Here is a 57,671-nt window from a genome sequence, read left to right as displayed (position 1 = left end):
AGGGTTGACCGTTGATCCATGCCTTCGAGCGGCCGCTGGCGGTCACCACGCGGCGCAGCAGGCAGTCATCGGTCGGCAGTTCGCGGGCCGCCAGCCATGCCTTGGCGTCCTCGCGCTCGGCGATGTCGAAGCGCGCGCTCAGATCGGCGCGGTCGGCGCCATGGCGCACGCCGCCGGCGTCAGCGCGCTCGCCCAGACAGAGCCCGAGAGCGCCGAGCAGGATCGACTTGCCGGCACCGGTCTCGCCGGTGATGGCGGTCATGCCGGCATGAAATTCCAGATCGAGGGTATCGACGATGGCGAAGTCGCGTATCGCGAGTTGAATCAGCATGCTGCCTCCCGAGGATCGATGGCGGCCATACGGTCTCTGGCTGTTTATACAGTAGTCGCCGTGGCGCTTCAACGGATCTCCCGAAGTGCTCGCAAGAAGCGCTTGAGATCGCGTTCGCCAACCCCATATAGGCAGTCAACTTCGATTATCGAACTGCTGTTCTAAGGAAACGCTGAATAAGTCGGCGAGCAGGGTGAAGCGCAAGGCGCACGGAGCGCAGGACTCGGAGCCTATGGGGTATAGGTGAGAACTCCGAGCACCGCGTAACGCAGCGATTCGCCTGCGCAGACATTTATGCAGTGTTTCCCTAACATCCTGCCGGGAGAGACTCATATGGCTAGAGATCCGCAAAAGCCCGTAGACGAAGAGCTCGAGCGCGCCGAGCGCGATGCCGAGCCGCAACCGACCGAACAGACCCTCGAAGGCGATATCGAGGAGATGGCGGACGAGATCGAGCACGAAACGGATGAACTGGAGAGCGGAGCCAATCCCGAAGCGGAAGTGCTGGCCGCCCGCGTTGAAGAACTCGAACAGGCGCTGGCTGATGCCAAGGAGCAGTCCCTGCGCGCTGCCGCCGAGGCGCAGAACGCGCGCCGTCGTGCCGAGCAGGAAGCCGACAAGGCGAAAAAGTTTGCGCTCGAGAAGTTCGTCAAGGAACTGCTGCCGGTGGTCGACAGCCTGGAGAAAGCGCTCGAGAGCATGCAGGAGATCGACGAGACCCACCGTGAAGGCGTGTCGATGACGCTCAAGATGCAGCTCGACGTGCTGGGCAAGTTCGGCGTCGAACAGCTCGATCCGCAGGGCGAACCGTTCGATCCGCAGTTCCACGAAGCAATGACCATGGTGCCCAATCCCGAGCTGGAGCCGAACACGGTGATGGATGTGATGCAGCGGGGTTACACGCTCAATGGGCGTCTGGTGCGTCCGGCGATGGTCGTGGTCAGCAAGGCGGCGGGCTGAGTGGAGAGCGCCAGCTCGACGGATCGAATCGCCGGCGGGACTTGAAAGGTACCGACCAGCCCCCACATAGCAGTCAATCGCGCCGTTAGCGCCGCTATGAAAACGAATCGAGTCAACGAATTTCAGAGGTGAGGAACTATGGGACGCATCATTGGCATCGACCTGGGTACGACCAACTCCTGTGTCGCCGTTCTCGACGGTGACAAGACTCGCGTCATCGAAAACGCCGAAGGCGGACGTACGACGCCCTCCATCATCGCTTACACCGACGACGGCGAAACGCTGGTCGGCCAGGCGGCCAAGCGTCAGGCGGTCACCAATCCGACCAACACGCTGTATGCGGTCAAGCGTCTGATCGGCCGCAAGTTCAAGGACGACGTCGTCCAGAAAGACATCAAGATGGTGCCGTACAAGATTGTCGAAGCCGACAACGGCGACGCCTGGGTTCAGGTGAACGACAAGAAGCTGGCACCGCCGCAGGTCAGCGCGGAAGTACTGAAGAAGATGAAGAAGACCGCCGAGGACTATCTCGGCGAAGAAGTGACCGAAGCGGTCATCACCGTGCCGGCCTACTTCAACGATTCCCAGCGCCAGGCGACCAAGGATGCCGGCCGTATCGCCGGTCTCGAGGTCAAACGCATCATCAACGAGCCGACCGCGGCGGCGCTCGCCTACGGCATGGACCGTGCCAGCGGCGATCGCACCATTGCGGTCTACGACCTGGGTGGCGGGACGTTCGATATCTCGATCATCGAAGTCGCCGACGTCGACGGCGAGAAGCAGTTCGAGGTACTGGCCACCAACGGCGACACCTTCCTCGGTGGCGAGGACTTCGACCTCAAGCTGATCGACTACCTGGTGCAGCAGTTCAAGAGCGACTCCGGCATCGATCTGTCCGGCGACAGTCTGGCGATGCAGCGCCTGAAGGAAGCCGCCGAGAAGGCCAAGATCGAGCTCTCTTCCTCGCAGCAGACCGAGGTCAACCTGCCGTACATCACGGCCGACCAGAGCGGGCCCAAGCACCTGGCGATCAAGGTTACCCGCGCCAAGCTGGAATCGCTGGTCGAAGATCTGGTCCAGCGCTCGCTCGGTCCGTGCAAGACCGCGATGGAAGATGCCGGCCTATCCAACAGCGAGATCCATGACGTGATTCTGGTCGGTGGCCAGACCCGCATGCCGCTGGTACAGCAGAAGGTCGCCGAATTCTTCGGCAAGGATGCGCGCAAGGACGTCAACCCGGACGAGGCCGTGGCCATCGGTGCCGCGATCCAGGGCGGCGTGCTCGGCGGTGACGTCAAGGACGTGCTGCTGCTCGACGTGACCCCGCTGACCCTGGGCATCGAGACGCTGGGTGGCGTGATGACGCCGCTGATCGAGAAGAACACCACGATCCCGACCAAGAAGACCCAGACGTTCTCCACCGCCGAGGATAACCAGACGGCCGTGACCATTCACGTGCTGCAGGGTGAGCGCAAGCAGGCGAGCCAGAACAAGTCGCTGGGCCGTTTCGACCTGTCCGACATCCCGCCGGCGCCGCGCGGCATGCCGCAGATCGAGGTGGCGTTCGATATCGATGCCAATGGTATCCTCAACGTGTCCGCCAAGGACAAGGCGACCGGCAAGGAGCAGTCGATCGTGATCAAGTCCTCCGGCGGTCTCACCGATGAAGAGATCGACCAGATGGTTCGCGATGCCGAGGCCCACGAAGCCGAGGACAAGAAGTTCGAGGAGTTGGTCCAGCTGCGCAACCAGGCCGACGGCATGATACACGCCTCGCGCAAGACGCTGGAAGAGGCCGGCGACAAGGTCGACGCCGACGAGAAGAGCAAGATCGAGACCGCGATCGGCGAGCTCGAGGAAGCGCTCAAGGGCGACGACAAGGACGCCATCCAGGCCAAGCTCGATGCCTTGACCGAAGCCTCCGGCGCCCTGGCGCAGAAGATGTACGCCGAGCAGGGCGAAGGTGCGGCTCAGGACGCCGGACAACAGGCGGACGGCCAGGCCGGCAGCGGCAAGAAAGAGGACGATGTGGTTGACGCCGAATTCGAGGAAGTCAACGACGATCAGAAGAAGCAATAACCACGACGTCTGACGTCGTGCGCACGGCGGTAGCGCGGGAGCCAGCAACGACTCCCGCGTTGCTGTTTGCACGGCTTCGACACGGAGGCGAACACAGTCATGTCCAAGCGTGACTATTACGAAGTGCTGGGCGTCGACAAGAGCGCCGACAGCAAGGAGATCAAGAAGGCCTATCGTCGACTGGCGCAGAAGTACCATCCGGACCGCAACCCGGACGACCAGCAGGCGGCGGAGAAATTCCGCGAGGTTTCCGACGCCTACGAGGTGCTCTCCGACAGCGAGAAGCGCGCGGCCTACGACCAGTTCGGCCATGCCGGTGTCGATGGTCAGGCCGGCGGGTTTGGCGGTGGCGGCTTCGGTGGTGCCGGCGCCGGTGGTTTCAGCGATATCTTCGGCGACGTATTCGGCGATATCTTCGGTGGCGGCGGCGGCCGTCGCAATCCGAATGCGCCGCAACGCGGCAGCGACCTGCGCTACAACCTCGAACTCGACCTAGAGAATGCGGTATTCGGTACCACGGTCGACATCCGCGTGCCGCGCCACATCGAATGCGAACACTGCGATGGCAGCGGCGCCGAGCCGGGTTCCGGCAAGGAGACCTGTCCGACCTGTCACGGCCAGGGCCAGGTGCGCATGCAGCAGGGCTTCTTCGCCGTGCAGCAGACCTGCCCGACCTGTCACGGCAGCGGCCAGGTGATCAAGGTGCCGTGCCGCAAGTGTCACGGCGAGGGCCGCGTGCGCGAAACCCGCACCTTGTCGGTCAAGATCCCGGCCGGTGTCGATACCGGCGATCGCATTCGTCTCAACGGCGAGGGGGAATCCGGTCTCAACGGCGGTCCGGCGGGCGATCTCTATGTTCAGGTGGAGATCAAGCCACATCCGATTTTCGAGCGCGACGGCCGTCACCTGCACTGCGAAGTGCCGATCAACTTCGTCGATGCGGCGCTGGGCGGCGAATTGGAAGTGCCGACGCTGGAAGGCCGGGTCAAGCTCAAGATCCCGCCGGAAACCCAGACCGGCAAGCTGTTCCGGTTGCGTGGCAAGGGCGTCAAGCCGGTTCGCGGCGGTCCGGCCGGCGATCTGCTTTGCAAGGTGGTGACGGAGACCCCGGTCAACCTCAACGAGGAGCAGAAAGACCTCTTGCGCAAGTTCCAGGAGAGTCTTGGCAGTGGCAGCCGCCACTCGCCCAAGAAGGATGGCTGGTTCGACGGCGTCAAACGCTTCTTCGAGGATATGAAGCCGTAACATCTCCATCATCGGTGTTTTGGATAAGAGCCCAGTCCGGTATTGCCGGGCTGGCTTCGTTTTTGAATGGGCTCGCGTTAGACTCAAAGTCTCTCCATCTCGGAAATGCCCGCATGGATTTGCTGACCTTCGTTCTCGCCGCGCTCGGTTTCGCTTATCTGCCGGGGCCGGCGATGCTCTATACCGCCGCCCAGACCCTGGGGCGGGGTCGGCGCGCCGGCTGGCAGGCAGTGTTGGGCGTGCATCTGGGCTGCTACGTGCATGTGATCGCCGCCACCCTCGGCCTGGCGGCGCTGTTCGCTGCGGTACCACCGGCCTACGTGGCGATGAAGCTGATCGGCGGTGGCTATCTGATCTGGGCCGGCATCCGCCTGTGGCGCCAGGGAGTGGGCGAGGCGCCGATGCTGAGTGAGCGGGCCTCGGCACGCCGGGTATTGCGCGACAGCTTCCTGGTCGAAGTGCTCAATCCCAAGACGGCGCTATTCTTCGTCGCTTTCCTGCCGCAGTTCGTGCAGCCCGAAGCGGACATGGCGATGACCTGGCAACTGCTCTGCCTGGGCATCGCCACCAACCTGATCTTCTCCTCCGCCGATGTCGTCACGGTGCTGCTGGCGTCGCCGCTGCGGCGCTGGCTGACTCGCGGCGAAAGCAACCCATCGCGCTGGTTGCAACGCTTCGGCGGCGGCGTGCTTGGCGGGCTGGGCATTCACGGCCTGCTGCATGCCAGCCGTTGAGATTTTTCAACGCTGAAAGCGATCACCGATGTGATGTCCTGGTCCGCAACTAGCCCTGGCAGTCATACACCGCGGCTGCCGGGTTTGACGAGCGCGCGGTGACTGACGGAGACGCCGCATGAACATCACGCCGTCTTCTCGCTTGGCTGATACCAAGCCTTCAAGCGTTCGACGGCCAGTCGCGACACCGGGCTCAGTTCACTGCCATCCGTGTCGGCGTAGGCGATGATCTGCCGTTTCATGCTGCGTGCCCAGAATTTCTTGAGGTGCGTGGCGACCTGCTCGGCCGCCTGCGCATCGTCGCCGTGATGGCGATTGTTGGCGCTGATCTGGTTGATCATCTTGATCAGCGACGCTGTCGATTCGCTCATGCCGGATTCCCCCGTGGCATCGAGATCGCGAGCGGCAGGCTCATTTGAGCGCTGCCGGGGTTTCATCGGTGCGCTCCAGGTAGCGCTGTTGGCGCGCATCGAAGCGCTGGAAGTGGCGTTGCCACTCGGACGGTTGCGTGACTTTCTCGACCTGTACCGCGGTGACCTTGTACTCGGGACAGTTGGTGGCCCAGTCGGAATTGTCGGTGGTGATCACGTTGGCGCCGCTGCCGGGGTGGTGGAAGGTGGTATAGACCACGCCCGGCGCCATCCGGTCGCTGACGCGACAACGCAGCACCGTTTGTCCTACTCGACTGCTGATGCCCAGCCAGTCGCCATCACGCAGGCCGCGGTCTTCGGCATCGACAGGATGGATCTCCAGCACGTCTTCGGCATGCCAGGCGCTATTGGCCGTGCGTCGGGTCTGTGCGCCGACGTTGTACTGGCTGAGAATGCGCCCGGTGGTCAGCAGCAGCGGATAGCGGCGGCTGGTGCGCTCTTCGGTGGCCACGTATTCGGTAACGGCGAAATGGCCCTTGCCGATGGGAAAGTCCTCGGCGTGCATGGTCGGCGTGCCGTCCGGATGTGCCGCGTTGCAGGGCCATTGTATGCTGCCCAGTTCATCGAGCTTGCGGTAGTTGACCCCGGTGAAGGTCGGTGTCAGTTGGGCGATCTCGTCCATGATCTCGGACGGATGGCTGTAATGCATCGGATAGCCCAAGGCATTGGCCAGATCCTGGGTGACCTCCCAGTCCTCCTTGCCGGCTACCGGCGGCATGACCTTGCGCACCCGGTTGATGCGCCGTTCCGCGTTGGTGAAGGTGCCATTCTTCTCCAGAAAGGTGGAGCCGGGCAGCAGCACGTGGGCGTACTTGGCCGTCTCGTTGAGGAAGATGTCCTGCACGATCAGGCAATCCAGGGCCTTCAGGGCCGCTTCGACGTGCTGGGTATTGGGATCCGACTGGGCGATGTCCTCGCCCTGGACGTACAGCGCCTTGAAAGTACCGGCAATGGCGGCCTCGAACATGTTGGGGATGCGTAGCCCCGGCTCGTCGTCGATCTTCACCTTCCAGATCGCTTCGAAACGCTTGCGTACCGCCGGGTCGGCCACGTGCTGATAGCCCGGCAGTTCGTGGGGGAACGAGCCCATGTCGCAGGAGCCCTGGACGTTGTTCTGTCCGCGCAGCGGGTTCACGCCCACGCCTTCCCGGCCGATGTTGCCGGTGGCCATGGCCAGGTTGGCGATGCCCATCACCATGGTCGAGCCCTGGCTGTGCTCGGTCACGCCCAGGCCATAGTAAATGGCTCCATTGCCCACGGTGGCGTAGGCGCGGGCAGCTTCGCGAACCTGCTCGGCGGGTACACCGGTTTCCGCTGCCAGGGCTTCCGGTGAGTTGCGTTCCTCCAGGATGAAGTCGCGCCACGCCTGATAGGCGCCGGGTTCGCAGCGGGACTCGATGAAGGCGCTGTCTTCCAGGCCTTCGGAGACCACTACATGGGCCAAGGAGTTGATCAGCGCCACATTGGTGCCCGGGCGCAGGGCCAGATGCATCGTCTTGCCGCCATGGGGCGTTTTCAGCAGATCGATGCGGCGCGGGTCGGCAACGATCAGGGTGGCGCCCTGGCGTAGCCGGCGTTTCATCTGGGAGGCGAACACCGGGTGGGCATCGGTGGGGTTGGCGCCGATCACCAGAATGGTGTCGGCCTTCATTACCGAGTCGAAGGTCTGGGTCCCGGCGGATTCACCCAGGGTGGTTTTCAAACCGAAGCCGGTGGGCGAATGGCAGACGCGGGCGCAGGTATCGGTGTTGTTGTTGCCGAAGGCGGTACGGATCAGTTTCTGCACCAGATAAGTCTCCTCGTTGGTGCAGCGCGAGGAGGTGATGCCGCCGATGCTTTCGCGGCCGTAGCGAGCCTGGGTCTCCTTCAAGCGCCGGGCGGCGAAGCCGATCGCTTCCTCCCAGGAGACGGGACGCCAGGGCTGGTCGATGGACTCGCGGATCATCGGTTCCTGGATGCGGTCCTTGTGGGTGGCGTAGCCGAAGGCGAAGCGGCCCTTGACGCAGGAGTGGCCGTGGTTTGCGTCGCCGCCCTTGTAGGGCACCATGCGCACCAGCTGATCGCCCTTCATCTGCGCCTCGAACGAGCAGCCCACGCCGCAGTAGGCGCAAGTGGTCACCACGCTGTGCTCGGGCACGCCCTGCTCGATGACGCTCTTCTCCATCAGCGTCGAGGTGGGGCAGGCCTGCACGCAGGCGCCGCAGGAGACGCACTCCGAATCCATGAACGGCTCGTGCTGGCCGGCGGCGACCTTGGAGTCGAAGCCGCGCCCTTCGATGGTCAGGGCGAAGGTGCCCTGGACTTCCCCGCAGGCGCGCACGCAGCGCGAGCAGACGATGCACTTGCTGGGGTCGAAGCTGAAATAGGGATTGGAGTCGTCGGTCTCGGCATCCAGATGGTTGGTGCCGTCGAAGCCGTAGCGTACCTCGCGCAGGCCTACGGCGCCGGCCATGTCCTGCAACTCGCAGTCGCCATTGGCGGGGCAGGTCAGGCAGTCCAGCGGATGATCGGAGATGTACAGCTCCATGATGTTGCGGCGCAGCTTGGCCAGCTTGCCCGTCTGGGTGGTAACGGCCATGCCTTCGGTCACCGGCGTGGTGCAGGAGGCGGGATAGCCGCGCCGGCCCTCGATCTCCACCGCGCACAGGCGGCAGGAGCCGAAGGCTTCCAGATTGTCGGAGGCGCACAGCTTGGGAATGGAGATGCCGGCCAGCGCCGCGGCGCGCATGACCGAGGTCCCTTCCGGGACGCTGATCTCGATACCGTCGATGGTCAGGGCGACGAGGGTTTCCGACAGCCGTGCCGGTGTGCCCAGATCCCGGTCGAAATACGCCGGATTGGGTTCGATGCGGTGCTGGCTGGGATCGAACTGTTTGGGATCGAAGTGGCTCAACATGGCTTGCCTCCCGCCGGTTGGGCTTGCCGGGGTGTCAGGTCGTTGGGGAAGTGCTTCATCACGCTTTGTACGGGGAACGGCGTCATGCCGCCCATGGCGCAGAGCGAGCCGTCGACCATGGTTTCGCAGAGATCAGCGAGCAGTGCGAGATTGGCTTCGGCAGCGTCACCGGCGCGAATACGGTCGATGACCTCCACGCCGCGCACCGCGCCGATCCGGCACGGCGTGCATTTGCCGCAGGATTCGACGCCGCAGAACTCCATGGCGAAGCGGGCTTGCTCGCCCATGTCGACGCTGTCGTCGAACAACACCACGCCGCCATGTCCCACGACGCCGCCGAACGCGGCGAAGCCTTCGTAGTCGATGGGGTTGTCCCACTGGCTTTCGGGCAGATAGGCGCCCAATGGCCCGCCCACTTGCACGGCTTTCAGCGGCCGGCCGCTCAGGGTGCCGCCGCCGAAATCCTCCATCAGCTCGCGCAGGGTGACGCCGAACGCCAGTTCCACCAGCCCGCCGCGCTTGACGTTGCCGGCCAGTTGCAGCGCCAGGGTCCCGCGCGACCGGCCCATGCCGTAATCGGCGTAGGCCTGTCCGCCCTGATCGAGAATGAACGGCACCGCCGCCAGCGAGAGCACGTTGTTGACCACGGTGGGGCGGCCGAACAGGCCCTCGATCGCCGGCAATGGCGGCTTGGCGCGAACCAGGCCGCGCCTGCCTTCCAGACTCTCCAGCAGGGAGGTCTCCTCGCCACAGATATAGGCGCCGGCGCCAAGACGGACTTCCAGGTCGAACGCCTTGCCGCTGCCGAGAATGTCGTTGCCCAGGTAGCCGGCCCGGTAAGCGCGTCCGAGAGCGTCGTTGAAGATTCGATGAGCGAGCGGATATTCCGAGCGCAGGTAGATATAGCCCTGGGTCGCACCCACGGCCAACCCGGCGATGGTCATGCCCTCGATCAGCATGTACGGGTCGCACTCCATCACCAGCCGGTCGGCAAAGGTGCCGGAGTCGCCCTCGTCGGCGTTGCAGACGATGGTTTTCTGGCCTTGCGGCTCGTCGTGGACCGTCTGCCATTTGATGGCGGTGGGAAAGGCGGCGCCGCCGCGGCCGCGCAGGCCCGAAGCTTTCACTTCGTCGACAATGCCCTGGCTCGTCATCCGCAGAGCCTTTTCCAGGCCGGCAAAGCCCCGATGAGCCCGATAGTCGTCTATGGAGAGCGGATCGGTGAGGCCGATGCGCGAGAAGGTCAGGCGCTGCTGATGCTTCAAGTAGGGGATTTCATCGGTCAGACCCCGGGCTAGCGGATGATCCAGCCCGCCTTCGAACAGCCCCGCGTCGACCAGATCCGCCACATCGCCCGGTTCGACCGGGCCATAGGCCATGCGACCTCCGGCCGTTGCAACCTCGACCATCGGCTCCAGCCACGACAGCCCGCGGGAGCCGTTGCGAATCAGTTTGATATCCAGCCCGCGGCCGTTCGCCGCCTGCTCGATCAGAGCCGCCACTTCGTCGGCGCCCAGGGCAAGCGCGGTGGTATCGCGGGGAACATAGACGGTGATCGTCATCACTCCACCTCCAGCACCATGGTCGTCAGTCGTTCCACCAGGCGGTCGAACTTGGCGGCGGTCATCCGGCCGTGGACCTCGTCATTCACGCGAACCGACGGGCCGCAGGCACAGTTGCCCAGGCAGTACACCGGCTCCAGCGTGAATTCGCGGTCGAGGCTGGTCTGGTGATAGTCGACGCCGAGGGCGGTTTTGACGTGCGCTTCCAACTGTCGGCTACCCACGGCCTGGCAGGCTTCCGCGCGACAGACCTGGACCACATGGCGCCCCGGCGGCTGCGTGCGGAAGTGATGGTAGAAACTGATGATGCCGTGCACTTCGGCGCGCGTGTGACGCAGCGTCTCGGCAATGATCGGAATCGCCGCTTCCGGAACATAGCCGAAGCGTTCCTGAATGGCATGGAGGGTCGGCAGCATGGCGCCCGGCATCGATTTATGGGTATCGACCACTTCCTGAATCTGTGCCGGCGTCCAGGCGCCTGCGGTCTGCGGGCTGGCGTGTGACATGGCCTGGTCATCTCATCGAGTAGTTGGGTTTCGTCTGGCGATATCTGCACGAGTCGCCAGCACTCAGCCAATCGTCTTATAGGAATCGTTATTCTTAACTGCTTTAAGTTGAGGTCCCGCTAATCGCCAAATTAGCACTCCCATGGGGCGCAAAAAATATGAACGAAAATGCTTAGGAAAAAGTTGAATATCTCCCCGGCGTGGATATTCCGCAGCGACGATGGCGAGCTGCTCAATCCGGTGCTTTTTCGGTTATTAAGCAGCTTGCGAGAGACCGGTAGACTCACCCGAGCCGCCCAGGAAGTCGGCGTTTCCTATCGCCATGCATGGAACCTGCTGAACCAGGGTGAGGCCTTTTTCGGTTTGCCATTGGTGGATATGCGCAAGGGGCACGGTACGTGGTTGTCCCCGCTGGGCGAGAAACTGTTGTGGTCGGATCAGCGTGTGAAGGCGCGACTGGGCCCGCAGCTCGACAGCATGGCCTCGGAGTTGAATACCCAGCTCCAGCAACTGCTGGCCGGCGAACATCCGGTGCTGCGGCTGTATGCCAGTCACGGCTACGCGGTGGCGCTGTTGCCGGAGTTTTCCGACTGGGTGGAACTGGATCTGCAGTACACCAATCCCGCCAATGCGCTGAGCATTCTGGCACGGGGCGAATCCGATCTGGCCAGCTTTCATTTTCCCGCCTGCCCGCGCCTGGCGGACCAGATAATGGCGCTGTACCGGGATCGCCTCGACCTGGATGATCTGCGGGTGATCCGTTTCGTGACCCGTGAGCAGGGCCTGATCATCCGCGCCGAAAGCCGGGCGGTGGTGACCGGGCTGGCGGATCTGCTGCGGCCGGAAATTCGCTTCATCAACCGCGACCGGCATTCCGGCACGCGCATTCTGTTCAACATGCTGCTGGACGAGCAGGGCGTGGCCCCGGACGACATCCGGGGCGCCGACCGGGAAGAGTTCACCCACACCGCGGTGGCCGCCTACGTAGCCGCCGGCATGGCCGATGCCGGTTTTGGCGTGGAAGCGGCGGCGCGACAGTTCGGGCTCGATTTCATTGACCTGGCCACCGAGCATTATCTGCTGATCTGTCACAAGGACAGGCTGGACCAGCGCAACATGAAGCAGTTGCTGGAATTGATGAAGGCGCCGGTCTTTCTCGAGCAGATCGACAAGCTACCCGGCTACGCGCCGGATCGTTGCGGTGAGGTATGCACCTTCGCCCAATTGCTGGCCAGCGATCGGGTGGACTGACCGGGTGGTTCGAATGCCGCCCGGTCGCGGGACTCAGAGCCTGTTAACAATCGGCTGCGCGTCGGCCAAACGTCGTTGCAAACGACTTCGGAATACTCATTTACCCCCTGTAAACTCGTACGCGAGCCCGGTCCTTTCCTTAGTCGTTTTCGCCTAGTTTGATCCTAGCTCGCTAGATCGTGAACAGGCTCTAGGAACAGGGCGGTCGTCATTCTCGGGTCTGTCTCAAAATAGTGCTGCCGCCTTGGCTAGTGCGATATACAGTCCGATCAAAAACGGAATGCCCACGCCGAGCCAGGCCAGGACGCCGCCCATGCCGAACTTGCCTCGCGCTGCGCTTTCCGCATTGCCGGAGATCGTGTCGTCATGCTGCAACGAGCGTTCATGCTGAAGCTCGGCATCGCTCATGTGATGCTCTTCCTTGACCGGACGCACCAGCAGGTTGCAGATCAGGCCGAGGGCCAGTAGTCCGGCCATGATGTACAACGTGCGGTCGTAGACCTGGCTGGGCTCGAGCCCGGCATTGAGCTGGGCCTCGCGCAGGGCGGCGATCACCAGCGGCCCGACGATTCCGGCGGCCGACCAGGCGGTCAGCAGGCGGCCATGGATGGCCCCGACCATCTGGGTGCCGAAGATGTCCGCCAAATACGCCGGCACGGTGGCGAAGCCGCCGCCATACATGCTGAGGATGATGCAGATCGAGATCACGAACATGCCGGCCATGCCTAGATGGCCCCAGGTCGGCAACAGGCAGTAGACGACGATGCCGAGGGCGAAGAAGGTATGGTAGGTATTCTTGCGCCCGATCTTGTCGGACAGCGAGGCCCAGAACAGGCGCCCCAGACTGTTGAACAGGCTGATCAGCCCCACCAGCCCGGCGGCGGCGGCCACGACGGCGGCTTTCTGCGCATCCGTCAGTCCCGCGGCCGTGTCCTGAATGCCCACCAGTGCGCCGCCGAAGACATCCTGCAGCATCGGGCTGGCCATCGAGATGACCGCGATACCGGCGGTCACGTTGAGGAACAGCACGCCCCAGATCAGCCAGAACTGCTTGGTCTTCCACGCACGGTCGAGGTGGACGTGGCGACGGGTGATCATGCCGCTGCCGTGATCTTCCTCGGGCGGCGTCCAGCCTTCCGGTTTCCAGCCGTTGGGAGGAACACGGAAACCGATGGCGCCGGAGGCCATGACCACCATATAGATCGCGCCCAGCACGATCAGGGTCATGGCGACGCCGGTGCCGCCGGAGCCGCTGAAATGGCCCATCAGCAGCACGGCCAGTGGCGCGCCGACCATGGCGCCGCCGCCATAGCCCATGATGGCGAAACCGGTTGCCATGCCACGCCGGTCGGGGAACCACTTGATCAGCGTCGAGACCGGCGTGATGTAACCCAGACCCTGGCCGATGCCGCCGAGAATGCCGCAGCCCAGATAGACCAGCCACAGCTGATGCACCATCACGCCGATGCCGCCGACGATCAAGCCGCCGCCCCAGCACAGCGCGGCGATACATCCCGCCTTGCGTGGACCGGCATGCTCCAGCCAGCCACCCCATAGCGCCGCCGAGATCCCCAGCATGGCGATGAAGGTTTCGAAGATATGAGTGACCTGCGGCACCGTCCAGTTGCAGGAGGTGGTGGTCAGTGCCTGGAGAAATCCGATATCACCGCACATGGCCGGGTCGGTGTTCGCCAGGATGTTGGTCATCGGCAGCCAGAACACCGAAAATCCGTAGGCCATGCCGATACACAGGTGAATCGCCAGGGCAGCCGTAGGAACCGTCCAGCGATTGAAGTTAGGTCCCGCTATCGTTCTCTCGCGGGAGAAGAATCCCGCAGGGTTGCCGCCATCGCTTTCCAGGACGGCCTGATCGATCCCATTCATTCCGAACCCCTCGCTGGTGTCGTGTCGTTATCGTTTCCAGTGATGCCGAATGGATATCGGCGCGTACTATGTTGACCTGGAGGTTGTTAGCTATGAATTTGCGTTCTTATTGTCGGTGTCGTTGCGCCAACGAGGAGGAAACAGGATTGCAGCGTCGCAAGGCAACTAGCGAAAATAATTATGCTTCGTCGTTCATAATTGGCGCCGGCGATCGCCGTGGACGAGATACCCGCCGCCGTGGGGTATCGGGCGTCGATGCACGGCAGGTCGTCGTCGGATTCATTCTTGGCCGGTATGACTGGCCGGTATGACTCTACTGCTTCACTTCGAAACAGCTCAGCAGGGTGCGCTGCATGAGGCTGAAGTTGTCATCGCTGACCATCAGATAGCGGTGCTCGTCGATGCGGGTCAGGCCTTCGAAGTTGTCCACTGACCAGCCGTCACTGTTGGAGAGTCGTGCCAGTTCGCTGACGCTGACGCTACCATCGTCTGCGAGGTGGGCGCGCCGCAGCCGGATCACGATCGAGGCCGGTGGGGTGTAGGCGCGCTCGAGTGCCAGCAAGTCACCGTCCAGCACTTCCAGCGCGGTGAGCGCACTGTTGGCATCGTCCGCCAGCGGATAACGCCATTCATGTTGGCCGTCGAGGGTGAACAGCCGGGTGATCTTGTCGGGCCAGCCGGCGGGCGGCGCTTCGATGCCGCCGATCAGACCGCGCCCTGGCAGCTCGGTCAACGCTTCCAGGCCGCCGTTGTGATCGACGTCCGCCAGTGCCGGTGGGCGATGCGGAGCTTCGCTGGCGATGCCGGAGGGCAGGAAGCGCTGCCAGCGGGCGTCGCCCTCGAAGCCGATCACCAGTTGCGTGTTGCCGTGCTCGCCGTCTGCGGCATTTTCAAGGGTCAGCGCTTCGGCATCGCTGCTGGCGCTTGCGAGAATCGCGCCGTCCTCGCCACGTAGCGGGTAGGTGTCCAGTGGGACATAGTCGCGCAGTTCACCGCTGCCGCTGAAGGTCAGGCGGGCGCGATGCAGCCAGCCGCGGTCGGAGATCAGGAACAGCATCGATTCGTCCGCGTCCCAGCCCAGGTCGGAGAGTCCGCCCACCGGGGTGCCGTCCTGCCATTTCGCCGGTAGCGCCAGCGTGCCGCACCAGTCGACCTCGGGCGTGCTCGACAGCAGGTCTGCCGGCGCCAGCGTGGTGCGTTGGGGCGTGGCGCTGCAGCCGGCGAGGAGCAGGCTGGCGAACAGGCCTGTCAGATAGGCGGACGAGACGGGCATTGACATGAACTCCCCGGCGGCAGGACGACGCTGTCTAGGAAACCTCTGGTTAACTATTCCGCTGGGCAATACGGCGTTAAAAATCAACTCAACATGCTCATTTACACCCCGTAAACTCCGCTGTTTCGTTGATTTTGCCTTGTCTTGCCTGCGCTCATGACGTTAATCAGATGCTCCCTAGTGTAGCGGCATCAGCGGTAGCGATGTGCAGTGGCAGCGATGTTTCCCCTGATATACTGGCCGCCGAAGATGTCACTCGCGTGGCGCTGCCACGCCAACCGGAATCGACTCAGGGGGATGCATGACGCGGATAGCCATCATGGGCGCTGCCGGGCGCATGGGCCGGATTTTGCTCGAGGCGACGCACAAGGACGAGGCCGCCGAGCTGGGGGCGGCGATCGTGCGTCCCGACAGTTCGCTGATCGGTAGCGATGCCGGCGAAATGGCCGGCCTGGGCAAGCTCGGCGTAGCACTGCGTGGCTCGCTCGACGAGGTGCGCGACGACTTCGACGTGCTGATCGACTTTTCGAACCCCGAACTGACACTCGCCAACCTGGCGTGGTGCGCCGACAACGGCAAGGCGATCGTGATCGGCACCACCGGGCTCGACGACGCCCAGCTCGAGGCGCTCGACGCTCATGCCGAGCGGGTGCCGATGGTGTTTTCGGCCAACATGAGTACCGGCATCAATCTGACGGTGAACCTGCTCAAGACGGCGGCACGCGCGCTGGGCGATGCCGGCTACGACATCGAAGTGATCGAGGCCCATCACCGCCACAAGGTCGATGCGCCTTCGGGTACCGCCCTGATGCTGGGCGAAGCGGTAGCCGAGCCGCTCGGCCGCGACCTCAAGACACATGGCGTGTTCCAGCGCGTCGGCCAGGTCGGCCCGCGCGACCCCAGGGAGATCGGCTTCGCCACGGTGCGCGGCGGCGACATCGTCGGCGAGCACACGGTGCTGTTCGCCGCCGAGGGCGAACGCATCGAAATCACCCACAAGGCCTCCAGTCGTCTGACCTTCGGCAACGGTGCCGTGCGCGCGGCGCTATGGCTGGATGGTCGTAGCGCCGGACGCTATGACATGCAGGATGTGCTCGGCCTGAAGGATTGACCGCGGAGGCGGATCGATTGGCGATCGATACTGGAGATTGGCGCCATTTTTCGGTATCATCCGTCCAATTTGGCCGGGCCGACCGTCATAGGCAAGAGAGAATAGTCGCAGGCGATGCAGCAATCAGGACAATAAGCGGGATGAAATCGGTTTTTCCGGATTTCGTCCCGCTTTTTTACGACCTGGCGGCGGGCCGCCGAATCGGCAGTAAGTTGTGGGGTTCAAGCCTTGCCCCGATGATATGTGGTGACCAGTTTAGGAGGATGTTGCCTTGAACAGACCCGCAATACTGGCTCTCGAAGACGGTAGTGTGTTTCATGGTATTGCCATCGGCGCCGATGGGCAAACCAGCGGGGAGGTGGTTTTCAATACCGCCATGACCGGTTATCAGGAAATCCTCACCGACCCTTCCTACACCCGCCAGATCGTCACGCTGACCTATCCGCACATCGGCAATACCGGCATCAATGCCGAGGACGTCGAATCGACGCGCATCTGCGCGGCCGGTCTGGTCATTCGCGATCTGCCGTTGATCGCCAGCAACTTCCGCAGCACGGTTTCGCTTTCCGAATATCTGGCGGCGCAGAACGTGATCGGTATCGCCGATATCGATACCCGCCGCCTGACCCGTATCCTGCGCAGCAAGGGTTCGCTGGACGGCGCCATCCTGGCCGGCGATGCCGCCCAGGGCGACGACGCGGTCGAGCGAGCACTGGCCGCGGCACGCGAATTTCCGGGGCTCAAGGGCATGGATCTGGCCAAGGTGGTCTCCTGTGAGTCGACCTACGAGTGGTCGCAGGGAGAGTGGGTGCTGGGCCAGGGCTATACCGACACCGCCAGCGACGAGTATTCCTATCACGTGGTCGCCTACGATTACGGGGTCAAGCACAACATTTTGCGCCTGCTCGCTTCCCGCGGCTGTCGTCTGACCGTGGTGCCGGCCGAGACCCCGGCCAGCGAGGTGCTGGCGATGAATCCGGACGGCGTGTTCCTGGCCAATGGCCCGGGCGACCCCGAGCCTTGCGACTACGCGATCGCGGCGATTCGCGAGATTCTCGAGACCGGCATTCCGGTGTTCGGTATCTGCCTCGGCCATCAGCTGCTGGCGCTGGCCGCCGGCGCCAGGACGGTGAAGATGAACCATGGCCATCACGGCGCCAACCATCCGGTGCAGGATCTCGATAGCGGGCACGTGATGATCACCAGTCAGAACCACGGCTTCGCGGTCGACGAGACCAGCCTGCCGGCCAACGTGCGCGCCATTCATCGCTCGCTGTTCGATGGCACCTTGCAAGGCATCGAGCTGACGGACCGCCCGGCATTCAGCTTCCAGGGCCATCCCGAAGCGAGCCCGGGGCCGCGCGACGTGTCGCCGCTGTTCGACCGCTTCGTGGCGATGATGCGGAGCCATCAGCGGCAGGTGGCATAAGCCATCAGCGGGACGCGGCCTGAGCCGTTTGCAATCCAGTCTTTCCGGGTCGGCGCGAGCCGCCGACACCAACTTTTTCGACGAGTGTTAGCGCATGCCAAAACGTACGGATCTCGACAGCATTCTGATCATCGGCGCCGGCCCCATCGTCATCGGGCAGGCGTGCGAATTCGACTACTCCGGGGCCCAGGCCTGCAAGGCACTGCGTGAAGAGGGTTATCGCGTCATTCTGGTCAACTCCAACCCGGCGACCATCATGACCGACCCGGTGATGGCCGATGCCACCTACATCGAGCCGATCACCTGGCAGGCGGTGGAGAAGATCATCGAGCGTGAGCGCCCGTCGGCGATCCTGCCCACCATGGGTGGCCAGACCGCGCTCAACTGTGCACTGGACCTCGACAAGCATGGCGTACTCGACAGATACGGCGTGGAGATGATCGGTGCCAACGCCGATGCCATCAACAAGGCCGAAGACCGCGACCTGTTCGACAAGGCGATGAAGAACATCGGTCTCGAGTGTCCCAAAGCCGAGGTGGCCCATACCATGGACGAGGCGTGGCAAATCCAGGCCTCGCTCGGATTCCCGGTGATCATCCGCCCCTCTTATACCATGGGCGGTTCCGGCGGCGGTGTGGCCTACAACAAGGAAGAGTTCGAGGAGATCTGCACCCGCGGCTTCGAACTCTCCAACAACCATGAGCTGCTGATCGACGAGTCCCTGCTCGGTTGGAAGGAGTACGAGATGGAGGTCGTTCGCGACAGGAACGACAACTGCATCATCGTCTGCGCGATCGAGAACTTCGACCCGATGGGCGTGCACACCGGCGACTCGATCACCGTCGCGCCGGCCCAGACGCTGACCGACAAGGAGTATCAGCTGATGCGTAATGCATCGCTGGCGGTGCTGCGCGAGATCGGCGTCGAGACCGGCGGTTCCAACGTCCAGTTCGGCGTCGATCCCGATACCGGGCGCATGGTCGTGATCGAAATGAATCCGCGGGTGTCGCGCTCTTCGGCGCTGGCCTCCAAGGCGACCGGTTTCCCGATCGCCAAGATCGCCGCCAAGCTGGCGGTGGGTTATACCCTCGACGAGTTGCAGAACGACATCACCGGTGGCGCCACCCCGGCTTCGTTCGAGCCGTCGATCGACTACGTCGTCACCAAGATCCCGCGCTTCACCTTCGAGAAATTCCCCCAGGCCAACGACCGCCTGACCACACAGATGAAGTCGGTCGGCGAGGTGATGGCGATCGGCCGCACCTTCCAGGAATCGATGCACAAGGCGCTGCGCGGCCTGGAAATCGGCGTCGACGGCCTCGACCCGAAAGTGACCGACTTCGGCGCCGACAACATGGCGCTGATCAAGGGCGAACTGCAGGCCGCCGGCGCCGACCGGATCTTCTACATCGCCGACGCCATGCGTGCCGGCATGAGCATCGACGAGATCTTCGCGCTGACCAACATCGACCGTTGGTTCCTGGTCCAGCTCGAGGATCTGGTCCGGACCGAAGCGGCGGTCGCTACCCGGGCGCTCCATGATTTCAGCGCCGATGAGCTGTACCGGCTCAAGCGCAAGGGCTTCAGTGACGCGCGCCTGGCCAGGCTGCTGGGGGTCTCCGAAGGCGAGTTCCGGCAGCGTCGCCAGCAGCTCGGCATTCGCCCGGTCTACAAGCGCGTCGACACCTGTGCCGCCGAGTTCGCTTCCAGCACCGCCTACATGTACTCCACCTACGAGGAGGAGTGCGAGGCCGACGTCAGCGAGCGCCAGAAGATCATGGTGCTGGGCGGCGGTCCCAACCGCATCGGCCAGGGCATCGAGTTCGACTACTGCTGCGTGCACGCGGCGTTGGCGATGCGCGAGGATGGTTACGAGACCATCATGGTCAACTGCAACCCGGAGACCGTCTCCACCGACTACGACACCAGCGACCGTCTCTACTTCGAGCCGGTGACGCTGGAGGACGTGCTCGAGATTGCCGACAAGGAGAAGCCGGTCGGGGTGATCGTGCAGTTCGGCGGCCAGACGCCGCTGAAGCTGGCGCGGGCGCTCGAGGCCGCCGGCGTGCCGATCATCGGCACCACGCCGGACGCCATCGACCGCGCCGAGGATCGCGAACGCTTCCAGCAGATGATCGACAAGCTGGGCCTCAAGCAGCCGCCCAACGCGACCGCGCGCAGCTTCGAGGATGCCTTCGCCAAGGCCGAGAAGATCGGCTACCCGCTGGTGGTGCGGCCGAGCTACGTGCTGGGTGGTCGCGCCATGGAGATCGTCTACAGTGCCGAGGAGCTGGAGCGCTACATGACCCACGCGGTCAAGGTCTCCAACGACTCGCCGGTGCTGCTGGATCACTTCCTCAATGCGGCGATCGAGATCGACATCGACGCCGTCTCCGACGGTGAACAGGTAGTGATCGGCGGCATCATGCAGCACATTGAGCAGGCCGGGGTGCACTCCGGTGATTCCGCCTGTTCGCTGCCGCCGTACTCGCTGCCCCCAGAAGTGCAGGACGAGATGCGCGAGCAGGTCAAGCGCATGGCGGTCGAACTCAACGTGGTCGGCCTGATGAACGTGCAGCTCGCCTGGCAGGATGGCGAGATCTACATCATCGAGGTCAACCCGCGCGCCTCGCGTACGGTGCCGTTCGTCTCCAAGTGCATCGGCACCTCGCTGGCACAGGTGGCGGCGCGCTGCATGGCCGGCAAGACGCTGGCGGAGCAGAACTTCACCCGCGAGATCATCCCAGGCTACTACAGCGTCAAGGAAGCCGTCTTCCCGTTCAACAAGTTCCCCGGCGTCGATCCGATCCTGTCGCCGGAAATGAAGTCGACCGGTGAAGTGATGGGCAGCGGCGCGACCTTTGCCGAGGCGTTCTACAAGGCGCAGCTGGGCGCCGGCGAGGCGATCCCGACGCTCTCCGGCGAGCGCAAGGCGTTCCTCTCGGTGCGCGACCCCGACAAACGGGGTGTTATCGAGGTGGCCCAATCTCTGCTAGCCTTAGGTTTCAGTTTAGTGGCAACACGCGGCACGGCCAGGGCTCTGGAAGAGGCCGGTCTGTCGGTTGTCGTCGTCAACAAGGTTTATGAAGGCCGTCCGCATATCGTCGATCTGCTCAAGAACGACGAGATCGCCTATATCGTGAATACCACGGAAGGCCGGCAGGCGATCAACGACTCCTCCGTCATCCGGCGTACCGCGCTGGCGCGCAAGGTGCCCTATGCCACGACACTGGCAGGTGCCAAGGCCGTCTGTATGGCGCTGGAGTACGGTAACGAGATCACCGTGCGGCGGCTACAAGAACAGCATGCAGGAGCAGTCCATGAATAAGGTCCCGATGACCGTCAACGGGGAACAGCGTTTGCGTGAGGAGCTGGACCAGCTCAAGAGCGTCGAGCGGCCCAAGGTGATCAGCGCGATCGCCGAGGCGCGCGAGCACGGCGACCTCAAGGAGAACGCCGAGTATCACGCCGCGCGCGAGCAGCAGGGCTTCATCGAGGGGCGGATCCAGGAGATCGAAAGCAAGCTGTCGACTGCCCAGATCATCGATGTGACCAAGATGCCGAAGACCGGCAAGGTCATCTTCGGCGTCACCGTCGAGCTGCTCAATCTCGAAACCGACGATGAGGTGCGTTATCAGATCGTCGGCGAGGACGAAGCCGACATCAAGGCGGGCAAGATTTCGGTGACTTCGCCGATCGCCCGGGCCCTGATCGGCAAGCAGGAAGGGGACGTGGTCAACGTGCGCACGCCGGGTGGCGACGTGGAGTATGAGATATCGGGTGTCGAGCACCTCTGACCTTCGGTCAGCTGTAAGCCATAAGCTTTAAGCTGTAAGAAAATCACCCCCAGGGTTCTGCCCTGGGGGTGAATTGGTTTTGACTTACCGCTTATGGCTTACAGCTTACAGCTCTGAGCGGCCGCTCAGTGCCGGCCGTGATGATCCTCGGCGCGCTGAATGTTGGAGAGTTTCGGGTTGGCCTTGGGGTTGTGGCGATAGAGTAGTGCCACCTTGCCCAGGGTCTGGACCAGTTCGGCACCGCTGAGCTGGATCAGCTCCTCGATCATGGCGCGCCGGTCGTCGCGCTCGGGGAGCGCCAGCTTGACCTTGATCAGCTCATGATCGCGCAGGGCGCGTTCAAGCTCCTGCAATGCGCCTTCGCTCAGGCCGTTCTCGCTGACGGTGACGATCGGCTGCAGATGATGGCCGATGCTGCGGAAGGCTTTCTTTTGTGCCGATGACAAGCTCATGGTAACCTGACCGTTGGATTTCGCGGATAATAATACAGCGGTGCTGCAATCGGTCTCACCACCGCACTGTCGAAACGCGCTATGGTACGGGTTTCGACAGCGACAGGAAAGGCAGAGCGTGCTCCACGCGAGTGAAGCAGCCTGAGGCCGGCAGGGACCAACCTTCCTGATTCCTTTCAATTTGCGTTAACGGTCTTCCACGACCCATCTTCTTCGACACTACCTCGTTTACTACTCTGTCAGGTGATTCTTGTGGCGCGCTCCTCTTTCGACAAGCCCGGTTCCGCGACGCGGCAGAGCAAAAGCAGCGCTGGCTGGCTGAAGGAGCATTTCGACGACCGTTACGTACAGCAGTCGTGGAAGGATGGTTACCGTTCGCGAGCGAGTTACAAGCTGCTCGAACTCGACGAACGCGATAAGTTGCTGCGTCCGGGCATGGCGGTGATCGATCTGGGCGCTGCGCCGGGCGGCTGGAGCCAGATCGCGGCCGAGAAAGTGGGCAGCGACGGCTTGGTGATTGCTTCCGACATCCTGGAGATGGATGCGCTGGCCGGGGTCAGCTTCATCCAGGGCGACTTCACTGAAGAGAGCGTGCTCGAGGCGATCCTGGCCGAACTCGGCGAGCGGCCGGTCGATCTGGTGATGTCCGACATGGCGTCCAACATGAGTGGCATGGCGGCGATCGACCAGCCACAGGCGATGTACCTGGTCGAGCTGGCGCTCGACCTGGCCCGCCAGACACTCTCGCCCGATGGCAATTTCCTGGCCAAGGTGTTTCAGGGCGAAGGATTCGACGACTACCTGCGCGATCTGCGCGGCAGCTTTCGCAAGGTGGTCACGCGCAAGCCGGAGGCGTCCCGGGCTCGTTCCCGCGAGGTCTACCTGCTGGCCCAGGGATTTCACGGCTAGGCTTGCAAGCATGGTCCCATGCCCCCATCTGAGGTAAGGTCGCAACCATGGCAAGCGCTGGCAGCAAGATTCGTACTACGAGGGTGATGTCTTGAACGACATGGCGAAGAACCTAATTCTCTGGTTGGTCATCGCAGCCGTGCTGCTGACGGTGTTCAACAATTTCAGTGTCGATAGCTCGCCGCAGACGATGAGCTATTCGCAGTTCGTGCAGCAGGTCCAGAACGACCAGGTGCGCAGCGTGACCATCGATGGCTACACCATCAATGGCGAGCGCAACGATGGCACTCAGTTCCAGACGATCCGTCCGGCCGCCCAGGATCCCAAGCTGATGGACGACCTGCTGTCGCACGACGTTACCGTCGTGGGCCAGAAGCCGGAAGAGCAGAGCCTGTGGACGCGCTTGCTGATCGCCAGCTTCCCGATTCTGCTGATCCTGGCGATCTTCATCTTCTTCATGCGCCAGATGCAGGGTGGCGGTAGTGGACGTGGCGGGCCGATGAGCTTCGGCAAGTCCAAGGCCAAGCTGCTCAGCCAGGATCAAATCAAGACGACGTTCGCGGATGTCGCCGGTTGCGACGAAGCCAAGGAAGAGGTCGTCGAGCTGGTCGACTTCCTCAAGGATCCCTCCAAGTTCCAGCGCCTGGGCGGCCAGATTCCGCGCGGCGTGCTGATGGTGGGGCCGCCGGGCACCGGTAAGACGCTGCTGGCCAAGGCGATCGCCGGCGAGGCGAAAGTGCCGTTCTTCAGCATTTCCGGTTCCGACTTCGTCGAGATGTTCGTCGGCGTGGGCGCTTCCCGCGTGCGCGACATGTTCGAGCAGGCCAAGAAGCAGGCGCCGTGCATCATCTTCATCGACGAGATCGACGCCGTGGGCCGCCACCGCGGCTCCGGCATGGGCGGCGGTCACGACGAGCGCGAGCAGACATTGAACCAGCTGCTGGTCGAAATGGACGGCTTCGAGGCCAACGACGGCATCATCGTCATTGCCGCCACCAACCGCCCCGACGTGCTCGATCCGGCGCTGCTGCGTCCGGGCCGCTTCGACCGCCAGGTGACCGTGCCGCTGCCCGATATTCGTGGTCGCGAGCATATTCTCAACGTCCATCTGCGCAAGGTGCCGATGGCCGATGGCGTCCAGGCGAGCATCATCGCGCGCGGTACGCCGGGCTTCTCCGGTGCCGATCTGGCCAACCTGGTCAACGAGGCGGCGCTGTTCGCGGCGCGGCGCAACCGCCGCACCGTGGGCATGGAGGAGCTGGAGCTGGCCAAGGACAAGATCATGATGGGTGCCGAGCGGCGCTCGATGGTGATGTCCGAGAAGGAGAAGCTCAATACCGCCTATCATGAATCGGGCCACGCCATCATCGGCCTGCTGATGCCGGAGCACGACCCGGTCTACAAGGTCACCATCATCCCGCGCGGCCGGGCGCTCGGTGTGACTATGTTCCTGCCGGAAGAGGATCGCTACAGCTTCTCGCGTCAACAGATCATCAGCCAGATCTGTTCTTTGTTCGGCGGGCGTATCGCCGAGGAGATGACGCTGGGGCCGAACGGCGTCACCACCGGGGCATCGAACGACATCAAACGCGCTACCGAATTGGCCCATAGCATGGTCGCCAAGTGGGGCCTCTCGGAAGAGATGGGGCCGTTGATGTACGACGAGGACGAGTCGCACCAGTTCCTCGGCGGTCCGGGCCAGGGCGGTGGCAAGTTGACCTCCGGCGAGACATCGACCCGTCTCGACAAGGAAGTGCGTCGCATCATCGACGAGTGCTATGCGATGGCACGCAAGATCCTCGAGGAGAATCGCGACAAGCTCGATCTGATGGCCGAGGCGTTGATGCAGTACGAAACCATCGATGCCGATCAGCTCAAGGACATCATGCAAGGGCGCAAGCCGCGTCCGCCGAAGGATTGGGACGACAACGGCCCAACCACGGGCAACGGCCATCCGGTCGGAGGCCGCGAGCCACAGCCGGGCGAGGACGGTGCCACCGGCGACGAGCCGGGTGGTAGACGTCCCTCCGATCCGTTGGGCGGTCCTGCCGGACCCTGAGTCGAGGCCTGTTTACCCTATGCGCCGCGAGCCGCGTGGCCGCGTGAATAATGTGAACAGGCCCTAGCCATTCCCCCGACAGGGCGCCATCATCGGCGCCCTGTCGCGTTTGGGCGGAACTTGGCGTCGCGGTCTGGTTGCGCCGAATTCGAGTGCTGCTTAGAGTTGACCTTTTTCGAGCCTAAGGCCTTATGAGCGAATCGATAGCCATCGGTGCTGAATCGACATCTGCTGACGTGGTGCTGCACTGCGGTAAACACTTCCTCGATCTCTCTCGTCCGCGCGTCATGGGGATTCTCAACGTCACGCCGGACTCGTTCTCCGACGGCGGGCGTCACAATCGCCTCGATGACGCCCGTCGCCATGCCGAGCGCTTGTTGCGGGAAGGCGCGGCAATCATCGACGTTGGTGGCGAATCGACCCGGCCGGGGGCCGATGCCGTCTCGCTCGACGCCGAGCGTGAGCGCGTGCTGCCCGTGGTCGAGACGCTGGTGGAGGAGTTCGACGCGCTGGTGTCGGTCGATACCAGCTCCCCCGAGTTGATGAGCGAGGCCGCTGCCGCCGGCGCCGGCCTGATCAACGATGTGCGTTCTCTGTCACGCCCGGGGGCGCTCGAGGCGGCGGCGGGCATCGATCTGCCGGTGTGTCTGATGCACATGCTCGGCGAGCCGCAAACGATGCAGCAGGCGCCCCATTACGATCGTCCGATCGAGGATGCCGTGGCTGACTTTCTGCGCCAACGTATCGCCGTCTACGAGGCGGCCGGTATCGCTCGGGAGCGGTTGCTGATCGACCCCGGCTTCGGCTTTGCCAAGACGCTCGCGCACAATCTGCGCTTGCTCCACCGAATGGAGAGCCTCGATGCGCTGGGCCTGCCGCTATTGGTGGGCATGTCGCGCAAGAGCATGATCGGCCGGACGTTGGGGCGCGCGGTCGACGAGCGTCTGCCAGGAGGGCTGGCATTGACGGTGATGGCGGTCGAGCGCGGCGCTAGAATAGTCAGAGTGCACGACGTGGCGCCGACGCTGGATGCGATCGATATGGCCTGGGCCGTGCTTCAGGAGCGGAGCGATCATGAATAGACGTTATTTCGGCACCGACGGCATCCGCGGGGCGGTTGGCGAGCCTCCCATCACTGCCGATTTCATGCTCAAGCTGGGCTGGGCGATGGGGCGTGTACTGGCGCGCAAGCTGACCGGTCAGCAGAGCCGCCAGAAATCGACGCAGTCGCCGCGGCCCAAGGTGGTCATCGGTAAGGACACGCGAATTTCCGGCTACATGTTCGAATCGGCGCTGGAAGCGGGGCTTTCGGCCGCCGGCGCGGATGTGTCGCTGTTGGGGCCGATGCCGACGCCGGGGATCGCCTACCTGACCCGGACTTTCCGGGCCGATGCCGGCGTCGTCATTTCCGCCTCGCATAATCCTTACCAAGACAACGGCATCAAGTTCTTCTCGGCGGAGGGGCTCAAGCTTGCCGACGAGGTGGAGAGCGAGATCGAGGCTGAGCTCGACAAACCGCTCGAAACCATGACACCCAATCAACTGGGCCGAGCGGTGCGTATCAACGATGCCGCCGGGCGCTACATTGAGTTCTGCAAGTCCACGGTGCATAACCGGCTGGGGCTGCACGGGCTGCGTATCGTGCTCGACTGCGCCCACGGCGCGACCTACCACATCGCGCCCAACGTCTTCCGCGAACTGGGTGCCGATGTCAGCGTGATCGGCGCCGAACCGGACGGGCTCAATATCAACAGCGGCGTCGGCTCGACGCATCCCGAACGGCTGCGGGAAGCCGTGCTGGCAGGTCGAGCGGATCTCGGTATCGCCTTCGACGGCGATGGCGATCGGGTGTTGCTGATCGATCGCCGCGGCGAACTGGTGGATGGCGACGAGATTCTCTACATCATCGCTCGCGATCTGCACGGCCGAGGCAAGCTCAACGGTGGCGTGGTCGGCACCTTGATGAGCAACTTCGGCCTGGCCGCAGCATTTGAAAAACAGGGCATTCCGTTCGAACGCGCCAAGGTGGGCGACCGCTACGTCACCGAACGGCTGTTGGCCAACGACTGGCTGCTCGGGGGCGAATCCTCCGGCCATGTCGTCTGTCGCCACGTCCAGACCACCGGTGACGGCATCGTCTCGGCACTGCAGGTATTGGCGGTCATGGTGCACGAGGGCGCGCCGCTCGAGCAGTTGCTTGAAGATTTCGAGAAGGCCCCGCAGGCGTTGATCAACGTGCGTTTGCCGAGCGGCTTCGACACCCAGACGCTTTTGGAAAGTGATGCGTTGCGCCATACCGTGGCCGCGGTCGAGAACGAGCTTGGCGGGAGCGGCAGGGTGCTGTTGCGCCCCTCCGGCACCGAACCGCTGATCCGGGTGATGGTCGAGGGACGACCCCATTTCGATGTCCAGGCCATGGCCCAGCGAATCGCCGATAGTGTCGAGAACCTGATCATTTGATGTGACAGCACTTGTTGTCTTGCTGTCAAGGCTCTTATACCATGTCGCACCATCGACGGGAGGTAGCATGCGCAAGCCGCTGATCGCGGGTAACTGGAAGATGAACGGCTCGGCGGAACTGGTCGAGACGTTTGGTCGGGCATTCGCCGAGGTCGATCTGCCGTCGTCTCTCGAAGTACTGATCCACCCCCCGTTTCCTTATCTCGATGCCGCACGGCGCGCGTTCGCGAACACGCCTCTCGGTCTGGGTGCGCAGACGCTCAATCCGCTGCATTCCGGTGCCCGCACCGGTGAAGTCAGCGGGCAGATGCTCAGGGAGTTCGGCGTCGAATACGTGCTGGTAGGCCACTCCGAGCGGCGCCAGCTCTATCGCGAGAACGACGAGCAGGTCTACGATCGTTTGATCGCGGCACTGAGTGTCGGCATCAAGCCGATTCTGTGCGTCGGCGAGACGCTTGAAGAGCGCGACGCCGGCCATACCGAAGATGTGGTATTGCGCCAGGTGGGTTACGTCATGGCGCGCCTGGAGCCGGAACAGCGACGTCAGGTCACGATCGCCTACGAGCCGGTATGGGCCATCGGTACCGGGCGCACGGCGACGCCGGAACAGGCGCAGCAGGTGATGGCGGCGATTCGGCGTTACCAGGCCGGCTTCGACCGCGAGCTTGCCGAAGGTTTGCGTCTGCTCTATGGCGGCAGCATGAACGCGAGCAATGCCGACGAACTGCTCGCGCAGGAAGATATCGACGGCGGCCTGATCGGCGGTGCGTCGCTCAAGGTCGACGATTTCATAGCGATTTGTCAGTCAGCAGGTTGATTTCATGCAGATAGCAGTTTTGATGATTCACGTGGCACTCGCCATTGCGCTGGTGGTGCTGGTCCTGCTGCAGCAGGGCAAGGGTGCCGAGGCCGGCGCGGCGTTCGGTGGGGGATCTTCGCAGACCGTGTTCGGCTCGCGGGGCAGCGGTGGCTTTCTGTCCAAGCTGACCGGCGGCCTGGCGGCGCTGTTCTTCGTGACTTCGCTGGCGTTGGCCTACTTCGCGGCCAACGCCGGTAGCGCGCCACAGAGCGGCATTCCCGACGCCCAGGTGATCGAGCAGCAGCACAATAGTGCGCCGACGCTTGACGACGGCGATCAAAGCGGGAATAATGCTGCGCCAGCACTCGAGGAAGGCGGCGATCAGGAATCGCCAAATCCTTGAGTGAAAAAGGAAAACTCGTTGTCGCTGATATGAGCGGTGGCGAGTGGGTGTCGGCGCTTCGGTGCGACACTTCCCCCGATGCCGAAGTGGTGGAATTGGTAGACACGCTATCTTGAGGGGGTAGTGACCTTACGGTCGTGCGGGTTCAAGTCCCGCCTTCGGCACCATCGTCAAGTCTGTCGGCCGATCCGGCCAGGGCCGCTGAACGATACTGGATAGGGCGATATGACGGCCTTCCTTGACCCATCTCGAGGCCGTTTCTATAATCGCCAACCTGATGTTGCGGGGTGGAGCAGTCTGGTAGCTCGTCGGGCTCATAACCCGAAGGTCGTCGGTTCAAATCCGGCCCCCGCTACCAAGTTTTTTGAAAGGCCCCTTCCTGAGAAGGGGCTTTTTGTTAGCAGCTATGTCGTTGAAATAGCCTGCTGACGCCAACGCCGGTCAGCCACCTAGCACTTGCATTTCTCTCAACTCCCGGCCAGGTGCCTGATGCAACTGCTGTAGGAATCGTTTGTGGTCACCAAAGACGCAGCACTATATGCGATCATCGAGCCTGTGGTCAGCGCCATGGGCTTCGAGTTGTGGGGCCTCGAATATCTGGCTCAGGGCAAGCACTCCAAGCTGATGATCTACATCGACAGCCCCAACGGGATCTCGGTGGACGATTGTGCCGACGTCAGTCGCCAGGTCAGTGGCGTACTTGACGTCGAGGACCCGATTTCAGGTAACTACAATTTGGAAGTCTCTTCTCCGGGGCTCGATCGTCCGCTCTACACGCTGGACCACTTTTCCCGTTTTCGTGGCCACGTGGTGCAACTCAAGCTGCGCACCGCGTTCGATGGGCGGCGCAAGTTCCAGGGGCGTCTGGCAGGCATCGACGGCGATGAGGTGCTGCTTCACATCGACTCGGAAGAGTACTGCTTTCCCATAGAGAGCATCGACCAGGCTCGCGTCGTTCCACAATTCGACGACTGATTTCGGTCACCTGCTATTCGATGACAAAGAACCGATTTTTCGGCGAGGCATAGGCATGAGCAAAGAGATACTGCTGGTCGTTGACGCCATCTCCAACGAGAAGAGCGTGCCCCGAGACGTGATTTTCGAAGCCGTCGAGGCGGCGTTGGCCAGCGCGTCCCGCAAGCGCTTCGAGGGCAAGGACGTCAGCGTCCGTGTCCAGATCGATCGCCGTACCGGCGAGTACGACACCTTCCGCCGCTGGGTGGTGGTCGAGGACGAGGAGTTCGTCAGCGAAGATCGCGAGATTCCGCTGTCGGAGGCCGAGCAGCGCGATCCGCCGCTGGCGCTCGGGGATGTCGTCGAGGAGCAGATCGAGTCGGTGGCGTTCGGACGCATCGCCGCGCAGACCGCCAAGCAGGTGATCGTGCAGAAGGTGCGCGAGGCCGAGCGTGCCCAGATCGTCAAGCAGTATACCGAGCGTGAAGGCGAGCTGGTGGCGGGTATCGTCAAGAAAACGACACGCGATGGCCTGATCATCGATCTCGGCGAGAACGCCGAAGGCTTCCTGCCGCGGAGTGAAATGATCCCCGGCGAGCGCTACCGCATGAACGAGCGCGTGCGCGCACTGTTATGGAAGGTCGATCCGGAAGCCCGTGGTTCTCAGTTGATCCTGTCGCGGACCAAGCCGGGCATGCTGGTCGAACTGTTCAAGATCGAAGTCCCGGAAATCGCCGAGCAGCTGATCGAGATCAAGGGGGCGGCCCGCGATCCGGGCGCGCGTGCCAAGATCGCGGTCAAGACCAACGATAAGCGCATCGACCCGGTCGGTGCCTGTGTCGGCATGCGCGGTTCGCGCGTGCAAGCGGTGTCCAACGAGCTGCGCAACGAGCGCGTGGACATCATTCTATGGGACGACAACCCCGCGCAGTTGGTGATCAATGCCATGGCGCCGGCGGAAGTCGCCTCCATTCTCGTCGACGAAGACGCCCACTCGATGGACGTGGCCGTCGCCGAGGACAACCTCGCTCAGGCCATCGGTCGTAGCGGCCAGAACGTCAGACTCGCCAGCGAGCTGACCGGTTGGACGCTCAACGTCATGACCGAAGATGAGGCCGAGGGCAAACGCGAGCAGGAAGTCGACAGCCTGATCGAATATTTCATCAACCATCTCGAGATCGACGAAGATGTCGCCCGCATCCTGGTCGAGGAAGGGTTCACGACGATTGAAGAGCTGGCCTACGTGCCGCTCGAGGAGATGCTCGAGATTGAAGAGTTCGATGAGGATCTGGTCGAGGAATTGCGCGCAAGAGCCAAGGATGAGCTGCTCAACCTGGCTATCGCCTCGGAAGAGGCACTTGATGGCGCTCAGCCCGCCGAAGACCTTCTCACGATGGACGGCATGGACCGCCACCTGGCTTTCATTCTTGCCAGCCGTGGCATCGTCACCATGGAGGACCTCGCAGAACAGTCCATCGAGGATCTGAAGGATATCGACGACGTGGACGAGGAGCGCGCAGCGGCACTGATCATGACTGCCCGTGCGCCTTGGTTTCAGAGCGAAGAGTAACGTGGTCACGGGTTCAGGAGGGTCGTAATGTCAGACATGACCGTAAAAGAGTTTGCCGGCAAGGTGGGACGCGATGTGTCCCGCCTGCTTGAACAGATGAAGGATGCGGGTCTACCGCATCAGAAGGAGAGCGACGCAGTCTCCGAAGAAGACAAGCAGCGCCTGCTCGATCACCTGACCAAGAGTCACGGTGGCGGCCGCGGTCCGCGTAACCGCATTACGCTGACGCGCAATACCCGTAGCCGGATTCGCTCCGGCGATGGTCGCGGCAAGACCATCGAGGTCCAGGTCCGCAAGAAGCGTACCTACGTCAAGCGCGATGCCGAACCGGCCGAGGAGGTGCCAGCCGAGGAGACCGGTCCGCGTCAGTTGGTCGGCGATATGGCCGATCAGGCACAGCAGGCCGAACAGCAGGCGAGCGCCGAAGCGGCAGCAGCGGCAAGCGCGGAGACCCAAGAGCCGACTGCCGGCCAGGAGAGCTCCGACAAGGCGGCCGCGCCGGCTCCCGACCCCGAGGCCCCGGGAGACAATATTCCCAGCGAGCCGCAGGTCGAGGACGAAGAGCCGACCTCCAGCAGCGAGCCGTTCGTCGAGGCGCCGCCCAAGGAACCGCGCACCGAGAACCGTCGCGCGCATCCGAAGAAGGACAAGGAGCGCGATCAGGGGCGCCGTGGCCGTCGGGACGACGACGAGCGCGGCGAACGTCGTCGCGGCGGCGGAGCCAAGAAGGTCAAGCGCTCCGAGCGTCGCGGCAGTCGTCGCGGCCGCGACAACGAGCACGGCTTCCAGAAGCCGACGCAGCCGATCGTGCGCGAAGTGGCGATCCCGGAATCGATCAGCGTTGCCGAGCTGGCCGACAAGATGTCGATCAAGGCCAACGAAGTGATCAAGGCCATGTTCAGCATGGGCGCGGCGGTGACCATCAACCAGACCATCGATCAGGATACCGCCGCGATCGTGGTCGAGGAGATGGGCCACAAGCCGAAGCTGGTCAAGGAGGACGCGCTCGAGACCGAAGTGCTCGAGGGCATCTCCTACGAGGGCGACGAAATCACCCGCTCGCCGGTGGTCACCGTCATGGGTCACGTCGACCACGGCAAGACCTCGCTGCTCGACTTCATTCGTCGCACCAAGGTCGCGACCGGTGAGGCCGGCGGGATTACCCAGCATATCGGCGCCTATCACGTCGAGGGCGAACACGGTGGTGTCACCTTCCTGGATACGCCCGGACACGCTGCCTTTACCGCGATGCGCGCACGCGGTGCCCAGGCCACCGACGTGGTCATTCTGGTGGTCGCTGCCGACGACGGCGTGATGCCGCAGACGGTCGAGGCGATCGAGCACGCCAAGGCGGCAAACGTGCCGCTGGTGGTCGCGATCAACAAGATCGACAAGGAAGGCGCGGATCTCGACCGCATCCGCAACGAGCTGTCCCAGCACGGTGTCATCTCCGAGGAGTGGGGCGGCGATACTCAGTTCGTGCCCGTATCGGCGAAGACCGGTGAAGGCATCGATCAGCTGCTCGAAGCGGTGCTGCTGGTCTCCGAAGTGCTCGAACTCAAGGCGGTACCGGAAGCGCCCGGCAAGGGCGTGGTGGTCGAATCGCGCCTCGACAAGGGGCGTGGTCCCGTCGCTACCGTGCTGGTCCAGAACGGTACGCTCAAGCGTGGCGACATCGTGCTGGCCGGTCTGCACTACGGCCGCGTGCGGGCGCTGATCAACGAACTCGGCCAGCAGGTCGAGGAAGCCGGTCCGGCGATGCCGGTGGAGATCCAGGGGCTCGACGGCACGCCGGAAGCGGGCGAGGAGTTCATGGTCCTGGCCGACGAGAAGAAGGCGCGCGAGATCGCCAACTTCCGTCAGGGCAAGTACCGCGAAGTGCGTCTGGCACGCCAGCAGAAGGCCAAGCTGGAGAACATGTTCAGCCAGATGGGCCAGGACGAGGTGGCCAAGGTCAACATCGTGCTCAAGGCCGACGTGCAGGGTTCGCTCGAAGCGATCCGCGGCGCACTGGAAGAGCTTTCCACCGACGAAGTTCAGGTGGCGGTCGTCTCCTCCGGGGTCGGTGGCATCACCGGTACCGACGCCAACCTGGCATTGGCCAGTGAGGCGATCCTGGTCGGCTTCAACGTGCGTGCCGATGCTTCCGCACGGGAGATCGTCGAACGTGAAGGGCTGGATCTGCGCTATTACAGCGTCATCTACCAGCTGATCGACGAAGTCAAGCAGGCCATGAGCGGCATGCTGGCGCCGGAGTGGAAGGAAGAGATCGTCGGCATCGCCGAGGTTCGCGACGTCTTCCGCGCGCCCAAGATCGGTGCCGTGGCCGGCTGCATGGTGGTCGAGGGCTCCGTTCACCGCAACAAGAAGATCCGCGTCCTGCGTGATAACGTGGTCATCTACGAAGGCGAGCTGGAATCCCTGCGCCGCTTCAAGGATGACGTCAACGAAGTGCGCAACGGCATGGAGTGCGGTATCGGCGTCAAGAACTACAATGACGTCCAGATCGGCGACAAGATCGAGGTCTTCGATCAGGTCAAGGTCGAGCGTACCCTGTAAGTGACAGGATCCTGCGGGTGCCTAGGTTTTTTACGAAATAGGCGCCTGCGGGTTCTCGAGAGGCAACGATGCGTGAATTCAAACGAACCGATCGGGTCGCCGACCAGCTACAGCAGGAGCTGGCCGTGCTGATCCAGCGCGAGATCAAGGATCCGCGGCTGGGGATGGTCACGGTCAGCTCGGCCAAGGTCAGTCGAGATCTGGGCTACGCTGATATCTATGTCACGTTGCTGGGCGAAAACGCCCCCGAGCGAATCAAGGAGAACCTGGCCGTGCTCAAGCGTGCGTCGGGTTTTCTGCGTTCGCAGGTTGCGCGTCGTATCAAGCTGCGCCACGTGCCGGAGCTGCGATTCCACTACGACGAGAGCGTCGTGCGCGGGCACCAGCTATCGGCGCTGATCGACGAAGCCGTTGCCAGTGATCGTCGTCAGGACGATTCCCAGCACGACGACTCCCAACAGAACGATGACGACGCCTCGGCACGAGGAGACGAGGAGTCCCGCTGATGGCGCGTCGTCGCAAGGGGCTTCCCATCGATGGCGTGCTACTGCTCGACAAGCCCAAGGGCATGTCGAGCAATCACGCCCTGCAGCGTGTCCGGCGCCTGTTCCAGGCGCGCAAGGCGGGACATACCGGCACGCTGGATCCGATGGCGACAGGTCTATTGCCGGTCTGTTTCGGCGAAGCGACCAAGTTTTCCGCACACCTGCTCGATGCCGACAAGGTCTACCGTACCCGGGTCAAACTGGGCGAGACGACCGACACCGGTGATGCCGAGGGAGTCGTCGTCGAGCGCCAGGCGTTACCCGATACGCTCGATCGAAGCGCCGTTGAAACGATTCTCGAGCGCTTCCGCGGCGAGATCGAGCAGATACCGCCAATGTATTCGGCGCTCAAGCACCAGGGGCGCAAGCTCTACGAACTCGCCCGCGAGGGCAAGACGATAGCGCGTGCGGCGCGGTGCGTGACGGTGTATGATATGCGGCCGCTCGGCTGGGAGCGCGACGGTTTCTGGCTGCAGGTACGCTGCAGCAAAGGCACTTACATTCGCACCCTGGCCGAGGATATCGGCGCGGCGCTGGGCCTTGGTGCCCATATCACCGCGCTCGAACGCCTGGAAACCGGGCCGTTCGACAGCGAGAAGCGGCTTTCGCTCGAGGCCCTCGAGGCAATGAGCGACGACGAACGCCTGGGGCAGTTGATGCCGATCGACGTGCTGCTCGGGCATCTGCCCTCGCTCGCGGTGGAGGCGCCGGTCGCCGATCGCCTGCTGCAGGGACAGCGGGCGTCGGTTCCCGATGCCGCGCTGGCGCTGGCACCGGGGGCGACGGCAAGACTGTATCGCGGCGAGTCCTTTCTGGGACTAGTCGAGTCGACCGCGCCGGGGGAAATCGCCCCCCGGCGTCTGGTCGACACTTCGGCACTGGTGCCGGGCTGAGCGGTTGCGCGTCAGCCGGGCCAGGTTGCCAGCGTCGACTCGGCGCATTCGCCGGATGAACGCCGGCGATCATCCGGGAGACTGCAAATATGCGTGGTCTCCGACATTCATCACACAGGCATATTGCTGACTGGAGAGTTCCATGGCACTAACTGCTGAAAAGAAGGCCGAAATCGTCAAGGAGTTCGGTCAAGGCGAAAACGACACCGGTTCTCCGGAAGTCCAGGTGGCGCTGCTGAGCGCCAACATCGATGGCCTGCAGGGCCATTTCAAGGATCACAAGCAGGATCACCACTCCCGTCGTGGTCTGATCCGCATGGTCAACCAGCGCCGCAAGCTGCTGGATTACCTCAAGGGCAAGGACTTCGAGCGCTACCAGGCGCTGATCAAGAAGCTCGGCCTGCGTCGTTAAGAAAAGCGTCTTTCGTAACGCGGAATTCGCCTTTCCGTCAGGCTTATGAAACGGGCAGCCCCTGCGGGCTGCCCGTTTTGCATTGATAGCGGCGCTACTGGTGGCCCTTGGGCGTATCACCCCCTAAAATGGTCGCCGAGTCAAAAGACATCCATGAATTCGACAAGTTGAAGGAAAGCCCGTGAATCCGGTCCAAACCACATTCCAGTATGGTCCCAGTACCGTCACCCTCGAAACCGGGCGTATCGCCCGCCAAGCCACCGGCGCCGTGCTGGTGACCATGGACGACACCGTGGTGCTGTGTACCGTGGTGGGCCGCAAGGAGCTCAAGCCCGGTCAGGACTTCTTCCCGCTCTCCGTGCATTATCAGGAGAAGACCTATTCCGTGGGCAAGATTCCGGGAGGTTTCTTCAAGCGTGAAGGGCGTCCCACCGAGAAGGAGACGCTGACCTCGCGCCTGATCGACCGTCCGATCCGTCCGCTGTTTCCCAAGGGATTCATGAACGAAGTGCAGGTGATCTGCACCGTGCTCTCCGCCGATCGCAACCAGGACCCCGACATCGCGGCGATGATCGGCACTTCCGCCGCACTGGCAATCTCCGGACTGCCGTTCAACGGTCCGATCGGTGCTGCGCGTGTCGGTTTCACCGAATCCCGCGGGTACTTCCTCAATCCCAAGGTCGAGGAGCTTGCGACTTCCGAGCTCGACATGGTCGTCGCGGGTACCGACAAGGCGGTGCTGATGGTCGAGTCGGAAGCCCAGGAGCTGACCGAAGACGAAATGCTGGGTGCCGTGCTCTACGCCCATCAGGAGATGCAGGTCGCGGTCGAGGCGATCAAGGCCTTCGCTCAGCAGGCGGGCAAGCCGAAATGGGACTGGCAACCGGCCGCCGACAACGTCGCGCTCAAGGAAGCCGTTGCCGGCGCCTTCGAGCAGGCCGTGGGCGAAGCCTACCGCATCACCGACAAGATGGCGCGCCAGGACGCGCTGGCCGAGATCCGGGCCAAGGCGGTGGAGCAACTGGCCGGTGGCGAGGCGCCCCAGTTCGACGCCGACGAGGTCGGTGCAGCGCTGGCCAGCCTCGAGAAACGCGTGGTGCGTCGCCGCGTGATCGCCGGTGAGCCGCGTATCGATGGCCGCGACCACAAGACCGTGCGCCCGCTGGACATCAAGGTCGGCGTGCTGCCGCGCACCCACGGCTCGGCGCTGTTTACCCGTGGCGAGACCCAGGCGATGGTCATTGCCACCTTGGGCACGTTGCGTGACGCGCAGCTGATCGAATCGCTGGAAGGCGAGCGCAAGGACCGTTTCCTGCTGCACTACAACTTCCCCCCGTACAGCGTGGGCGAAGCCGGTTTCATGGGCGGTCCCAAGCGCCGCGAGATCGGCCACGGCCGTCTGGCTCGCCGCGGCGTTCAGGCGATGCTGCCGAGCGAAGACGACTTCCCCTACACCATTCGCGTGGTTTCCGAGATCACCGAATCCAATGGCTCCAGCTCGATGGCTTCGGTATGCGGCTCCTCGCTGGCGCTGATGGACGCCGGCGTTCCGCTCAAGGCCCCGGTGGCGGGTATCGCCATGGGGCTGGTCAAGGATGATGACGGTTTCGCCGTACTGACCGACATCCTCGGTGATGAAGACCATCTCGGCGACATGGACTTCAAGGTGGCCGGCTCCGCCAATGGCGTGACCGCGCTGCAGATGGACATCAAGATCGAGGGCATCAACGAAGAGATCATGGAGACCGCGCTGCAGCAGGCGCATCAGGCGCGTATCGAAATTCTCGACAAGATGAATGCCGTGATCGCCGAAAGCCGCACCGAAGTCTCCGACTACGCCCCGGCGATGCAGACGATCAAGATCGATCCCGACAAGATCCGCGACGTCATCGGCAAGGGCGGCGCCACCATCCGCGGCATTTGTGAGGAGACCGGCGCTTCCATCGATATCGACGACGACGGTACCGTGCGTATCTATGCCGAGGACCGCGCTGCCGCCAAGCGCGCCATCGATACCGTTCTCGGCATCACTGCCGAAGCCGAGATCGGCAAGCTCTATCGCGGCAAGGTGGTGCGTCTGGCCGATTTCGGCGCCTTCGTCAACTTCATGCCGGGAACCGACGGCCTGGTGCATATCTCGCAGATCGTGCCCGAGCGCGTCAACGATGTCCGCGACTACCTGAGTGAAGGTCAGGAAGTGATCGTCAAGGTGCTCGACATCGACAATCGCAACCGCGTCAAGCTGTCGATCAAGGAGATCACGCCGGAAGAGAAGGCCGCCTTCGAGGCTTCCCTCGCCGACGCCTGAGGGCTCGATTCGATAGCGCAAGAGCATGCGCCCCGCCTGGTGACAGGCGGGGCGCTTTACGTTGGCGACGGCTTAGGCTGCGGCCGTGCGGTGAGAGCGCGGCAGACGCCGCTTGAGCTGCCGCGAGAGCTTTTTCTCGACGAATTCGAAACTCAGCCACGAGCACAGCGCGATGATCGGCAGGCAGATCGCCAGCGCCAGGTAGGGACTCAGTCCAAACTGCTCGGTCAATACGTAATTGCCCGACCACAGCACGATGACGTGCAGCAAAGAGGTCGAATAGGACCAATCGCCCATCACCTTGAACATACGGTTGTCACCGGTGCGGGATTCCAGCGCGATGAAGGCGAGCATCAGCAAGGCGCTCGGTAGACCCCAGGCCAGAAAGCGGGTCAGCCCCGACGGATCATTGCAGCGGAGGATCACCGCCGCGCTCGCCACGGCCAGGCCGATCGGCCACCAACGCCCGGAGGGAATGCCGTAGCGGGCATAGACGACGCCGATGCCGAGTCCCAGCAGGAACTCGAAGATGATCGGGTCGGTATAGAAACTGCTGACGAAAGGTTGATGCGCGAACAGGGTGTTGATCACCACGATTGCCAGCACCACGCCCCAAAGTTGCCATTGGCGCTTGAGCATCAACGACATGGCGAACACCACGTAGAACAGCATCTCGAAGTTGAGCGTCCAGCCCACCGGCAGAATGGGATAGTAGCCGTAGCCGGCGGGGTTTTGCGTGGGGATGAAGAACAGCGACATCACCAGCCCTTTCAGGCTGAAGCCGTAATCCGGCATCACGTCACTGGCGAAGTAGATCACCGCGGCGGTGGTCGTGGTATAGAGCCAGTGGGCGCGCACGGGCGAAGCGATGGAGCAGGAACTGCGGCGTCGACAAGTGCTTGCCGCGGGCCGACACGTAGATCACGAAGCCGCTGATGACGAAAAAGATATCCACACCCACTTGGCCGCGGGTGGAAAACAGATACTCGACCCCATTGTCCGCCTCGAAGCCAAGAAAAAGCTACACCTTACGCAGCGCGACCTGCTCCACCAGATGGTCCGGGCCCTTGCGCAGGATCAGGTCGGCACGCGGGCGGGTGGGCAGAATGTTCTCGCGCAGGTTGCGCCGGTTGATGTCGCGCCACAGCCCCTCGGCGATATCGAGGGCTTCCCGTTCCCCGATCTGTGCATAGCGGTGAAAGAACGACGCGGGGTTCTGGAACGCGGTCTCGCGCAGCAGCTTGAAGCGTTCGAGATACCAGGCGTGGATATGGGTCTCCTCGGCGTCGATGTAGATCGAGAAATCGAAGAAGTCCGACACGAAAGGCACCATCTTGCCATCCTCGGGCAGGTCACGGACCTGCAGCACATTGATCCCCTCGACGATCAGGATGTCCGGACAATCCACGCTCTGGTACTCGTTTTCGAGCACGTCATAGGTCAGATGCGAATAGAGCGGTGCCTTGACGTTGCGTGCCCCGGCCTTGATCCACGACAGGAACCGCAGCAGTGCGCCGATGTCGTAGCTTTCCGGGAAGCCCTTGCGCGCCATCAGCCCTTTTTCTTGCAGCACCGCGTTGGGGTAAAGAAAGCCGTCGGTGGTGACCAGGTCGACCTTGGGGCTGGATGGCCAGCGCGCCAGCAACTCCTTGAGAATGCGCGATGTGGTTGACTTGCCCACGGCAACGGAGCCGGCAATGCCGATGATGAACGGCGTCCTCTGAGTGTCGACGATGTCGAGGAAGCGCTTGCGCTGCGCGTAGAGCTGCTGGCTGGCCTCGACGTAGGAAGAGAGCAGCCGCGACAGCGACAGATAGATGCGCCGGACCTCGCTGAGATCGATCGGGTCGTTGAGCGAGCGCAGCCGCTGGACCTCCTCGGAGGAGAGCGTCAGCGGCGTATCGGCGCGAAATTCGGACCACTGCTCCGCCGTGTAGAACTGATAGGGGGAGAACGGGTCCGGTCTCAGTTGGTTCATGACATCTCTCTGACCAAGGACGTTGGCGGGCGGATGACGACGCCGTCAGCCATTGTCGGTTGGCCCATTGTCCGTGTTGTCGGCAGTGCCGGCAAATGCCGGCAGACGCATAGGCAAGACACCGCGGGCATCGGGCTTGCCCGCCGGCACGAAGCCGAGACGACGATAGAGCGCGAGCGCCGCTTGGTTGTCGGCGAACACGTTGAGCGTGATGTGTGTGGCATGCCGCGAGCGCGCCTCTTCCAGCAACCGGTGGCACAGCTGGCGTCCCAAACCAATTCCCCGGTGAGCCGGCGAGACGATGATGCGAGCCAAGTGCTGACGCTTGTCGCCTTTCACGAAGAGCTGGCCGAAGGCCACGGCAAGATCGTCCTGCGTCAGGCAGAACGAGGGCAGCTCGTTGCCACCCAACTGTTCGAACAGCGCCGACGCCTTTATTGGCCAGGTGAGCCCCGGCCCCGCCCAGCGTTCCAGCGCTCGCGCCGAATCGACCCAGCTGGCGATCGTCTCCAGGTCGCACGGTCGGGCATGGCGCCAGATGAGCTCAGCCACGTTCGGCCTGCGGCAGCGCGACGGCGACATTGTCGATCAGGCGTGTCGAGCCGAGGTAGACCGCCGCCAGCAGACGCCCCTGCACGTGTCGGTTTTTGTCGAAGGGTGCGAGATCGGGCGCCCGCAACTCGAGATAGTCGAGTCGCAAGCCCGCCTCGACGAGCGCGTGCGAGGCGCGTGCCAATGCCGTTGCGACGTCTTCGCCCCGGCCCAGTGCCTGTGCGCAACGCCGCAGCGTGTCCTGGAGCGCCGTGGCTTGCCGGCGCTGGGTGGCGTCGAGATAGCCGTTACGCGACGACAGGGCCAGACCGTCTTCGGCGCGCACCGTCGGTACGCCGACGATCTCGATCGGGAAATGCAGATCGCTGACCAGCTTGCGAATGACGGCCAGTTGCTGGAAGTCCTTCTCGCCGAAGCAGGCAACGTCCGGTTGAACGAGGTGGAACAGCAACGTGACGACGGTGGCGACGCCGTCGAAGTGGCCGATACGGCTACCGCCGCAAAGCCCCTCGGAAACCCCCGGAACGTGAACCCGAGTCTGCGCCTCCAGCCCGTTGGGATAGAGCGTCTCCGCGCTGGGAGCGAACAGCAGATCGCAGCCGCGGGCGGTGAGCTGGTCGCGGTCGGCCGCCAGCGTGCGCGGATAGCGGCCGAAATCCTCGCCGGGGGCGAACTGCAGCGGATTGACGAACAGCGTGGCGACGACCACGTCGGCCAGCTCCCGGGCGCGATCGACCAGCGCCAGGTGACCTTCGTGCAGGTTGCCCATGGTGGGGACCAGAGCGATGCGCCGGCCGGCGCGCCGATGTTCGTGCAATGCTTCGCGCAGCGGTGCGATGTCATGCAGGGTCTGCATCAGAAACAGTGCTCCTCGCCCGGAAAGCGGCGTGCCTTGACGGCGGCGTCGTAGGCGCGGAATGCCGCTTCGATACTGTCGTTGCCGCTGAGGAAATTCTTGACGAAACGTGGCACGTAGCCGCTGTCGAGACCGAGCGCGTCGTGCATGACCAGAATCTGGCCATCGACGTCCGGCCCGGCGCCGATGCCGATCACCGGCACTTCCACTGCCTTGCTCACGGCCCGGCCCACCGCGCGTGGCACGCACTCCAGCAGAATCACCGCGGCGCCGGCATCGACCAACCGACACGCATCGTCGACGATCCGTTGCGCCTCGTCCTCGGCCTTGCCCTGAACCTTGAAGCCACCCAGACGATGGACCGTCTGCGGCGCCAGGCCGAGATGGGCGCAAACCGGCACGCCGCGGCGATCCAGTTCGCGGATGCCGTCGGCCATCCACGCCTGGCCCTCGATCTTGATCAGTTCGGCGCCGGCACGCATCAGTTCGCCGGCATCGCGCAGCAACTGACCGCTGTCGGCATTGCTCATGAACGGTAGATCGACCATCAGCAGGCTACGCTGCTTGCCCCGCGCCACGCAGGCCGTATGGTAGCGAATGTGGTCGAGAGTCACGGGCAGCGTGCTCTTGTGGCCCTGCAGTACCATGCCCAGCGAGTCGCCGACCAGCAGCAGGTCGATCCCGGCGTTGTCGGCACAGCGCGCCAGGGTGGCATCGTAGGCGGTCAGACAGCTGAAGGCCTCGCCCCGCGTCTTGTAGTCGCGCAGGGTATTGAGGGTGACGCTCTTCATGGCTTTTCTCTCACAGACGGTGGGCGACCGAGCCCGGAGGATGACGCGACGCAGAGTGTAATGGGTTGTCGACAAGACGCAACACGACGTTGGCGTCATGTTTCAGGACGACTCGATTCAGCTATCGAGTCGCCGCAGTGGCTGGTCGGTGAGACGGGAGGCCAATAGCGTAGTGGTTTCGCCGTCGAGTTCGAGATTGGGTGCGATCTCGGCCAGGGGCTCGAGTACGAAGCGTCGACGGCGCATCTCGGGGTGAGGAAGGCGCAGGCGCGGTGTTTCCAATGTCACTCCGGCATACCACAGCAGATCGAGGTCGAGCGTGCGTGGCCCCCAGCGACGGAGACGCACGCGGCGGTGGCGCTGCTCCAGTACCTGCAGCTGATCGAGCAGTGCCAGCGGCGAGAGGCGGGTACGGATGGCGGCGACGGCGTTGACGAAGTCCGGCTGGTCCTGAGGACCGACAGGGGAGCTGGCATAGAGCGGGGAGCTCGCCGCGAGTTCGCTCAGCGGCAACCTGGCGAGTGCCGCCAGCGCTCGCCGGATCTGGTCGCGAGGGGTATCCAGGTTGCTGCCCAGGCCGATGTAGGCAAGAGCGGGAGGTGGCACGTCAATCATCCAGCGTCGGCGGTGTCGGCCGGTTGGCCGGACGGCGGCGTTTGCGCGGCCGACGACGACGGGGCTTGCCGCTGGCATCGGCAGGGTTGCCAGTATCGACACTGGACAATAGCTGGCGCTGGCGGTCGTCGTCGGCCTGCTGGAACTCGGTCCACCACTCGCCCAGCCCCGGCGTCAGTTCGCCGGCTTCCTCGCGCAGCAGCAAGAAGTCATAGGCGGCGCGGAAGCGAGGGTGTTCCAGGGTCTGGTACACGCGGCGGCCACGGCGGCGCGGCAGCTGTTGCTGCAGATCCCAGATCTCGCGCATCGGCATGCTGAAACGCTTGGGGATCGAGGTGTGCTGCAACTGACGGCTGATGACCTGCTGAGCGGCGGCCTGCTGCGCCGGAACATCGGGCAGATCCTGTTCATGCGACACCCGTAGCGTGCGCTGCTGTACGCAGGGCCACAGCAGGGCGGCGAACAGGAACGCCGGCGTTACCGGGCGCTCCTCGGCCAGCCGCGTATCGGTATTGGCCAACGCCTGTTCCACCAGTCTGACCGCCCACGGGTGTTCGTTGAGTACCTCGTCGCTTTCGGGAAAGAGCATGGCATAGAGGCCGCGCTCGCGAAGCACGCGGAAGCTCTGCACGGCATGGCCCGACAGAAACAGCTTGAGTACTTCCTCGAACAGACGCGCGGGCGGAATCTGCAACAGCAGTGGCGCCAGTTCCCGAATCGGAGTATCGGTTTCCTCGGCGATGCGGAAATCTAGCTTGGCGGCGAAGCGCGCGGCGCGCAGCATGCGCACAGGATCTTCCCGATAGCGGGTTTCCGGATCGCCGATCAGGCGCAGCACGCGTGCGTCGAGATCCTTGAGTCCGCCGGTCCAGTCATGAATCGCAAAATCGCTGACGCTGTAATAGAGGGCGTTGACGGTAAAATCACGGCGAATGGCATCTTCCTCGACGCTGCCCCAGACGTTGTCGCGCAGCAGCAAGCCCTCATCGGACTGCTGGCTGAGATTGCCGCCGTGCTCGTCGCTGTGGCGTCCGCGAAAGGTGGTGACCTCGATGATCTCGCGGCCGAATCGCACGTGCACGATACGAAAGCGCCGGCCAATGATGCGGGAATTGCGAAAAAGCTGGCGGACTTCATCGGGCGTGGCATTGGTGGCGACATCGAAATCCTTGGGCTGACTTCCGAGCAGCGAGTCGCGGATGCAGCCGCCCACCAGGTAGGCGTCGAAACCGGCGCTATTGAGGCGGTAGAGCACTTTGAGCGCGTTCTCGCTCAGATTCTTGCGCGAGACATTGTGCTCGTCACGGGGCAGTACGGTCTGCAAGGCAGAGGCATCTTGGTCGGTGTGGGCGGACTCGGGGCCGAAAAGAGTCTTCAAACGTTCACCGGGACGTTGGAGAAAACGGGAAAATCCTTTGAACATGCGGCGAAATCGACTCGCGAGATAGCAAAGGTCCAGTGTAGCGGAGCCCTGAGACCTTGCAAAGGCGAGAGCAAGGTACAGGTGTCGATGAGGGCGGAAAATGCCGAACATGACCGCTCGAGCGGCCGTCGGGTAACAATTGAAATGACAGTAAAAAAGGGAGGCCCATGGCCTCCCTTTTAAGGATGCTTGCAACGTCCATGCCGCTTCTTCTTGTTCGTGATGGCGCATCGCCTTGAATACGCACCACAGTCGCCGAACGATAGCGCAATGAAGGCGTTGTCGTTGTCTAGCTTGTTGAGCGACCACCTCGTATTCAAAGCAATAATCCAACCACGACAGGCAATGCCCTTTCCGGTTCTTGTTGTTGTTCCGGCAAGTCTTCAGCTGACGGGGAAGTTTATTGTTGTTGCCCCGCTAACGAAGAACGTCGCGTCCTGATTTTTGACTCCGAGGGATTGTTGTTGTTAGCCCCTTTTCCGCCTGCAAGGCCGTTGTTGTTGTTATCGGCTCGGCGGCAGCGAGTCGTGGATATCTGCGCCGTATTGTTGTTATTGGCGACGCCTGGGTCATCGGCCGATCGATGGTCTTGTTATTGTTGGGTTCGATCGGCGCCCGCTGTTGTTTTTCTTGTCATAGATATTGCACTCACCGTGCCACTCCGTATTTTTTTCAGCCCTGACAACCATTTGCTGTTTCTGGTCCGTGCCAACCTCTTAGTCGTTTGCTGTCACTGTTCAGTAACCTGATTCATAACAGGGCACGAGAGGTTAGCCATGCTTGTTCGTGGTGCATCATTGGGCTGCGATGGCGACAGGGTGGCGCAAAATGGCTTCAGTTTCGCTTAGACCATAGTCTTCAATCGATAGTCTTCAGCCGAAGGGGGCAGGCAAATTCTTGGGCAGAAGGAAACGGCACCGCAGGTCCCGGCGGCTTCAGACCAGGGAACCGGCGCGGGTCGGTGTTGCCGTCAGCGACGCTGGTGCCCAGTTGTCCAGGGCCTCGGCCAACTGCTCCTCGACGGAGGCGAGACGCAACGATTCGGCCGGCTGCTGGTCGAGAAGTTGCAGAGCCTGGTGCAACAACGGACGTGCGGAGTCGCTGTCCTGCGGAATGGGAGGGGCCAGATTCTGCTTGGAGAGTTTCTGACCGTCGTCGCCGAGAATCAGCGGCAGATGAAGATAGCGTGGCTCGGGATAACCCAGCGCCGCCTGCAGCTGGCGCTGCCACGGAGTATTGTCGAGCAGATCGAAGCCCCGCACGATATCGGTGACGCCCTGATCGGCATCGTCGACCACCACGGCCAGTTGATAGGCCCAGAGGCCGTCCTTGCGTTTGAGCACGACATCGCCCAATGCCGTGGGATCGAAGCGCTGCTCGCCGAACAGACGGTCGTTCCAGATCACGGGATTGATGCCCAGATCGCCCCGCAGGCGCCACGCCTGGGGCCGCTCCGGATGGCGTGGGGTTTCCCGGCACCAGCCCGGATAGTGGCCATATCGTTGCCACTCCTGGCGCGAACAGCCGCAAGGGTAGGCCATGCCGATGTCGATCAGACGCTCGAGCGCGGCTTGATAGGCATCGCCGCGCCGGCTTTGATAGCGCGCCTCGCCATCCCATTCGAGGCCGAATGCTGCTAGCTGGCGGCGGATGGTGTCGTCAGCGCCGGGCGGGCAGCGCGGCGGATCGATGTCTTCGATGCGCAAAAGCCAGCGGCCGCCGACGGCACGGGCATCGAGCCAACTGCCGAGGGCGGCGGCAAGGGAGCCAAGGTGGAGTGGGCCGGAGGGCGTCGGGGCGAAGCGACCGATGTAGTTCATCGTGACCGGAGACATGGGGACGGTAGAAACAAAACGGGCACCAATGCGGTGCCCGTTCATGAGTGCGATGGCCAGGCGCTTAACCGCCGAGCTGTTTTTCCTTGAGCTCGGCCAGCGTCTTGCAATCGACGCACAGCGTGGCGGTCGGGCGCGCTTCCAGGCGACGAATGCCGATTTCCACGCCGCAGGCCTCGCAGAAGCCGTAATCTTCTTCGTCGATCTTCTCGATCGTTTCGTTGATCTTCTTGAGCAGCTTGCGCTCGCGATCACGGGTACGCAACTCCAGGCTGAAGCCCTCTTCCTGCGTGGCGCGGTCGGCCGGGTCAGCAAAGTTGTTGGCTTCTTCCTGCAGATGACGAACCGTGCGGTCGACCTCTTCCATCAGATCCTGTTTCCAGCCGAGCAGGATCTCACGGAAGTGCGCAAGTTGCTTTTCGTTCATGTACTCTTCACCCGGTGCCGGCTGGTACGGGGTGAATGCTTTGGGCGCTTCCGTTTTCTTTTCCGCTACTGGCATGGGGGCTGCCTCGTTACGCAAGTGTCTGACGCGTTTGTCCTGGCCGAGGATCGGCCGTGGGCAGCATGAGCCACTGCCCGAAGCCATGCTTATTTAGCGAAAAAGTTGCCGCATTGCAACCGAATGCGCGCTTTATTTTTCTCATCATCCTCGCCAACGCTGATCGACCGGAACCGTACCGATGGCACCATTATCGGTCAAGTTCGAGGGTTGATCACCATCGTTTTCTGCACGGGGGACCAACGACATGCCATGGAGCGACCGCCTTGCGGCAGTTGAGCCGTTTCGCGTCATGAGGCTTCTGGAAGCTGCGCAAGCGCGGGAGGCCGCCGGTCACGACGTCATCCATCTCGAGATCGGAGAGCCCGACTTTCCGACGCCATCCGCGGTGATCGAGGCCGGGCAACAGGCCTTGGCCGCGGGACATACCCGTTATACGCCAGCCTGCGGCCTGCCGGCCCTGCGCCAAGCCATTGCCGGACACTATCGACGATGGCACGGCGTCGATCTCGATCCGGCCCGGGTCATCGTCACGCCGGGGGCCTCCGGTGCGCTGCTGCTGGCCAGCCAGTTATTGGTGCAGCGTGGCGATCGGGTGCTGATGGCCGATCCCACCTACCCCTGCAATCGTCACTTCATGGCACTGGCCGAGGCCACGCTGGATACCGTCGCCGTGGGCCCCGAGAGCGGCTGGCAGCTCGATGCCGAACTGGTTGCGCGGCACTGGCGACAAGAGACGCGCCTGGCGATGCTCGCCACGCCGTCAAACCCCACCGGGCACATGCTCTCCGCCGAGGCCCTGACCCAGGTCGGCGCGGTCGTGGCCGCGCATGGCGGTGACCTGCTGGTGGACGAAATCTATCAGGGGCTCTGCTATGATCAGCCGCCGGTATCGGCCGTGGAGTGCGTGCCGGACGCGTTCGTGATCAACAGCTTCTCCAAGTACTTCGGCATGACCGGCTGGCGGCTGGGCTGGCTGGTGGTGCCCGGAGCGGCGGTCGAGCCATTGACGCGACTGGCGCAGAACGTCTTCCTGGCACCGCCGACGCTGGCCCAGCATGCCGCGCTGGCAGCCTTCACGCCCGCCTGCCTGGATGAGCTGGAACGTCGGCGGGCCGAGCTGCACCGACGCCGCGACGCGCTGCTCGGCGCGTTGGCGCGGCTGGGACTTGCACCCTCCCAGCCGCCGCAAGGGGCATTCTATGTATGGCTGGACGTCTCCGCCCACACCGACGACAGCCAAGCCTTCTGCCGCCAGCTGCTGGAGGAGGAGAACGTGGCAATCACGCCGGGGGTGGACTTCGCGGTGCGCGGCGGCGAGTGCCATGTACGCATCGCCTTCACTACCGATGTCGCGCGTCTCGAAGAAGCGGTTTCACGCCTCGAGCGGTTCCTGGCCCGGCGAGGCCGGCAATGATCGATGGCGCTCTGGTTCCCGGCACGCTGCTCAGACGCTACAAGCGGTTTCTGGCCGATATCCGGCTCGACGATGGCCGCGAAGTGGTGGCGCACTGTCCGAATACCGGCTCGATGCGGGCGGTCAACGTGCCGGGCTGTCGTGTCTGGCTGTCGCCGAGCACCAACCCGGCGCGCAAGCTGGCCTGGACCTGGGAACTGATCGAGCTGCCCGACGGGATGAACGGCGTCGACTGGGTTTCGGTGCATACCGGACGCACCAATGCATTGGTCGAAACGGCCCTGCGAAAGGGCACGATTCCCGAACTGGCGGATTTCACCCAGCTCAAGCGCGAAGCGAAGGTCGAAGGCGCCCGGCTCGACTTTCGCCTGGAGGACGCGGCCGGCAGGACGATCTTCGTCGAGGTCAAGCAGGTCACGTTGAAGGAGAGCGACGGCCACGGCTATTTCCCCGATGCCGTCAGCGAGCGCGGTCGGCGACACCTGACGGTGCTGGCGGAGCTGGCCGCGCAGGGCCATCGCAGCGTGCTGCTGTTCTGCGCGGCGCATACCGGCATCGACGACGTGGCCGCGGCGGCGCATCTCGACCCGGCCTACGCCCGGGCGTTGCGCGAGGTCGCCGAGCGCGGGGTGGAGATTCTCGCCTATGGCTGTCGGGTGACGTTGGTAGAGGGACGCCCTGTCGGACTGTCGCTCGATCGCCGCCTGGCGGTCGACCTCGAACGCCGCTGGCGGCCGGATCTTTTCGAGATCGAGTGAGCCTTCCGCGGATCCAACCTGACAGCCGTCAGCGTCCGCGCCGCACGCGGAAGATCGCCGTTTCGCCGAACAGATTGGGCCACAGCCGCGAGCTCCAATGGCCCTCGTGGTCGGCGCTGCCAACGGCCTGATCGACGATGGTCACGCCCTTGTCGCGACACAGGTTGGCGAAATCCCGAAACGTCGACAGGTGGATGTTGGGTGTGTCGTACCAGGCGTGCGGCAGCGAGCGCGACACTGGCATGCGCCCGCGCAGGGTCAGATGCAGGCGGTGCTTCCAATAGGCGAAGTTGGGGAAGGCGATGATGCATTCCGGCGCCACCCGCAGCATCTCGTCGAGCATGACATCGGGGCGACGCAATGCCTGCAGCGCTTGGGTCATGATCACCAGGTCGCAGGCGTCGTCATCGAAATTGCCCAACCCGTCGTCGAGGTTCTGTTCGAGCACGTTGACCCCTTTGCCCAGACACGCGGTGATGCCCTCGGGATCGATCTCCAGCCCGTAGCCGGAGACGTTCTTGTGCTTGGCCAGGGCCGCCAGCAGGGTGCCGTCGCCGCAGCCCAGGTCGAGGATACGGGCATGTTCCGGCACCCAGTCGTAGATCAGTTCGAGATCCGCGCGCATCAGGCCGCCTCCCCGCTGAGCTCGACGTGAATGCGTCGCATGAAACTGCCGAAGACTGCTTCGTAGTGGTCGTTGGGCAGCAGAAAGGCGTCATGACCGTGAGGCGAGTCGACGTTGACATAGCTGACCGACTTGCCGGCGCGCAGCAGGGCGTTGACGAGTTCACGCGAGCGTGCCGGGGCGAAACGCCAGTCGGTGGTGAAACTGACCACCAGGTAAGGGCAGGCGACCGGTGCCAGCGCCGCGGCCAGGTCGCCGCCGTGCTGGCCGGCGGGATCGAAATAGTCCAGTGCCTTGGTCATCAGTAGGTAGGTATTGGCGTCGAAGCGGGTCGAGAAGGTATCGCCCTGATGGCGCAGGTAGGACTCCACCTGAAACTCGACGTCGTAGCCGAAGTTCAGCTGATCGCTGCGCAGGTCGCGACCGAAGCGCGAGCCCATCGAATGCTCCGAGAGATAGGTGATATGACCGATCATGCGCGCCAGCTTGAGCCCCAGCTTGGGAATGGCCTCATGCTCGGCGTACCAACCATCATGGAAATCCGGGTCCGAGCGGATGGCCTGACGGGCGACTTCGTTGAAGGCGATGTTCTGCGCCGAGAGCCTGGGCGTGGCGGCGATCACCGCCACGTTGGCGACGCGTTCGGGATAGGCGATCGACCACTGCATCGCCTGCATGCCGCCGAGACTGCCACCGACCACGGCGGCGAAGCGCTCGATACCGAGGCGGTCGGCCAGGCGTGCCTGGCTGTGTACCCAGTCGGCCACCGTCATCACCGGGAAAGTGGGTCCCCACTGGCGGCCGGTCTCCGGGTTGAGGCTGCAGGGACCGGTGCTGCCATGACAGCCGCCCAGATTGTTGAGCGAGACGACGAAGAAGCGGTCGGTGTCGATCGCCTTGCCGGGGCCGATGTAGGCGTCCCACCAGCCGGGCTTGCGCTCATCGGCGCTATGGTAGCCGGCGGCGTGATGATGTCCGGACAGCGCATGGCAGACCAGCACGGCGTTGTTGCGCTCGGCACTGAGCGTGCCGTAGGTCTCGTAGATCAGCTCGAAGCGTTCGAGCGTCTTGCCGCAGGCCAGCGCCAACGGCGATTCGAAGGTCGCGATTTGCGGTGTGACCAGACCGACGGAGTCGGACGGGAAGGAAGCGGACATGAAACGGGATGTCTCCAGATTCTACGGGGGCGCAAGGCCTGGGGCGGCGGCAGGATACCCCGAACGCCGCAGGAGTCGACTCCCGCGGCGGCTGTGCGTGCTCAGAAACCGACCAGCGCCCCGGGCAGGCCGGCGGCACGGGCCAGCGAGCCGACCACGATGCTATCGAGCAGATTGATGGCGATGAACACCACGATCGGCGACAGGTCGATCATGCCCAACGGTGGGATTACCCGGCGCACCGGCGCCATGATCGGCTCGACGATCTGCATTACCAGCAGCGCTCCGGGATGACTCGCCTGCGGTGCTACCCAGCTCAGGATGATCATGATGATCAGCGCGAAGAAGTAGATCTTGAGAATGGCGTTGAGCACGCCGGCGATGGCGGCGAGCAGGATGCCCTGCAGCGGCGGCATGCCGAATCCGGCGAACTGGAAGATGGCGATGATCACGATGACCTTGAGCAGAAAACCGACGAACAGCGTGGCGATATCGATACGGCCGACGGGGCGCAGAAACTTCTGGATCGGCGCGACGACTGGCTGCGTTGCCTTGACGATCCCCTGGCTCATGGGGTTGTAGTAGTCCGCCTGCGAAAATTGCAGCAAAAAGCGCAGCATCAGCACAAACAGATAGATGTTGACCAGCGTGTTGACCAGCATCAGGCCGGCGCTTCCGAGATTACTGCCCATGACTTTCTCCTAGTGATTCGGCGAGTTCCATTCCGACTCGGTTCAATTCTTGTTTCACTCCCCCGAGAGCTCGCGCGACAGTTCGCGGGCGCGTTCGGCGCAGGCTCGAGTGGCGCGACCCACGATATCCGCCAGGCCCGCTTCCTCGAATGTCTGGATCGCACGCTCGGTGGTGCCATTGGGTGACGTGACGCGCCGGCGCAGTTCGGCGGGATCGAATTCGCTCTCCCGCGCCATCTTGGCGGCGCCGAAGGCGGTCTGCAACGCCAGCCGGCGAGCGCTCTCGGCAGACAGGCCCAGTTCGACGCCGGCCGCTTCCAGCGACTCCATGAACAGGAAGAAGTAGGCCGGGCCGCTGCCGGAAATGGCGGTGACGGCCTCGATCTGGGCTTCCTGCTCGACCCATTCGACCAAGCCTACCGATTCCAGCAGTTCGGTGGCGAGGCGGCGCTGAGCATCGCTGACCCGATCGTTGGCGTAAAGGCCACTGGCGCCCGCACCGACCAGCGAGGGCGTATTGGGCATGCAACGGATCAGGGCCAGACCGCCGCCCAGCCAGCGATCCAGCGTCGCGACGTCGAGCCCGGCCGCCACCGAGACGATGAGTGGGCGACGCGCCTGGACGGATTCGCGTAGCGACAGGCAGAGGTCGCGCATCATCTGCGGCTTGACCGCCAGCACCACGACATCGGCCTCTTCGATCGCGGCCAGATTGTCCTGCATTGTGCGGATGCCGTAACGCTGGCTGATGGCGTCGCGTTTTTCCTGGCTACGCGACGTGGCGACGATGGCCTCGGCGGGGTAACCGCTGCCGAGCATGCCACCGAAGATGGCGCTGGCCATGTTGCCGGCGCCGATAAAGGCGATATGGCTGGGTTGGGGCGAGTCGGTCATGGCAGAGTCCTTGAGAGTAGTCCTGTCGGTCTAGGAAGAGGCGGGCATCGATACCGTCAGCTTCTGTCAGCTTCTGAAAGGAGGGCGGCTGCCGAAGATGGCGGTACCCAGGCGAACGATGGTGGCGCCCTCCAGGACGGCGGCTTCCAGATCGTTGCTCATGCCCATTGAAAGCGTGTCCAGGGGCGCGTCGGGGAAGCGCCGCTGCAATTCGGCCAGCGCGTCGGCGACCTGGCGAAAAGCGTGGCGCTGCTGCTGCGGATCGTCGCTGGGCGCAGGCAGTGCCATCAGCCCGCGCAGGCGCAGATTGGGTAACTGCAGCAGCGCCTCGGCCAGCGCCGGCAGGGCATCGACGCTCACGCCCGCCTTGCTCGCTTCGCCACTCACGTTGAGTTGCAGGCAGACGTTGAGTGGCGCCAGCGTTGGCGGCCGCTGGTCGGCAAGGCGCCGGGCGATCTTTTCGCGATCGACGCTATGTACCCAGTCGAAATGCTCGGCGACGTCGCGGGTCTTGTTCGACTGCAAGGCGCCGATGAAATGCCACTCGATGCCAGCCAGATCGGCCAACGCCTGCTGTTTCTCCAGCGCTTCCTGCAGGTAGTTCTCGCCAAAAGCGCGTTGACCGGCATGATAGGCCTGTCGCAGCATGTCTGCCGGCTTGGTCTTGCTGACCGCGAGCAGGGTGGCCGCATCCGCCGCGCGACCGGCCGCCGCCAGTGCCGCCTGAAGCCGCTGGCGGGCGGAATGGAGAGACTCGGACACCGATGCATCTGGCATACTGGGTAGCGACCTTACGCAGGGGATAGAACAAAAACCATGGATATTACCGAACTGCTGGCGTTTTCGGCAAAGCAAGACGCCTCAGACCTGCATCTTTCCGCCGGGCTGCCGCCGATGATTCGCGTCGATGGCGACATGCGCCGGCTCAACGTGCCGGCACTCGACGATAGCCAGGTCAAACGTCTGGTCTACGATGTCATGAATGATCGCCAGCGGCGCGACTTCGAGGCCGAACTGGAAACCGACTTCTCCTTCGAGGTGGCTGGCGTTGCCCGTTTCCGCGTCAACGCCTTCACTCAGAGCCGTGGCGCCGGGGCGGTGTTTCGTACGATCCCGAACAAGGTGTTGTCGGTCGACGATCTGGGCCTGGGCGACGTCTTCCGGCGTCTGTCGATGCTGCCGCGCGGGCTGGTGCTGGTCACCGGGCCGACCGGCTCGGGCAAGAGCACGACGCTGGCGGCAATGATCGACTACATCAACAGTAATCGCCAGGAACATATCCTGACCATCGAGGATCCGATCGAATTCATCCATCAGAGCAAGCGCTGCCTGATCAATCAACGCGAGGTCCATCGCGATACCAAAGGCTTCGCGCCGGCGTTGCGCTCGGCCCTGCGCGAGGACCCGGACGTGATTCTGGTCGGCGAACTGCGTGATCTGGAAACGATTCGTCTGGCGCTGACCGCGGCCGAGACCGGCCATCTGGTCTTCGGTACCCTACACACCACCTCGGCGGCCAAGACCATCGACCGCATCATTGATGTGTTTCCGGGAGACGAAAAGGGCATGGTGCGTTCAATGCTGTCCGAGTCCCTGCAGGCAGTGATTTCGCAGACGCTTCTCAAGCGTGACGGAGGGGGGCGCGTTGCGGCTCACGAGATCCTGGTGGCCACGTCGGCGATCCGCAACCTGATTCGCGAAGGCAAGGTGGCGCAGATGTATTCGGCGATCCAGACTGGCGGCAACCTGGGTATGCAGACCTTGGATGCCGCGCTGTCGCGCCTGGTTGCCGATGGTGTGGTGACCCGCCAGGAAGCGCATGCCAAAGCGCGTGTCGGAATCGAAAGCTAGCCCAGTCCATGCGCCGCGCTCCCAGAACGAGGCCCCAGGAATCGTTATGACCCCGTCCCAATGGTTCGAACAACTGCTCGATATCATGCTGGCCAAGCAGGCATCGGATCTGCTGATCTCCACCGGTGCGCCGCCTTGTCTCAAGCTCGATGGCAAGCTCGTGGCGCTCGGCGATGTACCGCTGCAGCCCGATCAGGTCCGAGAACTGGTGGCGGCCACGTTGCCGCACGGCCGCCGCGAGGCGTTCGAGGAACAGCATGAAGCCAACTTCGCCTTGAGTTTGAGCGGCAAGGGACGATTTCGTATCAGCGCCTTCTTTCAGCGCAGCCAGCCGGCAATGGTGGTGCGGCGCATCGCCTTCGACATCCCCGATCTCGAAACCCTGGGGTTGCCGGATGTCGTCGCCACGCTGGCCTCCATCCGTCGTGGCCTGGTGTTGATCGTGGGCGGGACCGGAAGCGGCAAGTCGACGACGCTGGCGTCGATGATCCAGCACCGCAACCGCACGACCGGCGGCCATATCATCTGTATCGAGGATCCGATCGAGTACATGCATCCGCACCGGCGCGCGATCATCAATCAGCGCGAAGTGGGGATCGATACCGAGTCCTACGAGGTGGCGTTGAAAAACGCCCTGCGCCAGGCGCCGGACGTGATCGTGATCGGCGAGATTCGCAGCCGCGACACCATGGAGCTGGCGCTCAGCTTCGCCGAAACCGGGCATCTCTGTCTGGCCACCTTCCATGCCAACAGCGCCGATCAAGCGATCGAGCGCATTCTCAGCCTGTTTCCACCGACGCGTCACGAGCAGGTGTGGATGGACCTATCCCTCAATTTGCGCGCCGTGGTCGCCCAGCAGTTACTGCCGCGCCAGGATGGCGTCGGGCGCTGCGTGGCGACCGAAATTCTGCTCAAATCGCCACTGATCAGCGAATTGATCCGGCGCGGCGAGGTCGGCGAACTCAAGGACCTCATGCGCCGCTCCCATGAGCAGGGCATGCAGACCTTCGATCAAGCGCTCTACGCGCTGTTCCGCCGGGGGTGCATCAGTGAGGGCGTCGCGCTGTCACATGCCGACTCGGCCAACGATCTGCGCATGTTGATCAAGTATGGTGAGCAGCGCGCCAAGGCCGGCGACACCGGCGCCGGCGATGCATTCACGCTGCTCGACGACGACTAGCCGGTTCACGGCGCATAGACGCCACCCAGCACGCGCGGGCCGCGGGCGCCGGTCACCTCGGGCAGGTTGCCCGGCAATCCTCGCAGGCGGCGCCACGCCAGCCAGGCAAAGGCGCCGGCTTCCAGCCAGTCGGCCGACCAGCCGAAATCCTCGCAGGCGAGCATCGATACCCCGGGCAAGCGAGTGGCGAGGCGCTGCATGAGATAGGCGTTGCGTGCGCCGCCGCCGCAGACGATCAGGTCGGTGTTTCCCGCATCGATGAACGGTGCCGCGGCGCGGGCGACGCTGGCTGCCGTCAATTCGGCCAGGGTGGCTTGAACATCGGCCGCGGCTTCCCGCCCCGTCAGGCGGGAGGCGACCCAGTCGAGATGGAAGCGTTCGCGTCCGGTGCTCTTGGGCGGCGGCGCGGCGAAGTAGGGGTCGTCGAGCAGGCGCTCGAGCAGGGCGCCATCGACACGTCCGCTGGCGGCCCAGCTGCCGTTCTCGTCCACTGGGCCATTGCGATGGCGGCTATGCCAGGCATCGATCAGCAGGTTCGCCGGGCCGGTATCGAAGCCGAGCACCGGCCGTGGCGCATTCCTGGGGGCAAGTCGTGTCAGGTTGGCGATGCCGCCGAGGTTGAGCACCAGCCGGGTGCGCTCATCGTCGGCGAACAGCGCCTGGTGGAAGATCGGGGCCAGCGGCGCCGCCTGTCCGCCGGCGGCCATGTCACGGCGACGGAAGTCACCGACGACCCGGCAGCCGGTCAATTCTGCCAGCCGGCTGGGGTTGTCGAGCTGGCAGGTAAACGGAGGGATGGCGTCGGGTGCATGCTCGATGGTCTGGCCATGGCTACCGATGGCGCTGATGTCGCCCGGCTTCAGGTCGTGGCGCTGGAGCAGCGCTTTCACCGCCCGCGCCTGCTGGTCGCAGAACCCGCTTTCGGCGGCGCCGAGGGCGGCGAAACCGACCTGACTCGCTTGGGTCAGCTCGAGTAGCGCCGCACGCAGATCGGCACCCAGTGGCAGGCAGAGCGCATCCACCAGTCGAGGAATCCGTTGCGGGTCGTCGTCGATTTCCACCAGGGCGGCATCGACGCCGTCGAGACTGGTACCGGACATCAAGCCCACGAAGAGTGGCATGGTTTCCTCCTGGCTGGGCGAGGTTCAGCGATGGCGAGTGACTCGTGCTACCATTGCCGCCTTTCCAGGGCGTGTCATCCATGGCTGCCTGGGCGCCTGGCAACCAATGAACGAGACGCCCCAACCCGATACGTTTGTAGTGGAGACGGATACGATGACCGAGGTCGCCGATGCGCTGGCGTTGATTAAGCGTGGCACGCAGGAGATTCTGATCGAAGACGAGCTGGTAAGAAAGCTCGAATCCGGTCGTAAACTGCGCATCAAGGCGGGTTTCGATCCCACGGCGCCCGACCTGCACCTGGGCCACAGCGTACTGTTGACCAAGATGCGCCAGTTCCAGGACCTTGGTCACGAGGTGATCTTCCTGATCGGTGATTTCACCGGGCGTATCGGCGATCCCACTGGCAAGAACGTCACCCGCAAGCCGCTGACCGAGGATGAGGTCAAGGCCAACGCTCAGACCTATCGCGAGCAGGTATTCAAGATCCTCGATCCCGGCAAGACCGAGGTTCGCTTCAATGCGGAATGGTTCGGCCAGATGTCGGCGGCCGACATGATCGAGCTGGCGGCGCAGAGCACCGTGGCACGCATGCTGGAGCGTGACGATTTCGAGAAGCGTTACCGCGCGGGGCAGTCGATCTCGATCCACGAATTCCTTTACCCCTTGGTCCAGGGCTACGACTCGGTGGCGCTGAAGGCCGACATCGAGCTGGGCGGCACGGATCAGAAGTTCAACCTGCTGATGGGGCGCGAGATCCAGAAGCACTTCGGTCAGGAGCCGCAGGTAGTGATTACCATGCCGCTGCTCGAGGGACTCGACGGCGTGCAGAAAATGTCGAAGTCGCTGAACAACTACATCGGTGTCGACGATACGCCGGGCGTGATGTTCAACAAGCTGGTGTCGATGCCCGACAGCCTGATGTGGCGTTACTTCGAGTTGCTGTCGCTGAAGTCCAACGAGGAAGTCGAGGCGATTCGCCAGGATATCGAGCAAGGCGCCAATCCCCGGGACATCAAGATGCTGCTGGCCCGCGAGCTGATCGCGCGCTATCACGGCGAAGAAGCCGCGGCGACGGCACACAAGTCGGTCGGCAATCAACTGGCGGATGGTGAGTTGCCCGAGGATCTGCCGGAGGTGACGATCGAGTTCGAAGGTGCGCCCCGGGTGCCGATCGCGGCCGTGCTCAACCGCGCCAACCTGGCCAACAACAGCGCCCAGGCCAAGGACATGCTCAATAACGGTCGGGTCAAGGTGGACGGAGAGGTCATCGCCAAGGACGCAATGCTCGACACCGGCCGCAGTTACGTCATCCAGGCCGGCAAGAAACGTTATGCGCGCGTTTTGCTGAACTGACCGGCACGCGCCATTGCTCTCATGACGCCCGCCCTACGCGGGCGTTTTGCTATCTATTGGACCGGCTGGACAACTTTTTTGCCGCGAGGGCTTGCCAAGTCGGGCCGGGGTCCGTAAAGTACGCATCCGCTGGCGACGAGACAGGCTCTCGACGGCAGCGGAGAGACAAGCCAAGCGATTGATTCGATTGAACAAATCAAGCATCGTTAGGCAGCGAGGCAAGCGGTTGGGCTTCACGGTTTCTCCAGGGTTCGCGGC

At 63.4% G+C, this 57,671-nt stretch carries 50 protein-coding genes and 2 tRNA genes (1 of these 52 running past the window's edge); 29 read left to right on the top strand and 23 right to left on the bottom strand.

Features of this window, described 5'->3' with window-relative positions; genetic code table 11:
- Positions 1 to 331: the beginning of a DNA repair protein RecN gene (recN, locus tag DOM57_RS03375; RefSeq protein WP_110647827.1), read on the bottom strand. Its footprint begins 1,343 nt before the window's first position; 331 of the gene's 1,674 nt are visible here — the first part of the coding sequence; its start codon is at positions 329 to 331; its stop codon lies off the left edge, out of view.
- A 333-nt stretch (positions 332 to 664) separates the two neighbouring features.
- Between recN and grpE the strand changes: the two genes are divergently transcribed.
- The 4 genes from grpE (at position 665) to DOM57_RS03355 (ending at position 5,349) form a co-directional block, all read left to right on the top strand.
- A complete protein-coding gene (gene grpE / locus DOM57_RS03370; RefSeq protein ID WP_110647826.1) occupies positions 665 to 1,291 on the top strand; it encodes a nucleotide exchange factor GrpE in 627 nt (208 codons plus the stop codon).
- Positions 1,292 to 1,429: 138 nt separating this feature from the next.
- The gene (gene dnaK, locus DOM57_RS03365) at positions 1,430 to 3,370 is read left to right on the top strand and encodes a molecular chaperone DnaK (protein ID WP_110647825.1); all 1,941 of its coding nucleotides are present in this window, start codon (positions 1,430 to 1,432) and stop codon (positions 3,368 to 3,370) included.
- 99 nt (positions 3,371 to 3,469) lie between these two features.
- Positions 3,470 to 4,615 (top strand): molecular chaperone DnaJ, encoded by a 1,146-nt coding sequence (dnaJ, locus tag DOM57_RS03360; protein ID WP_110647824.1) that lies wholly within the window; start codon positions 3,470 to 3,472, stop codon positions 4,613 to 4,615.
- A 113-nt stretch (positions 4,616 to 4,728) separates the two neighbouring features.
- Entirely contained in the window at positions 4,729 to 5,349 is a 621-nt protein-coding gene (locus tag DOM57_RS03355; protein WP_110647823.1) for a LysE family translocator, read from the top strand.
- 125 nt (positions 5,350 to 5,474) lie between these two features.
- On the opposite strand, the gene DOM57_RS03350 is transcribed toward DOM57_RS03355, so the two are convergent.
- Genes DOM57_RS03350 through DOM57_RS03335 form a run of 4 tightly spaced genes read right to left on the bottom strand, consistent with a single transcriptional unit; the run spans position 5,475 to position 10,744 of the window.
- Positions 5,475 to 5,720, bottom strand: coding sequence for a formate dehydrogenase subunit delta (locus DOM57_RS03350; protein WP_110647822.1), 246 nt, complete (start codon positions 5,718 to 5,720; stop codon positions 5,475 to 5,477).
- 40 nt (positions 5,721 to 5,760) lie between these two features.
- Positions 5,761 to 8,676 (bottom strand): formate dehydrogenase subunit alpha, encoded by a 2,916-nt coding sequence (gene fdhF / locus DOM57_RS03345; protein ID WP_110647821.1) that lies wholly within the window; start codon positions 8,674 to 8,676, stop codon positions 5,761 to 5,763.
- A complete protein-coding gene (locus DOM57_RS03340; protein ID WP_110647820.1) occupies positions 8,670 to 10,238 on the bottom strand; it encodes a formate dehydrogenase beta subunit in 1,569 nt (522 codons plus the stop codon). The genes fdhF and DOM57_RS03340 overlap by 7 nt, the downstream gene beginning before the upstream one ends.
- On the bottom strand, positions 10,238 to 10,744 hold the full coding sequence (locus DOM57_RS03335) for a formate dehydrogenase subunit gamma (RefSeq protein ID WP_110647819.1): 507 nt from the start codon (positions 10,742 to 10,744) through the stop codon (positions 10,238 to 10,240). Before DOM57_RS03335 ends, DOM57_RS03340 begins: the two co-directional genes overlap by 1 nt.
- A gap of 183 nt (positions 10,745 to 10,927) precedes the next feature.
- Here DOM57_RS03335 and DOM57_RS03330 point away from each other — a divergent pair, with 183 nt between their 5' ends.
- Positions 10,928 to 11,995, top strand: a complete 1,068-nt coding sequence (locus DOM57_RS03330; RefSeq protein ID WP_338056453.1) for a substrate-binding domain-containing protein — start codon at positions 10,928 to 10,930, stop codon at positions 11,993 to 11,995.
- Between the two features lie 225 nt (positions 11,996 to 12,220).
- Here the strand turns inward: DOM57_RS03330 and DOM57_RS03325 are convergent, their stop codons facing one another.
- Together DOM57_RS03325 and DOM57_RS03320 are read right to left on the bottom strand one after the other, a co-directional pair.
- Positions 12,221 to 13,879 (bottom strand): OFA family MFS transporter, encoded by a 1,659-nt coding sequence (locus DOM57_RS03325; protein ID WP_110647817.1) that lies wholly within the window; start codon positions 13,877 to 13,879, stop codon positions 12,221 to 12,223.
- 313 nt (positions 13,880 to 14,192) lie between these two features.
- Positions 14,193 to 15,152, bottom strand: coding sequence for an esterase-like activity of phytase family protein (locus tag DOM57_RS03320; protein WP_162619435.1), 960 nt, complete (start codon positions 15,150 to 15,152; stop codon positions 14,193 to 14,195).
- Between the two features lie 301 nt (positions 15,153 to 15,453).
- On the opposite strand from DOM57_RS03320, the gene dapB reads away from it, so the two are divergent.
- The 4 genes from dapB (at position 15,454) to greA (ending at position 21,489) form a co-directional block, all read left to right on the top strand.
- On the top strand, positions 15,454 to 16,263 hold the full coding sequence (gene dapB, locus DOM57_RS03315; RefSeq protein ID WP_110647815.1) for a 4-hydroxy-tetrahydrodipicolinate reductase: 810 nt from the start codon (positions 15,454 to 15,456) through the stop codon (positions 16,261 to 16,263).
- Between the two features lie 271 nt (positions 16,264 to 16,534).
- Complete coding sequence (carA, locus tag DOM57_RS03310) at positions 16,535 to 17,692, top strand: glutamine-hydrolyzing carbamoyl-phosphate synthase small subunit (protein ID WP_110647814.1); 1,158 nt, start codon at positions 16,535 to 16,537, stop codon at positions 17,690 to 17,692.
- Between the two features lie 94 nt (positions 17,693 to 17,786).
- Positions 17,787 to 21,020, top strand: a complete 3,234-nt coding sequence (carB, locus tag DOM57_RS03305; RefSeq protein WP_110647813.1) for a carbamoyl-phosphate synthase large subunit — start codon at positions 17,787 to 17,789, stop codon at positions 21,018 to 21,020.
- Complete coding sequence (gene greA, locus DOM57_RS03300) at positions 21,013 to 21,489, top strand: transcription elongation factor GreA (RefSeq protein WP_110647812.1); 477 nt, start codon at positions 21,013 to 21,015, stop codon at positions 21,487 to 21,489. Before carB ends, greA begins: the two co-directional genes overlap by 8 nt.
- 125 nt (positions 21,490 to 21,614) lie before the next feature.
- Here greA and yhbY read toward each other — a convergent pair whose 3' ends face one another.
- The gene (gene yhbY / locus DOM57_RS03295) at positions 21,615 to 21,941 is read right to left on the bottom strand and encodes a ribosome assembly RNA-binding protein YhbY (RefSeq protein WP_110647811.1); all 327 of its coding nucleotides are present in this window, start codon (positions 21,939 to 21,941) and stop codon (positions 21,615 to 21,617) included.
- A gap of 252 nt (positions 21,942 to 22,193) precedes the next feature.
- Between yhbY and rlmE the strand changes: the two genes are divergently transcribed.
- The 15 genes from rlmE to pnp all read left to right on the top strand — a co-directional run bounded on the left by rlmE (position 22,194) and on the right by pnp (position 37,812).
- Positions 22,194 to 22,850, top strand: coding sequence for a 23S rRNA (uridine(2552)-2'-O)-methyltransferase RlmE (gene rlmE, locus DOM57_RS03290; protein ID WP_110647810.1), 657 nt, complete (start codon positions 22,194 to 22,196; stop codon positions 22,848 to 22,850).
- Positions 22,851 to 22,941: 91 nt separating this feature from the next.
- Entirely contained in the window at positions 22,942 to 24,909 is a 1,968-nt protein-coding gene (ftsH, locus tag DOM57_RS03285; protein ID WP_110647809.1) for an ATP-dependent zinc metalloprotease FtsH, read from the top strand.
- Positions 24,910 to 25,100: 191 nt separating this feature from the next.
- A complete protein-coding gene (gene folP / locus DOM57_RS03280) occupies positions 25,101 to 25,991 on the top strand; it encodes a dihydropteroate synthase (protein WP_239496105.1) in 891 nt (296 codons plus the stop codon).
- Positions 25,984 to 27,369: a phosphoglucosamine mutase gene (gene glmM / locus DOM57_RS03275; RefSeq protein ID WP_110647807.1), complete on the top strand. Its 1,386-nt coding sequence runs from the start codon at positions 25,984 to 25,986 to the stop codon at positions 27,367 to 27,369. The genes folP and glmM overlap by 8 nt, the downstream gene beginning before the upstream one ends.
- Positions 27,370 to 27,436: 67 nt before the next feature.
- Positions 27,437 to 28,186: a triose-phosphate isomerase gene (tpiA, locus tag DOM57_RS03270; protein ID WP_110647806.1), complete on the top strand. Its 750-nt coding sequence runs from the start codon at positions 27,437 to 27,439 to the stop codon at positions 28,184 to 28,186.
- Positions 28,187 to 28,190: 4 nt separating this feature from the next.
- A complete protein-coding gene (gene secG, locus DOM57_RS03265; protein ID WP_110647805.1) occupies positions 28,191 to 28,571 on the top strand; it encodes a preprotein translocase subunit SecG in 381 nt (126 codons plus the stop codon).
- Positions 28,572 to 28,651: 80 nt separating this feature from the next.
- Positions 28,652 to 28,738: transfer RNA gene (locus tag DOM57_RS03260), tRNA-Leu, on the top strand.
- A gap of 114 nt (positions 28,739 to 28,852) precedes the next feature.
- Positions 28,853 to 28,929 (top strand) — tRNA-Met (locus DOM57_RS03255).
- 155 nt (positions 28,930 to 29,084) lie between these two features.
- Positions 29,085 to 29,546, top strand: coding sequence for a ribosome maturation factor RimP (gene rimP, locus DOM57_RS03250; protein ID WP_110647804.1), 462 nt, complete (start codon positions 29,085 to 29,087; stop codon positions 29,544 to 29,546).
- Positions 29,547 to 29,601: 55 nt separating this feature from the next.
- A complete protein-coding gene (gene nusA / locus DOM57_RS03245) occupies positions 29,602 to 31,095 on the top strand; it encodes a transcription termination factor NusA (protein WP_110647803.1) in 1,494 nt (497 codons plus the stop codon).
- Between the two features lie 27 nt (positions 31,096 to 31,122).
- Complete coding sequence (infB, locus tag DOM57_RS03240) at positions 31,123 to 33,654, top strand: translation initiation factor IF-2 (protein ID WP_110647802.1); 2,532 nt, start codon at positions 31,123 to 31,125, stop codon at positions 33,652 to 33,654.
- A 68-nt stretch (positions 33,655 to 33,722) separates the two neighbouring features.
- Positions 33,723 to 34,160, top strand: a complete 438-nt coding sequence (gene rbfA / locus DOM57_RS03235; protein ID WP_110647801.1) for a 30S ribosome-binding factor RbfA — start codon at positions 33,723 to 33,725, stop codon at positions 34,158 to 34,160.
- Positions 34,160 to 35,092 (top strand): tRNA pseudouridine(55) synthase TruB, encoded by a 933-nt coding sequence (truB, locus tag DOM57_RS03230; RefSeq protein ID WP_110647800.1) that lies wholly within the window; start codon positions 34,160 to 34,162, stop codon positions 35,090 to 35,092. Before rbfA ends, truB begins: the two co-directional genes overlap by 1 nt.
- 142 nt (positions 35,093 to 35,234) lie before the next feature.
- Positions 35,235 to 35,504, top strand: coding sequence for a 30S ribosomal protein S15 (gene rpsO / locus DOM57_RS03225; protein WP_110647799.1), 270 nt, complete (start codon positions 35,235 to 35,237; stop codon positions 35,502 to 35,504).
- 181 nt (positions 35,505 to 35,685) lie between these two features.
- Positions 35,686 to 37,812: a polyribonucleotide nucleotidyltransferase gene (gene pnp, locus DOM57_RS03220; RefSeq protein WP_110647798.1), complete on the top strand. Its 2,127-nt coding sequence runs from the start codon at positions 35,686 to 35,688 to the stop codon at positions 37,810 to 37,812.
- 72 nt (positions 37,813 to 37,884) lie between these two features.
- Here pnp and DOM57_RS03215 read toward each other — a convergent pair whose 3' ends face one another.
- The 9 genes from DOM57_RS03215 to dksA form a co-directional block, all read right to left on the bottom strand.
- Positions 37,885 to 38,670 (bottom strand): acyltransferase family protein, encoded by a 786-nt coding sequence (locus DOM57_RS03215; protein ID WP_162619434.1) that lies wholly within the window; start codon positions 38,668 to 38,670, stop codon positions 37,885 to 37,887.
- 163 nt (positions 38,671 to 38,833) lie between these two features.
- A complete protein-coding gene (gene coaA / locus DOM57_RS03210) occupies positions 38,834 to 39,790 on the bottom strand; it encodes a type I pantothenate kinase (protein WP_110647796.1) in 957 nt (318 codons plus the stop codon).
- Between the two features lie 45 nt (positions 39,791 to 39,835).
- On the bottom strand, positions 39,836 to 40,342 hold the full coding sequence (locus DOM57_RS03205; protein ID WP_162619433.1) for a GNAT family N-acetyltransferase: 507 nt from the start codon (positions 40,340 to 40,342) through the stop codon (positions 39,836 to 39,838).
- Positions 40,335 to 41,198, bottom strand: coding sequence for a pantoate--beta-alanine ligase (gene panC, locus DOM57_RS03200; RefSeq protein ID WP_110647794.1), 864 nt, complete (start codon positions 41,196 to 41,198; stop codon positions 40,335 to 40,337). Before panC ends, DOM57_RS03205 begins: the two co-directional genes overlap by 8 nt.
- Positions 41,198 to 41,989: a 3-methyl-2-oxobutanoate hydroxymethyltransferase gene (panB, locus tag DOM57_RS03195; protein ID WP_110647793.1), complete on the bottom strand. Its 792-nt coding sequence runs from the start codon at positions 41,987 to 41,989 to the stop codon at positions 41,198 to 41,200. Before panB ends, panC begins: the two co-directional genes overlap by 1 nt.
- 117 nt (positions 41,990 to 42,106) lie before the next feature.
- Positions 42,107 to 42,595, bottom strand: a complete 489-nt coding sequence (gene folK, locus DOM57_RS03190) for a 2-amino-4-hydroxy-6-hydroxymethyldihydropteridine diphosphokinase (RefSeq protein WP_239496104.1) — start codon at positions 42,593 to 42,595, stop codon at positions 42,107 to 42,109.
- 1 nt (position 42,596) lies between these two features.
- Positions 42,597 to 44,027: a polynucleotide adenylyltransferase PcnB gene (gene pcnB, locus DOM57_RS03185; RefSeq protein ID WP_110647791.1), complete on the bottom strand. Its 1,431-nt coding sequence runs from the start codon at positions 44,025 to 44,027 to the stop codon at positions 42,597 to 42,599.
- Between the two features lie 935 nt (positions 44,028 to 44,962).
- Positions 44,963 to 45,862 (bottom strand): tRNA glutamyl-Q(34) synthetase GluQRS, encoded by a 900-nt coding sequence (gene gluQRS, locus DOM57_RS03180; protein WP_239496103.1) that lies wholly within the window; start codon positions 45,860 to 45,862, stop codon positions 44,963 to 44,965.
- Positions 45,863 to 45,926: 64 nt separating this feature from the next.
- Entirely contained in the window at positions 45,927 to 46,364 is a 438-nt protein-coding gene (gene dksA / locus DOM57_RS03175) for an RNA polymerase-binding protein DksA (protein WP_110647790.1), read from the bottom strand.
- A gap of 247 nt (positions 46,365 to 46,611) precedes the next feature.
- On the opposite strand from dksA, the gene DOM57_RS03170 reads away from it, so the two are divergent.
- A complete protein-coding gene (locus DOM57_RS03170) occupies positions 46,612 to 47,781 on the top strand; it encodes an aminotransferase class I/II-fold pyridoxal phosphate-dependent enzyme (protein ID WP_110647789.1) in 1,170 nt (389 codons plus the stop codon).
- Positions 47,778 to 48,539 carry a DNA/RNA nuclease SfsA gene (gene sfsA, locus DOM57_RS03165; RefSeq protein WP_110647788.1) on the top strand — a complete coding sequence of 254 codons (762 nt, stop codon included), beginning with the start codon at positions 47,778 to 47,780 and terminating at the stop codon, positions 48,537 to 48,539. The genes DOM57_RS03170 and sfsA overlap by 4 nt, the downstream gene beginning before the upstream one ends.
- A 28-nt stretch (positions 48,540 to 48,567) precedes the next feature.
- Here sfsA and metW read toward each other — a convergent pair whose 3' ends face one another.
- The 5 genes from metW to DOM57_RS03140 form a co-directional block, all read right to left on the bottom strand.
- On the bottom strand, positions 48,568 to 49,164 hold the full coding sequence (gene metW, locus DOM57_RS03160; protein ID WP_110647787.1) for a methionine biosynthesis protein MetW: 597 nt from the start codon (positions 49,162 to 49,164) through the stop codon (positions 48,568 to 48,570).
- The gene (metX, locus tag DOM57_RS03155; protein ID WP_110647786.1) at positions 49,164 to 50,321 is read right to left on the bottom strand and encodes a homoserine O-succinyltransferase MetX; all 1,158 of its coding nucleotides are present in this window, start codon (positions 50,319 to 50,321) and stop codon (positions 49,164 to 49,166) included. Before metX ends, metW begins: the two co-directional genes overlap by 1 nt.
- 101 nt (positions 50,322 to 50,422) lie before the next feature.
- Positions 50,423 to 51,013, bottom strand: coding sequence for a YggT family protein (locus DOM57_RS03150; protein WP_110647785.1), 591 nt, complete (start codon positions 51,011 to 51,013; stop codon positions 50,423 to 50,425).
- 54 nt (positions 51,014 to 51,067) lie between these two features.
- Complete coding sequence (proC, locus tag DOM57_RS03145; RefSeq protein WP_087720466.1) at positions 51,068 to 51,907, bottom strand: pyrroline-5-carboxylate reductase; 840 nt, start codon at positions 51,905 to 51,907, stop codon at positions 51,068 to 51,070.
- Positions 51,908 to 51,973: 66 nt separating this feature from the next.
- Positions 51,974 to 52,684: a YggS family pyridoxal phosphate-dependent enzyme gene (locus tag DOM57_RS03140; protein ID WP_110647784.1), complete on the bottom strand. Its 711-nt coding sequence runs from the start codon at positions 52,682 to 52,684 to the stop codon at positions 51,974 to 51,976.
- A gap of 39 nt (positions 52,685 to 52,723) precedes the next feature.
- On the opposite strand from DOM57_RS03140, the gene DOM57_RS03135 reads away from it, so the two are divergent.
- Positions 52,724 to 53,758, top strand: a complete 1,035-nt coding sequence (locus DOM57_RS03135; protein ID WP_110647783.1) for a type IV pilus twitching motility protein PilT — start codon at positions 52,724 to 52,726, stop codon at positions 53,756 to 53,758.
- A 46-nt stretch (positions 53,759 to 53,804) separates the two neighbouring features.
- Positions 53,805 to 54,938: a PilT/PilU family type 4a pilus ATPase gene (locus DOM57_RS03130; protein WP_110647782.1), complete on the top strand. Its 1,134-nt coding sequence runs from the start codon at positions 53,805 to 53,807 to the stop codon at positions 54,936 to 54,938.
- Between the two features lie 5 nt (positions 54,939 to 54,943).
- Here the strand turns inward: DOM57_RS03130 and DOM57_RS03125 are convergent, their stop codons facing one another.
- Complete coding sequence (locus DOM57_RS03125; RefSeq protein WP_110647781.1) at positions 54,944 to 56,059, bottom strand: anhydro-N-acetylmuramic acid kinase; 1,116 nt, start codon at positions 56,057 to 56,059, stop codon at positions 54,944 to 54,946.
- 154 nt (positions 56,060 to 56,213) lie between these two features.
- On the opposite strand from DOM57_RS03125, the gene tyrS reads away from it, so the two are divergent.
- Positions 56,214 to 57,413, top strand: coding sequence for a tyrosine--tRNA ligase (gene tyrS, locus DOM57_RS03120; protein ID WP_110647894.1), 1,200 nt, complete (start codon positions 56,214 to 56,216; stop codon positions 57,411 to 57,413).
- The last annotated feature ends 258 nt before the right edge of the window (positions 57,414 to 57,671 follow it).

Origin of the sequence: Salinicola peritrichatus (assembly GCF_003206715.1) — a bacterium.
Taxonomy (GTDB): Bacteria; Pseudomonadota; Gammaproteobacteria; order Pseudomonadales; family Halomonadaceae; genus Salinicola; species Salinicola peritrichatus.
The sequence above is the reverse complement of the archived record's forward strand: the minus strand, read 5'-3'. Positions and strand labels throughout refer to the sequence as shown.

Bases quoted from the DNA above. Each gene is read 5' to 3' on its own strand.
- metW (WP_110647787.1), bottom strand. From the start codon at position 49,164: ATGCGCGCGGATCTCGAACTGATCTACGACTGGGTGCCGGAACATGCC.
- proC (WP_087720466.1), bottom strand. From the start codon at position 51,907: ATGACCGACTCGCCCCAACCCAGCCATATCGCCTTTATCGGCGCCGGC.
- gluQRS (WP_239496103.1), bottom strand. From the start codon at position 45,862: ATGTCTCCGGTCACGATGAACTACATCGGTCGCTTCGCCCCGACGCCC.
- panC (WP_110647794.1), bottom strand. From the start codon at position 41,198: ATGCAGACCCTGCATGACATCGCACCGCTGCGCGAAGCATTGCACGAA.
- DOM57_RS03170 (WP_110647789.1), top strand. From the start codon at position 46,612: ATGCCATGGAGCGACCGCCTTGCGGCAGTTGAGCCGTTTCGCGTCATG.
- DOM57_RS03340 (WP_110647820.1), bottom strand. From the start codon at position 10,238: ATGACGATCACCGTCTATGTTCCCCGCGATACCACCGCGCTTGCCCTG.
- infB (WP_110647802.1), top strand. From the start codon at position 31,123: ATGTCAGACATGACCGTAAAAGAGTTTGCCGGCAAGGTGGGACGCGAT.
- DOM57_RS03125 (WP_110647781.1), bottom strand. From the start codon at position 56,059: ATGCCACTCTTCGTGGGCTTGATGTCCGGTACCAGTCTCGACGGCGTC.
- coaA (WP_110647796.1), bottom strand. From the start codon at position 39,790: ATGAACCAACTGAGACCGGACCCGTTCTCCCCCTATCAGTTCTACACG.
- truB (WP_110647800.1), top strand. From the start codon at position 34,160: ATGGCGCGTCGTCGCAAGGGGCTTCCCATCGATGGCGTGCTACTGCTC.
- secG (WP_110647805.1), top strand. From the start codon at position 28,191: ATGCAGATAGCAGTTTTGATGATTCACGTGGCACTCGCCATTGCGCTG.
- greA (WP_110647812.1), top strand. From the start codon at position 21,013: ATGAATAAGGTCCCGATGACCGTCAACGGGGAACAGCGTTTGCGTGAG.
- fdhF (WP_110647821.1), bottom strand. From the start codon at position 8,676: ATGTTGAGCCACTTCGATCCCAAACAGTTCGATCCCAGCCAGCACCGC.
- dnaJ (WP_110647824.1), top strand. From the start codon at position 3,470: ATGTCCAAGCGTGACTATTACGAAGTGCTGGGCGTCGACAAGAGCGCC.
- dapB (WP_110647815.1), top strand. From the start codon at position 15,454: ATGACGCGGATAGCCATCATGGGCGCTGCCGGGCGCATGGGCCGGATT.
- carB (WP_110647813.1), top strand. From the start codon at position 17,787: ATGCCAAAACGTACGGATCTCGACAGCATTCTGATCATCGGCGCCGGC.
- DOM57_RS03135 (WP_110647783.1), top strand. From the start codon at position 52,724: ATGGATATTACCGAACTGCTGGCGTTTTCGGCAAAGCAAGACGCCTCA.
- folP (WP_239496105.1), top strand. From the start codon at position 25,101: ATGAGCGAATCGATAGCCATCGGTGCTGAATCGACATCTGCTGACGTG.
- DOM57_RS03130 (WP_110647782.1), top strand. From the start codon at position 53,805: ATGACCCCGTCCCAATGGTTCGAACAACTGCTCGATATCATGCTGGCC.
- DOM57_RS03350 (WP_110647822.1), bottom strand. From the start codon at position 5,720: ATGAGCGAATCGACAGCGTCGCTGATCAAGATGATCAACCAGATCAGC.
- nusA (WP_110647803.1), top strand. From the start codon at position 29,602: ATGAGCAAAGAGATACTGCTGGTCGTTGACGCCATCTCCAACGAGAAG.
- dksA (WP_110647790.1), bottom strand. From the start codon at position 46,364: ATGCCAGTAGCGGAAAAGAAAACGGAAGCGCCCAAAGCATTCACCCCG.
- yhbY (WP_110647811.1), bottom strand. From the start codon at position 21,941: ATGAGCTTGTCATCGGCACAAAAGAAAGCCTTCCGCAGCATCGGCCAT.
- sfsA (WP_110647788.1), top strand. From the start codon at position 47,778: ATGATCGATGGCGCTCTGGTTCCCGGCACGCTGCTCAGACGCTACAAG.
- rpsO (WP_110647799.1), top strand. From the start codon at position 35,235: ATGGCACTAACTGCTGAAAAGAAGGCCGAAATCGTCAAGGAGTTCGGT.
- DOM57_RS03140 (WP_110647784.1), bottom strand. From the start codon at position 52,684: ATGCCAGATGCATCGGTGTCCGAGTCTCTCCATTCCGCCCGCCAGCGG.
- rbfA (WP_110647801.1), top strand. From the start codon at position 33,723: ATGCGTGAATTCAAACGAACCGATCGGGTCGCCGACCAGCTACAGCAG.
- metX (WP_110647786.1), bottom strand. From the start codon at position 50,321: ATGTCCGCTTCCTTCCCGTCCGACTCCGTCGGTCTGGTCACACCGCAA.
- DOM57_RS03325 (WP_110647817.1), bottom strand. From the start codon at position 13,879: ATGAATGGGATCGATCAGGCCGTCCTGGAAAGCGATGGCGGCAACCCT.
- DOM57_RS03150 (WP_110647785.1), bottom strand. From the start codon at position 51,013: ATGGGCAGTAATCTCGGAAGCGCCGGCCTGATGCTGGTCAACACGCTG.
- panB (WP_110647793.1), bottom strand. From the start codon at position 41,989: ATGAAGAGCGTCACCCTCAATACCCTGCGCGACTACAAGACGCGGGGC.
- tyrS (WP_110647894.1), top strand. From the start codon at position 56,214: ATGACCGAGGTCGCCGATGCGCTGGCGTTGATTAAGCGTGGCACGCAG.
- DOM57_RS03335 (WP_110647819.1), bottom strand. From the start codon at position 10,744: ATGTCACACGCCAGCCCGCAGACCGCAGGCGCCTGGACGCCGGCACAG.
- glmM (WP_110647807.1), top strand. From the start codon at position 25,984: ATGAATAGACGTTATTTCGGCACCGACGGCATCCGCGGGGCGGTTGGC.
- dnaK (WP_110647825.1), top strand. From the start codon at position 1,430: ATGGGACGCATCATTGGCATCGACCTGGGTACGACCAACTCCTGTGTC.
- grpE (WP_110647826.1), top strand. From the start codon at position 665: ATGGCTAGAGATCCGCAAAAGCCCGTAGACGAAGAGCTCGAGCGCGCC.
- DOM57_RS03320 (WP_162619435.1), bottom strand. From the start codon at position 15,152: ATGCCCGTCTCGTCCGCCTATCTGACAGGCCTGTTCGCCAGCCTGCTC.
- DOM57_RS03355 (WP_110647823.1), top strand. From the start codon at position 4,729: ATGGATTTGCTGACCTTCGTTCTCGCCGCGCTCGGTTTCGCTTATCTG.
- tpiA (WP_110647806.1), top strand. From the start codon at position 27,437: ATGCGCAAGCCGCTGATCGCGGGTAACTGGAAGATGAACGGCTCGGCG.
- pcnB (WP_110647791.1), bottom strand. From the start codon at position 44,027: ATGTTCAAAGGATTTTCCCGTTTTCTCCAACGTCCCGGTGAACGTTTG.